43 protein-coding genes, 9 tRNA genes and 1 pseudogene (2 of these 53 cut by a window edge) are annotated in these 57,671 nt (G+C 72.3%); 24 read left to right on the plus strand and 29 right to left on the minus strand.

Features of this window, described 5'->3' with window-relative positions:
- Nucleotides 1-1,082, plus strand: partial view of an MFS transporter gene (locus tag OG737_RS13490; RefSeq protein ID WP_405681397.1) — the 3' portion only. It extends 208 nt beyond the left edge of the window; only the last 1,082 of its 1,290 coding nucleotides appear in the window; the start codon falls outside the window, past its left edge; it ends in the stop codon at nt 1,080-1,082.
- A 59-nt stretch (nt 1,083-1,141) separates the two neighbouring features.
- Here the strand turns inward: OG737_RS13490 and OG737_RS13495 are convergent, their stop codons facing one another.
- Entirely contained in the window at nt 1,142-2,935 is a 1,794-nt protein-coding gene (locus OG737_RS13495) for an ATP-binding SpoIIE family protein phosphatase (protein WP_328930333.1), read from the minus strand.
- A gap of 135 nt (nt 2,936-3,070) precedes the next feature.
- Nucleotides 3,071-4,489: an NAD(P)/FAD-dependent oxidoreductase gene (locus tag OG737_RS13500; RefSeq protein WP_328926433.1), complete on the minus strand. Its 1,419-nt coding sequence runs from the start codon at nt 4,487-4,489 to the stop codon at nt 3,071-3,073.
- Nucleotides 4,490-4,828: 339 nt separating this feature from the next.
- Between OG737_RS13500 and OG737_RS13505 the strand changes: the two genes are divergently transcribed.
- The gene (locus tag OG737_RS13505; RefSeq protein WP_328926434.1) at nt 4,829-5,602 is read left to right on the plus strand and encodes a helix-turn-helix domain-containing protein; all 774 of its coding nucleotides are present in this window, start codon (nt 4,829-4,831) and stop codon (nt 5,600-5,602) included.
- 136 nt (nt 5,603-5,738) lie between these two features.
- Nucleotides 5,739-7,781 (plus strand): sigma-70 family RNA polymerase sigma factor, encoded by a 2,043-nt coding sequence (locus OG737_RS13510; RefSeq protein ID WP_405921555.1) that lies wholly within the window; start codon nt 5,739-5,741, stop codon nt 7,779-7,781.
- On the opposite strand, the gene OG737_RS13515 is transcribed toward OG737_RS13510, so the two are convergent.
- Both OG737_RS13515 and OG737_RS13520 read right to left on the minus strand, forming a co-directional pair.
- Nucleotides 7,768-10,989 carry an ATP-binding protein gene (locus OG737_RS13515; protein WP_405921556.1) on the minus strand — a complete coding sequence of 1,074 codons (3,222 nt, stop codon included), beginning with the start codon at nt 10,987-10,989 and terminating at the stop codon, nt 7,768-7,770. The genes OG737_RS13510 and OG737_RS13515 overlap by 14 nt on opposite strands.
- Nucleotides 10,990-11,156: 167 nt before the next feature.
- Nucleotides 11,157-13,388 carry an asparagine synthase-related protein gene (locus tag OG737_RS13520; protein WP_328926437.1) on the minus strand — a complete coding sequence of 744 codons (2,232 nt, stop codon included), beginning with the start codon at nt 13,386-13,388 and terminating at the stop codon, nt 11,157-11,159.
- 629 nt (nt 13,389-14,017) lie between these two features.
- Here OG737_RS13520 and OG737_RS13525 point away from each other — a divergent pair.
- The 4 genes from OG737_RS13525 (at nt 14,018) to OG737_RS13540 (ending at nt 19,204) form a co-directional block, all read left to right on the plus strand.
- Complete coding sequence (locus OG737_RS13525) at nt 14,018-15,628, plus strand: sporulation protein (protein ID WP_328926438.1); 1,611 nt, start codon at nt 14,018-14,020, stop codon at nt 15,626-15,628.
- Nucleotides 15,629-15,658: 30 nt separating this feature from the next.
- Nucleotides 15,659-16,891 (plus strand): L-2-hydroxyglutarate oxidase, encoded by a 1,233-nt coding sequence (lhgO, locus tag OG737_RS13530; RefSeq protein WP_328926439.1) that lies wholly within the window; start codon nt 15,659-15,661, stop codon nt 16,889-16,891.
- Between the two features lie 80 nt (nt 16,892-16,971).
- Nucleotides 16,972-17,784, plus strand: coding sequence for a tRNA (guanosine(46)-N7)-methyltransferase TrmB (trmB, locus tag OG737_RS13535; RefSeq protein ID WP_405679557.1), 813 nt, complete (start codon nt 16,972-16,974; stop codon nt 17,782-17,784).
- 43 nt (nt 17,785-17,827) lie between these two features.
- Nucleotides 17,828-19,204, plus strand: a complete 1,377-nt coding sequence (locus tag OG737_RS13540; protein WP_405921557.1) for a PrsW family intramembrane metalloprotease — start codon at nt 17,828-17,830, stop codon at nt 19,202-19,204.
- Here OG737_RS13540 and OG737_RS13545 read toward each other — a convergent pair.
- Nucleotides 19,113-20,156, minus strand: a complete 1,044-nt coding sequence (locus OG737_RS13545; protein ID WP_405679553.1) for a M23 family metallopeptidase — start codon at nt 20,154-20,156, stop codon at nt 19,113-19,115. The two genes, OG737_RS13540 and OG737_RS13545, sit on opposite strands and share 92 nt — an antisense overlap.
- 367 nt (nt 20,157-20,523) lie before the next feature.
- A tRNA-Met gene (locus OG737_RS13550) sits at nt 20,524-20,597 on the minus strand.
- Nucleotides 20,598-20,922: 325 nt separating this feature from the next.
- On the opposite strand from OG737_RS13550, the gene OG737_RS13555 reads away from it, so the two are divergent.
- Nucleotides 20,923-22,185, plus strand: a complete 1,263-nt coding sequence (locus tag OG737_RS13555) for a hypothetical protein (protein ID WP_328926440.1) — start codon at nt 20,923-20,925, stop codon at nt 22,183-22,185.
- 56 nt (nt 22,186-22,241) lie between these two features.
- Here OG737_RS13555 and OG737_RS13560 read toward each other — a convergent pair whose 3' ends face one another.
- The 7 genes from OG737_RS13560 to OG737_RS13590 form a co-directional block, all read right to left on the minus strand.
- A complete protein-coding gene (locus OG737_RS13560) occupies nt 22,242-23,738 on the minus strand; it encodes a serine/threonine-protein kinase (RefSeq protein WP_328926441.1) in 1,497 nt (498 codons plus the stop codon).
- Nucleotides 23,739-23,922: 184 nt separating this feature from the next.
- Nucleotides 23,923-23,995, minus strand: a tRNA-Lys gene (locus tag OG737_RS13565).
- A gap of 228 nt (nt 23,996-24,223) precedes the next feature.
- Nucleotides 24,224-26,557, minus strand: a complete 2,334-nt coding sequence (locus tag OG737_RS13570; RefSeq protein ID WP_405679549.1) for a DEAD/DEAH box helicase — start codon at nt 26,555-26,557, stop codon at nt 24,224-24,226.
- Nucleotides 26,558-26,824: 267 nt separating this feature from the next.
- Nucleotides 26,825-27,400 carry a hypothetical protein gene (locus OG737_RS13575; protein ID WP_328926443.1) on the minus strand — a complete coding sequence of 192 codons (576 nt, stop codon included), beginning with the start codon at nt 27,398-27,400 and terminating at the stop codon, nt 26,825-26,827.
- 86 nt (nt 27,401-27,486) lie between these two features.
- Nucleotides 27,487-27,861 (minus strand): CrcB family protein, encoded by a 375-nt coding sequence (locus OG737_RS13580; RefSeq protein WP_328926444.1) that lies wholly within the window; start codon nt 27,859-27,861, stop codon nt 27,487-27,489.
- Nucleotides 27,858-28,337, minus strand: a complete 480-nt coding sequence (locus OG737_RS13585) for a FluC/FEX family fluoride channel (RefSeq protein WP_405679546.1) — start codon at nt 28,335-28,337, stop codon at nt 27,858-27,860. The genes OG737_RS13580 and OG737_RS13585 overlap by 4 nt, the downstream gene beginning before the upstream one ends.
- Nucleotides 28,334-28,684 (minus strand): metallopeptidase family protein, encoded by a 351-nt coding sequence (locus tag OG737_RS13590; RefSeq protein WP_328926445.1) that lies wholly within the window; start codon nt 28,682-28,684, stop codon nt 28,334-28,336. The genes OG737_RS13585 and OG737_RS13590 overlap by 4 nt, the downstream gene beginning before the upstream one ends.
- 126 nt (nt 28,685-28,810) lie before the next feature.
- Between OG737_RS13590 and OG737_RS13595 the strand changes: the two genes are divergently transcribed.
- The 3 genes from OG737_RS13595 (at nt 28,811) to OG737_RS13605 (ending at nt 29,095) form a co-directional block, all read left to right on the plus strand.
- Nucleotides 28,811-28,883, plus strand: a tRNA-Glu gene (locus tag OG737_RS13595).
- A gap of 39 nt (nt 28,884-28,922) precedes the next feature.
- Nucleotides 28,923-28,996 (plus strand) — tRNA-Asp (locus tag OG737_RS13600).
- Between the two features lie 22 nt (nt 28,997-29,018).
- Nucleotides 29,019-29,095, plus strand: a tRNA-Phe gene (locus OG737_RS13605).
- A 38-nt stretch (nt 29,096-29,133) separates the two neighbouring features.
- Here OG737_RS13605 and OG737_RS13610 read toward each other — a convergent pair.
- From OG737_RS13610 to OG737_RS13620, 3 genes are read right to left on the minus strand one after another with little or no spacing between them, the layout of a single operon-like run.
- Nucleotides 29,134-29,970, minus strand: a complete 837-nt coding sequence (locus tag OG737_RS13610; protein ID WP_328926446.1) for a cytochrome c biogenesis CcdA family protein — start codon at nt 29,968-29,970, stop codon at nt 29,134-29,136.
- Nucleotides 29,967-30,689, minus strand: a complete 723-nt coding sequence (locus OG737_RS13615) for a thioredoxin domain-containing protein (RefSeq protein ID WP_328926447.1) — start codon at nt 30,687-30,689, stop codon at nt 29,967-29,969. The genes OG737_RS13610 and OG737_RS13615 overlap by 4 nt, the downstream gene beginning before the upstream one ends.
- 51 nt (nt 30,690-30,740) lie before the next feature.
- A complete protein-coding gene (locus OG737_RS13620) occupies nt 30,741-31,220 on the minus strand; it encodes a hypothetical protein (protein ID WP_328926448.1) in 480 nt (159 codons plus the stop codon).
- 121 nt (nt 31,221-31,341) lie between these two features.
- On the opposite strand from OG737_RS13620, the gene hrpA reads away from it, so the two are divergent.
- Nucleotides 31,342-35,265 (plus strand): ATP-dependent RNA helicase HrpA, encoded by a 3,924-nt coding sequence (hrpA, locus tag OG737_RS13625; RefSeq protein ID WP_405921558.1) that lies wholly within the window; start codon nt 31,342-31,344, stop codon nt 35,263-35,265.
- 69 nt (nt 35,266-35,334) lie between these two features.
- Nucleotides 35,335-35,408, plus strand: a tRNA-Asp gene (locus OG737_RS13630).
- A 630-nt stretch (nt 35,409-36,038) separates the two neighbouring features.
- Here OG737_RS13630 and bldC read toward each other — a convergent pair.
- Nucleotides 36,039-36,245 carry a developmental transcriptional regulator BldC gene (gene bldC, locus OG737_RS13635; protein ID WP_003949541.1) on the minus strand — a complete coding sequence of 69 codons (207 nt, stop codon included), beginning with the start codon at nt 36,243-36,245 and terminating at the stop codon, nt 36,039-36,041.
- 567 nt (nt 36,246-36,812) lie between these two features.
- Nucleotides 36,813-37,667 carry a hypothetical protein gene (locus tag OG737_RS13640; protein WP_328926450.1) on the minus strand — a complete coding sequence of 285 codons (855 nt, stop codon included), beginning with the start codon at nt 37,665-37,667 and terminating at the stop codon, nt 36,813-36,815.
- A 183-nt stretch (nt 37,668-37,850) separates the two neighbouring features.
- Here OG737_RS13640 and OG737_RS13645 point away from each other — a divergent pair, with 183 nt between their 5' ends.
- Nucleotides 37,851-38,945, plus strand: a complete 1,095-nt coding sequence (locus OG737_RS13645; protein WP_328926451.1) for a Glu/Leu/Phe/Val dehydrogenase dimerization domain-containing protein — start codon at nt 37,851-37,853, stop codon at nt 38,943-38,945.
- 289 nt (nt 38,946-39,234) lie between these two features.
- Nucleotides 39,235-39,495, plus strand: coding sequence for a DUF3073 domain-containing protein (locus OG737_RS13650; RefSeq protein WP_328926452.1), 261 nt, complete (start codon nt 39,235-39,237; stop codon nt 39,493-39,495).
- A 79-nt stretch (nt 39,496-39,574) separates the two neighbouring features.
- Here OG737_RS13650 and purM read toward each other — a convergent pair whose 3' ends face one another.
- Nucleotides 39,575-40,645: a phosphoribosylformylglycinamidine cyclo-ligase gene (purM, locus tag OG737_RS13655; RefSeq protein WP_328926453.1), complete on the minus strand. Its 1,071-nt coding sequence runs from the start codon at nt 40,643-40,645 to the stop codon at nt 39,575-39,577.
- A 103-nt stretch (nt 40,646-40,748) separates the two neighbouring features.
- Complete coding sequence (gene purF, locus OG737_RS13660) at nt 40,749-42,266, minus strand: amidophosphoribosyltransferase (RefSeq protein ID WP_328926454.1); 1,518 nt, start codon at nt 42,264-42,266, stop codon at nt 40,749-40,751.
- Between the two features lie 148 nt (nt 42,267-42,414).
- Here purF and OG737_RS13665 point away from each other — a divergent pair, with 148 nt between their 5' ends.
- Together OG737_RS13665 and OG737_RS13670 are read left to right on the plus strand one after the other, a co-directional pair.
- Nucleotides 42,415-42,510: a putative leader peptide gene (locus OG737_RS13665; RefSeq protein WP_324617183.1), complete on the plus strand. Its 96-nt coding sequence runs from the start codon at nt 42,415-42,417 to the stop codon at nt 42,508-42,510.
- A 116-nt stretch (nt 42,511-42,626) separates the two neighbouring features.
- Nucleotides 42,627-44,060 carry a sulfatase-like hydrolase/transferase gene (locus OG737_RS13670; protein WP_405921559.1) on the plus strand — a complete coding sequence of 478 codons (1,434 nt, stop codon included), beginning with the start codon at nt 42,627-42,629 and terminating at the stop codon, nt 44,058-44,060.
- 26 nt (nt 44,061-44,086) lie between these two features.
- Here OG737_RS13670 and OG737_RS13675 read toward each other — a convergent pair whose 3' ends face one another.
- The 6 genes from OG737_RS13675 to purS form a co-directional block, all read right to left on the minus strand.
- A complete protein-coding gene (locus OG737_RS13675) occupies nt 44,087-44,899 on the minus strand; it encodes an META domain-containing protein (protein ID WP_405921560.1) in 813 nt (270 codons plus the stop codon).
- Nucleotides 44,900-44,937: 38 nt separating this feature from the next.
- A complete protein-coding gene (locus OG737_RS13680) occupies nt 44,938-45,729 on the minus strand; it encodes a sterol carrier family protein (protein ID WP_405921561.1) in 792 nt (263 codons plus the stop codon).
- Between the two features lie 9 nt (nt 45,730-45,738).
- Nucleotides 45,739-46,980 (minus strand): hypothetical protein, encoded by a 1,242-nt coding sequence (locus OG737_RS13685; RefSeq protein ID WP_405921562.1) that lies wholly within the window; start codon nt 46,978-46,980, stop codon nt 45,739-45,741.
- 108 nt (nt 46,981-47,088) lie between these two features.
- Nucleotides 47,089-49,338: a phosphoribosylformylglycinamidine synthase subunit PurL gene (gene purL / locus OG737_RS13690; RefSeq protein ID WP_328926459.1), complete on the minus strand. Its 2,250-nt coding sequence runs from the start codon at nt 49,336-49,338 to the stop codon at nt 47,089-47,091.
- Nucleotides 49,335-50,015, minus strand: coding sequence for a phosphoribosylformylglycinamidine synthase subunit PurQ (purQ, locus tag OG737_RS13695; protein ID WP_405921563.1), 681 nt, complete (start codon nt 50,013-50,015; stop codon nt 49,335-49,337). Before purQ ends, purL begins: the two co-directional genes overlap by 4 nt.
- A 2-nt stretch (nt 50,016-50,017) precedes the next feature.
- Entirely contained in the window at nt 50,018-50,263 is a 246-nt protein-coding gene (gene purS, locus OG737_RS13700; RefSeq protein ID WP_042801325.1) for a phosphoribosylformylglycinamidine synthase subunit PurS, read from the minus strand.
- A gap of 349 nt (nt 50,264-50,612) precedes the next feature.
- Here purS and OG737_RS13705 point away from each other — a divergent pair, with 349 nt between their 5' ends.
- From OG737_RS13705 to OG737_RS13735, 7 genes and pseudogenes are all read left to right on the plus strand, one after another.
- Entirely contained in the window at nt 50,613-50,930 is a 318-nt protein-coding gene (locus OG737_RS13705) for an Lsr2 family protein (RefSeq protein WP_328926461.1), read from the plus strand.
- Nucleotides 50,931-51,018: 88 nt separating this feature from the next.
- Nucleotides 51,019-51,090, plus strand: a tRNA-Gly gene (locus tag OG737_RS13710).
- Between the two features lie 77 nt (nt 51,091-51,167).
- Nucleotides 51,168-51,243: transfer RNA gene (locus OG737_RS13715), tRNA-Gly, on the plus strand.
- A 169-nt stretch (nt 51,244-51,412) separates the two neighbouring features.
- Nucleotides 51,413-51,715: pseudogene (locus OG737_RS13720) on the plus strand (ABC transporter ATP-binding protein); the annotation flags it as partial.
- Between the two features lie 79 nt (nt 51,716-51,794).
- On the plus strand, nt 51,795-53,033 hold the full coding sequence (locus OG737_RS13725; RefSeq protein ID WP_328926462.1) for a histidine kinase: 1,239 nt from the start codon (nt 51,795-51,797) through the stop codon (nt 53,031-53,033).
- A complete protein-coding gene (locus OG737_RS13730; protein WP_328926463.1) occupies nt 53,030-53,641 on the plus strand; it encodes a response regulator transcription factor in 612 nt (203 codons plus the stop codon). Before OG737_RS13725 ends, OG737_RS13730 begins: the two co-directional genes overlap by 4 nt.
- A 22-nt stretch (nt 53,642-53,663) precedes the next feature.
- Nucleotides 53,664-53,736, plus strand: a tRNA-Gly gene (locus OG737_RS13735).
- 47 nt (nt 53,737-53,783) lie between these two features.
- Here OG737_RS13735 and OG737_RS13740 read toward each other — a convergent pair.
- The 3 genes from OG737_RS13740 to OG737_RS13750 form a co-directional block, all read right to left on the minus strand.
- Entirely contained in the window at nt 53,784-54,686 is a 903-nt protein-coding gene (locus OG737_RS13740) for a phosphoribosylaminoimidazolesuccinocarboxamide synthase (protein WP_328926464.1), read from the minus strand.
- A 91-nt stretch (nt 54,687-54,777) separates the two neighbouring features.
- Nucleotides 54,778-56,265, minus strand: coding sequence for a N,N-dimethylformamidase beta subunit family domain-containing protein (locus OG737_RS13745; protein WP_328926465.1), 1,488 nt, complete (start codon nt 56,263-56,265; stop codon nt 54,778-54,780).
- Nucleotides 56,266-56,418: 153 nt separating this feature from the next.
- Nucleotides 56,419-57,671 carry the 3' portion of a hypothetical protein gene (locus OG737_RS13750; protein ID WP_405921564.1) on the minus strand. 409 nt of this gene lie beyond the right edge of the window, so only the last 1,253 of its 1,662 coding nucleotides appear in the window; its start codon lies off the right edge, out of view — the gene reads right to left on this strand; it ends in the stop codon at nt 56,419-56,421.

Consider the following 57,671-nt stretch of genomic DNA (forward strand, 5'->3'; position numbering starts at 1 on the left):
CCGTGGTCATCGGTGCGGCCGTCGCCGCTTCGGTGGGCGCGCTCTCCCTCGGGCTCTCCACCGGCATCGTGCCGATCCTGCTGTCGGCCCTGACGCTCGGCGCCGGGCAGGCCGTGATGCAGCCGGCCCTCGCCACGATGATCGTGTGGTGCTCCACGCCGTCCACCCGGACGCGTGCCTTCGCCATGCAGTTCTTCATGCAGAACCTGGGCCTGGGCATCGGCGGTCTCATCGGCGGCCAGATCGTCGACGAGAGCCGGCCCGGCAGCTTCACCCTGCTGTTCGGCATCGAGGCCGTGATGTTCCTGGTGCTGGCGGGGATCATCCTCACCGTGCGCCTGCCGCGCGTGCCGAGCATCAAGGACGCCGTACCGAAGGACCCGTCCCAGGCCGGCGGCGGCGCGTGGAAGCGGCTGCTGCGGCACAAGGCCATGGTGCAGTTGTGCGTCCTGGGCTTCGTCCTCTTCTTCGCCTGCTACGGACAGTTCGAGTCGGGTCTGGCCGCCTTCGGTACCGAGGCCGCCGGGATCTCCCCCTCGACGCTGGGCTTCGCACTCGCCGCCAACACCGGTGCGATCGTCGTGGCGCAGTTCGTCGTGCTGAGGCTGGTCGAGAAGCGCCGCCGGTCCCGGGTGATCGCGCTGGTCGGGCTGATCTGGACCGTGGCGTGGGTCATCGCCGGGTTCTCGGGGCTGGGGCACGGCAGCGCGATGATGGCCGCCGCCGCGTTCATCACCACGTACGCGCTCTTCGGCATCGGCGAGGCCATGCTGTCGCCGACCCTGGCACCGCTGGTGGCAGACCTGGCTCCGGAGGGCTCCGTGGGCCAGTACAACTCGGCCTTCGCGCTGGTCAAGCAGATGGCGCTGGCGCTGGGGCCGCTCGGAGTACCGCTGGGTGCGGGCGTTCCGATGCTCTACATCGGGACCTTCCTGCTCGTGTCGCTCGGTATCTCCTGGCTCGCGCTGCGGCTCGGCAAGCAGCTGAGCCCGGTGCAGGACAACCCGTCGTCGGTGAGCAGGGTCGTGGCCCAGGGGCCTGCGGCCGCGTCGGCCAAGGTCTCCGAGCCCGTGGGCGTGTAAGTAGTACGGATAGGCGGAAGGCCCCGGTCCTGTGGACCGGGGCCTTCCGTCCATCCCGGCTACTTCTCCGGCAGCGCGAACTCGCACCACACGGCCTTGCCGCCGCCCGGCGTGCGGCGGGAGCCCCAGGACGAGGCGATGGTGGCGACGATCGAGATGCCGCGGCCGGTCTCGTCGGCCGGTTCGGCGCGGCGGCGGCGCGGGAGGTGGTCGTCCCCGTCGGTGACCTCGATGATCAGTCGGCGGTCGGTGCGGCGCAGCCGCAGGCGCATGGGCGGGGTGCCGTGCTGGAGGGAGTTCGCGACGAGCTCGCTCGCGGCCAGTACGCCGAGGTCGCACAGCTCGACCGGGAAGCGCCAGGAGGCGAGGACTCCCTGGGCGAAGGCGCGGGCGCGCGGGGCGGCCTCGATGCCACCGAGGAGTTCCAGGGCGGCGTTGTGGAAGAGCTCGGCGTCGGCGCCGGTGCGGGCGGGCTGCTGGAGGACCATCACGGCGACGTCGTCGTCGTGGTCGGCGTCCACGCCGAGGGCGCGCATCAGGCGGTCGCAGATGACGGCCGGGGTGCCCTGGGCACCGGAGAGGGCGCGCTCCAGGGCGGCGACGCCTTCGTCGATGTCCTCGCCGCGGCGCTCGACCAGGCCGTCGGTGTAGAGGACGGCGGTGGAGCCGGGGCCCAGGGCGATGGTGCCGGAGGTGTGGAGCCAGCCGCCGGTGCCGAGCGGCGGGCCGGTGGGGTCGGCGGCTCTGCGGACGGTGCCGTCCTCGTCGCGGACCAGGATCGGGAGGTGGCCGGCGGAGGCGTACGCGAGCAGGCCCTCGTTGGGGTCGTGGACGGCGTAGACGCAGGTGGCGATCTGGCTGGCGTCGATCTCGGCGGCGAGGCCGTCGAGGAGCTGGAGCACCTCGTGCGGGGGCAGGTCGAGGCGCGCGTACGCGCGGACGGCCGTACGGAGCTGGCCCATGACGGCGGCGGCGCGGACCCCGCGGCCCATGACGTCGCCGATGACGAGGGCGGTGCGGCCGGCGCCGAGGGTGATGACGTCGTACCAGTCGCCGCCGACGGCCGCCTCGGTGCCGCCGGGCTGGTAAGTGGCGGCGACGCGCAGGTCGTCGGGCTGTTCGAGTTCCTGCGGGAGGAGGGAGCGCTGGAGGGTGACGGCGGCCTCGCGCTGACGGCGCTCGCTCGCGCGCAGGCGTTCGACGGCCTCGGCGTGGTCGGTGACGTCGGCGAGGTGGATCAGGATCCCGGTGTGGTCGGGGTCCGGGTCGGGGTCCCGCCCGGGGGCCGACCGGGGGAACTCCACCGGGGTGCAGGTGACGGTGTACGAGCTGGTGCCGCCGGGTGTCGTGCGGTTCTTGGCGGTACGGGGCCGGCCACTGCGCTGGACCTGGTCGAGGAGGGGGAGCAGGCCGAGCTCGCCGAGCTCGGGAAGGGCCTCGTGGGCGGGGTCGCCGGGCGTGCGGGCACCGAAGCCGGCGGTGTAGGCGTCGTTGACGTAGGCGACGCGGTGCTCGGGTCCGTGGACGAGGGCGACCAGGGCCGGCAGCCGGCCGAGGACCTCGCGCACGGAGAGCTCGTCGGGGGTGGGCAACGCGGCGACGACGCCCGTACGCGGCACGGGGGCGACGGCCGGGGTGGTGCCGGATCCGCTGCCGGTGCCGCAGACCGTGGGGTCGGCGGGGCTGCCGTCCGCGGCGGGCGCGGGCCGCTCGGTTCCGGGGTCGGCGCGGCCGCCGCGGGCTGCCGGGACGGAGCCTTCACCCCGCTTGGCCTGGGCGGCGGCGTGTTCGGTCCGGGCGGCGGCGCGGCGCTGCGTTCCGGGAAACCGGGCGCTCCAGCGCGTGAAGTTCACTGCGTTCAAGCCTCGTGGTGTCGCAAGTGGTCGCTGTGTCGCTGGTGGTCGGTCACTGACGGGACGTTGTCACTCTGTGCAGGTGTGAGCCCACCTATGGTCACACGTCCAGTGTGGCCGACCGCACTGACAACGTCAGCCCTGGCTGTCCTGCGGGGGGTTGGGGGCGGGGTTCGGCGGGGGTTCCTTGGGGCCGCCTCCTGCGGCGAGTTCGAATTCTGCCCTGGGGTGTTCGAGTGAGCCTAGGGAGACGATCTCCCGCTTGAAAAGACCGGAGAGGGTCCATTCGGCGAGAACGCGCATCTTGCGGTTGAACGTGGGGACGCGGCTGAGGTGGTATGTGCGGTGCATGAGCCAGGCCGGGTAGCCCTTGAGCTTGCGGCCGTAGATGTGTGCGACGCCCTTGTGGAGGCCGAGGGAGGCGACGGAGCCGACGTACTTGTGGGCGTACTCGGTGAGGACTTCGTCGCGCAGGGCGGCGATGAGGTTGTCGGCGAGGACCTTGGCCTGGCGGACCGCGTGCTGGGCGTTGGGGGCGCATTCGCGGCCCGGCTGCGCCGCGGTGATGTCGGGGACGGCCGCCGCGTCGCCGGCGGCCCAGGCATGCTCGACGCCCTCGACGGTGAGGAAGGATGTGCAGGCCAGGCGGCCGCGCTCGTTCTTCGGCAGGTCGGAGGCGGTCAGGATCGGGTGCGGTTTGACTCCCGCGGTCCACACGACGGTGCGGGTGGGGAAGCGCGCGCCGTCGCTGAGGACGGCGACGCGGTTCTCGCAGGATTCGAGCCGGGTCTCCAGGCGGACGTCGATGCCCCGGCGGCGCAGTTCGCGGACCGTGTAGACGCCCATCTCGGGGCCGACCTCGGGGAGGATCCGGTCGCTGGCCTCGACCAGGACCCACTTCATGTCCTCGGCCTTGACGTTGTGGTAGTACCGCGCGGCGTAGCGGGCCATGTCCTCCAGTTCGGCGAGGGCTTCGACGCCCGCGTAGCCGCCGCCGACGAAGACGAAGGTGAGGGCGGCGTCGCGGATGGCGGGGTCGCGGGTGGAGGAGGCGATGTCCATCTGTTCGATGACGTGGTTGCGCAGGCCGATGGCCTCTTCCACGGTCTTGAATCCGATGGCGTAGTCGGCGAGTCCCGGGATGGGGAGGGTGCGGGAGATGGAGCCGGGGGCGAGCACGAGTTCGTCGTACTCGATCTCGACGGGGCCGGCGCCTTCCTCCTCGGTGGCGAGGGTGGTGACGGTCGCCGTCCGTTTGGCGTGGTCGATGCGCTGGGCCTCGCCGATGACGATGCGGCACTTGCCGAGGACCCGGCGGAGCGGGACCACGACGTGGCGGGGGGAGATCGAGCCCGCGGCTGCTTCGGGGAGGAAGGGCTGGTAGGTCATGTAGGGCTCGGGGGTGACCACCGTGACCTCGGCTTCGTCGGCTCTCAGCTTTCTCTGGAGCCTGAGCGATGTGTACATGCCGACGTAGCCGCCGCCGACGACCAGGATGCGGGTGCGGGGCGGGGTACCGGGGTCCGTGCCTCGGGAGTTAGCAGCCTTCACCATCCCATGACGCAACGTGGCCGGGAGTTTGTCCACAGCCCCGACAGATTGTGTGACCGGAGGTAGTGCTGGGACGGGGTCGAAGGGGACCTTGGAGAGAGGTGGAGATTCGCAGGTCAGAGCGCGCGTAAGGGGTGATTCCGAGGAGGTGTAACGGAAAAGTGGGGGTGAATGCTCCGATCGGGCGGTGCTCCGTCCGGGGCTGCCCCTTCTGAATTGACTCTGGCTCAACTATGTTCGTATCTCGTCGAGGAGTAAGACCGGGCCACCTGACCGTGGCCCCCTCGACGTGAAGGCGGGGAGTGTCTCCGGGGGGAGACAAATGATTACCGGGGGAAACATATGAACATTTCCGATTTCCATGGTTCTGCGACCGCACTCTCGGTCGAGACCAACGGTCGCGGTCTCGCGGGCGGCACCACGCACGGCGTGGGGCGGTCCACGCCGCTGCGCGTCGACGCCCAGCGCAATCTGGAGCACGTCCTGCGCGCGGCCCGCGAGGTCTTCGGCGAACTGGGCTACGGGGCCCCGATGGAAGACGTGGCGCGACGCGCGCGCGTCGGCGTCGGCACGGTGTACCGGCGCTTCCCGAGCAAGGACGTCCTGGTCCGCCGAATAGCCGAGGAAGAGACCGCCCGGCTGACCGAGCAGGCCAAGGCCGCGCTGGGCCAGGAGGAGGAGCCGTGGCAGGCGCTGTCGCGCTTCCTGCGCACCTCCGTGGCCTCGGGTGCCGGGCGGCTACTGCCTCCGCAGGTGCTCCGGGTGGGCTCGGCGGTCGAGGACGGCGTCGAGGAGTCCGGGGCGGCGCGGGTTCCGCACCAGCGCCAGGCCGTCTCGGCGAGCGGGGCTCCCGAGCTGCGCGTCGTGGGCGCCCGTCCGGCGATCGAGGACGAGCCGTCGGACGACTCGGGTGCCGGTGCGCTGCTGGAGGTCGTCGGCCGGCTGGTGGACCGTGCCCGGGAGGCCGGTGAGCTGCGGACCGACGTCACGGTGGCCGATGTGCTGCTCGTGATCGCCACCGCGGCGCCCGCGCTGCCCGACCCGGCGCAGCAGGCGGCGGCTTCGACCCGGCTGCTCGACATCCTGCTCGAAGGGCTGCGGTCCCGCACGGTGTGATTCCGGGTGGCAGTGCGGGATTTCACCGGACTGTCCCCGGATGGGTGGCTGGTGTGCAAAAGGGTTCGACGCGTGGCACCCGTGTGACACGCTTGATCGGTGTACCGGTTGAGTGTGTCGTGCGGGGGCTTCCGCGATGAGCGTTGACGGGCGGGAAGGGCCACTCGGTGGTACCGGTGGCGAGGCCGAAACGGACAGCCTGCCCGCACGCCAGGTACCCGCCCAGCGCGAACCGCGGGGCCGGCACCGCGCCTCGGCCGGCACCGGAGCCGAACTGCCCCCGTCCGACGGGGACCTGATCGCCCGGATGCGGGGTGGCGACGACGGCGCGTACGAGGAACTGTTCCGTCGGCACGCCGATTCCGTACGCCGCTACGCGCGGTCCTGCTGCCGGGACGCGCACACTGCCGACGACCTGACCGCCGAGGTGTTCACGCGGACGCTGCAGGCGGTACGGGGCGGAGCCGGGCCGGACCAGTCGGTACGGGCCTACCTGCTGACCACCGTGCGCAGGGTCGCCGCGGCCTGGACGAAGACCGCGAGGCGGGAGCATCTCGTCGAGGACTTCGCCGTCTTCGCCGAGCGGGCGGCTACAGGTACGGAGGGCGGGGCCGGGCTGTCCCGCCTGTCGGGCCTGTCCGGGGACGACACCCTCGAACTGGGCGCGGACGTCCGGGCGATGCACGAGGCCGAGCAGTCCCTCGCCATGCAGGCCTTCCGGAGTCTGCCCGAGCGGTGGCAGGCCGTGCTGTGGCACACCACCGTGGAGGAGGCCTCGCCGAGCGCGATCGCGCCGCTGTTCGGGCTGAGCGCCAACGCGACGGCGGTGCTGGCCAGTCGCGCCCGTGAGGGGCTCAAGCAGGCTTATCTGCAGGCCCATGTGAGTTCGGCGCTGAGTGCGGGCGGCGACTGCGCACGGTACGCGGACCGGCTGGGCGCCTACGCGCGCGGCGGGCTGCGGATGCGGGCGGAGCGGGGGCTGCGGGGGCACCTGGAGGAGTGCGCGAAGTGCCGGCTGGCCGCCGGGGAGCTCCGGGACGTCAACGCGGGCATTCCCGCGCTGCTTCCGGTCGCCGTCATCGGGTGGTTCGCCGCCGGGTACGCGGCCAAGGCCGCGGGGGTGGTGGCCGGTGGTGCCGTCGCCGCGGGTGGAGCCGGGGTCGCCGCGGCCGCCGTCGGCGGGTCGACCGCGGGGGCCGGGGCTGCCGGGGCCGGGACTGCGGGCGCCGGGGCTGCCGGTGGGGCCGCTGGGGCGGGCGCTGCCGGTGGTGCGGGGGCCGCGGGCGGGGCTGCCGGTGGGGCCGGTACGGGGTCCGGGGTCGGCGGCGCCGTGGCCGCCGAGGGGCTGGGGCTGTCGGCCAAGGCCGCCATCGCCGCCGGGATCGCGGTCGCCGCGGCCGCCGGTGTGGTGTTCGCACTGTCCGGGGACGACACCGCACCGCAAGCCCAGGCGAAGCCCGTGCCGGGCGTGGCGGCTCCGGTGGTGCCCGACGCGCCCGCCTCGCCCGCTCCGCCCGAGCCGGAGCCGAGCCCGCCCGGGGCGGAGCCGCCGCCCGCGCGGGGCTCCGTACCTCCGCCGAGTCCGGCGCCCGCCACGCCCGCCACGCCTGCCGCGCCCGCGCCCGCTCGGCCCTCGCCGTCGCCGTCTCCCTCGCCCAGCGAGGAGAAGCCCTCGCCGACCCCGGCTCCGAGCCGGACCTCGGCGAAGCCCACCCCCGCACCGGTGCCTCCGCCGACGCCGCCGCAGGGGTTCCAGCTGGCCCGGCTCGGCCAGTCGGCGTACGGGGACCACAGCGGCCCGGAGCTCCAGACCTGGCGCAGCAGCTGGGTGTGGCAGCGCTGGGGCCTGGAGGTGGGCGACCGGCGGTTCGGGCAGGGGATCACCGTGAACTCCCGTTCGTCCGTGGAGATCACCCTCAACCGGCAGTGCACGGCCTTCTCGGCGCGGGCCGGGGTGGACGGGCTGTCGCTGCTCACCGACGGCACGGTGCGGTTCTCCGTGTACGCCGACGGGCAGCGGCTGTGGCGGTCGGGCGCGCTCGGCTACGAGGACCCTGCCGCCGCCGTCGACGTCCCGCTGGCCGGGCGCAAGACGCTGCGGCTGGTGGTGGAGCAGGCCGGCCAGGGCAGTCTGCCGTCCCTGGCGAGCTGGGCCGACGCCGTGATCAGCTGCCGGTGAGGAGGGTGACGACCTCGGCCGGGGAGAGTGCGGCGCCCACCGCTTCCTCCTCCTTGTAGCGGTCGGGGCCCAGCACGGCGCGGGTGTCGTCCGGGAGTGCGTCGACGGCGGCCTGTTCCGGGACCGAGCGCGGGTGGCCCGCGCGCCAGGCGGTGGCCGCCGCGAGCAGCCGTACGGCCTCCGCGGCACGGTCGGCGGCGGCCAGCAGCACGGCCGCGGTCTCGGTGAGCGAGGCCAGGACGCGCTCGGCGCAGTGCGCGGCGACGGCGACGGCCAGGGCCGGCCCGAGCTTGGCGAGGCCGGCCTCCGGGCCGTGTTCGCCGGCGGTGAGGACGGCTTCGATGTTGTCGAGCCCGGCGGTGAGCTGCGGGGGCACCGTGATCTTGCCGGCCGCGGTCCGGGCGCGTTCGCAGGCGGAGCGGGCCCCGCCGCTGTCCCCGCGTACGAGGGCGAGCAGCGCGGTGAGGAGGCCGCCGTAGGCCTGGATGTCGTAGATGCCGCCGTGCGCGTACTGTTCGGCTTCGCCGTGGGCCTGCGCCACCAGGCGCTCGGACTCGTCGAAGTTCCCGGCGCAGAAGGCGCCCTCCGCGAGGCGGGCGAGGGCGAAGGGCGCCTCGGTGTGGGCGCCGACCTCGCGGGCCAGGCGCAGGCACTCCTCGTACTCGGCGCGGGCCTGGTCGTAGCGGCCGCGGGAGAGCGCCACCTCGCCGGCGGCGCTGGCGACCTGGCCGCGGGTCCAGCGGTCACCGACCCGGCGGGCGATCTCGTGCAGTTCGGCGAGGTCGGTGTCGACGGCGGGCAGGCCTCCGGTGATGTCGATGGCCACATGGGTGCGGAGCATGAGGGTGACGCCCAGCTCCCAGTCGCCGCCGTGGCGGCGGCAGTTGGCGACGGTCATCTCCAGCCCGGCGCGGAAGTCGATGGTGCCGCCGGTGAGGAAGGACGTCATCGGCCAGAGCATGCCGGGGAACCGGGCAGCCTCGGGGCCGCCGGCCGCGAACACCCGCCGCATCTCGGCGGCGAGCGCGACGTTCTGCGGGGTGCCGAACTCCTCGGGCGAGCGGCCGTCGCCGAGCAGGATGAGGTGCAGGAGCCGCAGGCGCATGAAACGCCAGTACTCGGGCGTGCCCTCGGGCTGCTCGGCGGAGGTGACGGCCAGGACGCGCTCGGCCCATTCGGCGCCCTCGGTGCGGTAGTTGCGCAGCCACCAGAACCAGCCGAGGGCGAGCGCGAGGCGCTGGGCGCACCCGGTGGCCCCGGCAGCGGCGGTGGTGTGGAGGAGCGCGGCGCGGAGGTTGTCGAGCTCGGTCTCGACGCGGCGGATCCAGGGGAGCTGGGCGGCGGACCGCAGGAGGGGTTCCGCCTCCTCGGCGAGGGACAGGAAGTGCGCGGCGTGGCGGTGGGCGGCGGCGGCGCGGTCGGCGGGGTGCGCGTCCGCGCGCTCGGCGGCGTACTCGTGGATGGTCTCCAGCATCCGGTAGCGCATGCCGTCGCCGGGCTCGGGGCCCGGTTCGGCCAGGACGAGGGACTTGTCGACGAGGGAGCCCAGGACGTGGGGGACGTCGGGGCCGCGGCCGTCGGCGTCGGCGTCTCGGTCTCCGTCGGCGTCTCCGTCGGCGCAGACGGCTTCGGCGGCCGGCAGGTCGCAGCCGCCGGCGAAGACGGACAGGCGGCGCAGCACCGCCCGCTCCGGCTCGTCGAGCAGGTCCCAGGACCAGTCGACGACGGCGCGCAGGGTCTGCTGTCGCGGCAGGAGGGTCCGGGCGCCGCTGGTCAGGAGCCGGAAGCGGTCGTCGAGGCGGTCGGCGATCTGGCGCGGGGTGAGCAGCCGCAGCCGGGCCGCGGCCAGCTCGATCGCGAGCGGGAGACCGTCGAGGCGGGCGCAGATCTCGGCGACGGCCTCCGGGTCCGCGGCGGGGGTGAAACCGGGACGGACGGCGGCGGCGCGGTCGGCGAAGAGCCGGTGCGCGGGGTCGGGCGGGAGCGGGTCGACGGGCCGGACGGTTTCACCCGGCACGCCGAGGGGTTCGCGACTGGTGGCCAGGATCCGGACACCGGGGCAGTGGGTGAGGATCTCCTCGGCCAGCCCGGCGGCGGCGCCGATGACGTGTTCGCAGTTGTCGAGGACGAGGAGCAGGCGGCGCTGCGCGCAGTGCTCGACGAGTTGGGCGGTGGGGTCGTCGGCGGTGGTCTTCTCACGGCCGACCAGGGTGTTCTCGCGCAGGCCCAGGGCGCTGAGGACGGCGCCGGGTACGGCCGCGGGGTGGTCGAGGCGGGCGAGCTCGACGAGCCAGCCGGGTTCGGGATGGGCCCAGGCCGCGTGCTCGGCGAGCCGGGTCTTTCCGGATCCGCCCGGTCCGGTGAGGGTGATGAGGCGCAGGCGGGCCAGGTCGGTGTGCAGGGAGGCGAGTTCGGGCTCGCGGCCTACGAAGGAGGTGAGGCGGGGGCGGAGGTTGCCGGCGGGCACCTGCGGCGCGGGCCGGAGCAGCTCCGCGTGCAGGGCGGTGAGTTCGGGCCCGGGGTCGGTGCCGAGACCGTCGGCGAGGGCGCGGCGGGTGCGCTCGTACGCGGCGAGGGCGTCGGCGGGGCGGCCGGCCGCGCGCAGGGCGCGGAGCTGCTGGGCGCGCAGGGGCTCGTCGTACGGGCGCTCCTGGATCAGCGCCTCGATCTCCGGGAGGAGGGACGCCGGGTCGGCGGAGCCGCTGCGGAGCTCGGCATCGATCCGGTCGCGGACGGCGGCGGTGCGGTGCGCTTCGGGGGCGGCCGCGTGGGCGGCGCGGGCGGGCTCGGGCAGGTCGGCGAGGGCCGGTCCGCGCCACAGGGCCAGGGCGGTGCGCAGGGTGTCGGCGGCGGCAGCGGGGTCGGTGGCGAGCTGTCGGCCGCCTTGGGCGGCGAGCCGGGTGAACCGGTGCAGGTCGATGTCCTCGCGGGCGGCGGCGAGGCGGTAGCCGCCGACGGGGTCGGCGTGGACGGAGTCCCGGCCGCCGAGGGCGCGGCGGAGCCGCGCGACGAGCGCCTGGAGGGCGGCGGGGGCGTCGTGGGGCGGATCGTCGCCCCAGACCTCGTCTACGAGGTCGGTTACGGAGGCCCGGCCGCCGCCGCGGAGGGCGAGGGCGGCGAGGAGAGCGCGCAGGCGGGCGCCGCCGACGGGGAGGGGGGCGCCGGTCTCGTCGCGCGCCTCGGTGGCGCCAAGTATGAGATACCGCACCGGCCAATTCTGCCTGGTCCGGCGGCGGGTGGCAGCGATTTCCCGGCCGGTGCGCGTGGCCCGGGTCCGCCGGTACGGGGCCGCGCCTGATCGGAGGCACGCGGCCGGGGCCCGTGGAACCGGCCGCGGGCGGAGGCGGCCGGAGTCCGGGGCGGCGAGGCGCGGTGTCAGGAGCCGCTGCGCAGCGGGCGGGGAGCCCCTCCGGGGCCGAGCCGCGCGAGCGGCGCGTCGAGGGGCGGAGCCGGGACCGCGCGGCGGCGGGCCGTGGACGTGCCGGTCCAGCAGGTGCCGCGGCGGGCCAGGAGGCGGTGCAGCCACAGCTCCATCGAGACGAGTTCCGCCAGCCCGTCCAGCGGGACCGGGCGGCCGTCCGCCGCGTCGAGCAGGGCCTGTTGGACGACGCGGGCGTCGATCAGCCCGGCGTCCGCCAGCAGCGGCGAGGCGAACAGCGACAGCAGCTCGGTCAGGGCCGCCCGCAGCCCCAGCCGGGTGGCCGTCTCATTGGGGGCGTGGGCCGTGACACCCCAGCCCGGCGGGAGTTCCCGTACACCGGCCGAGGACAGGACGCTGCGCAGGATCGCGGCCCGGGCCCCGGGCTGGACGCGCAGGGATTCGGGGAGGGCGCGGGCGGCCCGTACGACCTGGTTGTCCAGGAAGGGGGCGTGCAGGCGCTGGCTGCGGACCTCCACGGCCTGCTCGAAGACCCGGTGGTCCGCGGCGTGGCGGGCGAGCAGCGCGCGGGCGCGGGCCTCCCCCGGCCGCAGCGACAGCGGAGGGCGGCCGGCGGCGGCCGTGAGACGGATCGATACTTCCGCCAGTGCCTCGCCCGTCAGCCAGCCCGCCGCCGGTCCCGGCCGGGACCAGGTCAGGGCGGCGAGGGAAGCGTCCACCGGACCGGAGACGCGATCGGTGACCCCGCCCTCGCGGAGTCTGGCCGCGGCGGCCTCCATGCCCGTGCGGTACGGCGTACGGGCGAGTCTGCGGGCTGCGGAGTACACGGTCAGCGGCACCAGCAGGGACTCCCCGGAAGCTCCGGAGGCGGAGGCCGAACGGGCCAGGGCGGCCACCGGGCGCAGGAGGTGGCGGCGGCGGCGGTCCATCAGGAGGTCGGCCATGCGGGCCGGGTGCGCGTCGAGGACCTGGCGGGCGCCGTGGCCGGTGAAGTGGTCGGCCGAGCCGGCGGCCAGCCGGCGCCGCTCGCGGGCGGCGAAGACGAGGGACGGTCCGGGTTCGTCGGTGAGCGGGCCGTCGAGTTCGGCGTACGGGAGGGCTTCCTCGGCGGCGGCCACCACGACGTGGTGCAGGCGGGGGTCGGCCGCGATGGCCCGGGCCCGCTCCAGTTCCGGTTCGCGGCCCTGCGGGGTGGCCAGGTCGTTGAAGGTGACCGCCAGCAGCCGGGCCCCGCCCTGGCCGGCGAGGCTGCCCGGGGCTCCGGGCAGGCCGGCCGCGAGCAGGGCCAGGGTCGCGGAGGCGCTGCCGCCGGAGAGGTCGGCGCCCACCCCCGGGGCCGGGGCGCCGCGGGCCGCGCGCCGGTCGGCGGGGCCCATGCCGGGCACGGGGCCGGGATCGTACGGCGGCAACGTGTCGGGGGCATGGCGGGGCGCCGTGAGCCGGGCGCGCACGGCATCCACCAAAGCTTCCCGTACGCCCTCCACCGCGCGCTCGGGTTCGGACTCGGGGGCGGCCACCGCGAGCGAGGCGACCGCCTCGTAGCCGGTGATCTCGCGGGAGCCCTCGCGCAGGATGAGCGCGTGCCCGGGCGGGATGCGGCGGACACCGGCGTACGGTGTGCCGTCGCCCAGTGCCTCCGGGCTGTCGGGGCAGGCCAACAGGGCGGCGAGATGACCGATGTCGAGCTGCGCCTCGATGAGGTCGGCGAGCGGGAGGGCGGCGGTGGCGTACGCCGTGCCGCTGGCCCAGGGGGTGTAGAAGACGGGCCGCGCGCCCGCGAGGTCGCCGACGACGGTGATCCGGCGGCCGGCCTGGACGACGGCGGTGTAGCTGCCGGGCCACTGGGTGAGGTGGCGCAGGGCCCCGCCGCGGGCGGCGTAGAGCGCGCGGCGCAGTTCGGCGTCGGTCGCGCCGCAGCAGCCGAGGACGGCGAGCCGGGTGAAGGGATCGGCCGGGTCCGCGGTGAGGGTGCGGATCTCGTCGGGGCGCCAGTCGCCGACGGCCCAGAGCGGGTCGGGGTCGCCCCAGAGCAGTTGGGCGCCGACGGGGTGGACGGTGCGCTCGGCGTCCACGCCGGGATCGCCCGGGTGGGCGGCGTCCGCGATGCCACCGTGCAGGGGCGCGCCGCCCTCGTCGTAGCCGCCTTGTCCGTAACCGCCCTGGCCGAAGACGCGGCCGGCCGTGCCGAAGCTCGCGGCGATACTGCTCCAACCCACCAACCAGCGCACCGCCGCCTCCCCAGCCTGTGGGCACATGACCGGGGCACGGGCAGCACGGTCGGCGCTGAGGGCGCGGCCGGCGGGACCCCGGATGGCTCGGGTCCATGCTGCCACGGGAGAGGCGTGCGAGAGGGTCAAAGGGGGCGCGCATGCAAACGAACACGCCCCCGCCACGCGGTATTTGGCGTTCCGTTCCACTCGCCCCATAGGTCACTTTCGGCCATTCTTCGGCCGTACTGAGAGCCGCCGGAGGCCATCGGCCGCCGGTGCGCGGGCGCGGTACGGGAGGCGGAATCCACCCCCCGGACCGTCCCGCCACCCGCGGGGATTGAGGTGGCGGCATCCCCCGGCCCGCCCGATCCGCGCAGCGGGCCGACCCACGCACCGCACATCGAATCGCCGGGCCCCCCGACCGGCCAGAGCGCACGGGCGGGCGCACGGCCACACGGACGGAGCACGCGATGACACGTGCGCCCCGAGCACAGGTCCGGACCGGACTGTGCAAACGGACAACAATCCCGCCATACGGAAGTCGGGGCCTTAACGCTTGGGAGGCGGGGAACTACGCTGGGTTTACGAAATGCCGGGCGCCTATGCCCCGGCGGCGTATGCGTTCCGCGTGTGACGAGGGGTGGCGCATGTCCAGGGAGCTCCGCGAGCCCAATGAGAAGCTCGGCGCCGTCCTCGCCCTCGCGGGCATCAGCAACGCCGGGCTGGCCCGGCGGGTCAACGACCTCGGCGCGCAGCGCGGCCTGACGCTTCGGTACGACAAGACGTCGGTGGCCCGGTGGGTGTCGAAGGGGATGGTGCCGCAGGGCGCCGCCCCGCATCTGATCGCGGCCGCCATCGGCGCGAAGCTGGGGCGGCCCGTGCCCCTGCACGAGATCGGCCTGGCGGACGCGGACCCCGCGCCCGAGGTCGGCCTGGCCTTCCCGCGTGACGTGGGCGCGTCGGTGCGGTCGGCTACCGACCTCTACCGGCTCGACCTGGCGGGCCGGCGCGGCGGTGGCGGGATCTGGCAGTCGCTCGCCGGTTCGTTCTCGGTGGCGGCGTACGCGACGCCCGTCTCGCGCTGGCTGATATCTCCCGCCGACGGTTCGGTGGCACGCGAGCCGACGGTCCCCGGCACATCGGTCCAGACCCCCTCGGCTCAGACGCCCACGGGCCTGGCGCCCACGGCTCACGACGCGCCGCCGCACGACGCACCGGTGGTCGGCCCCGCGACCGGCCCGACGACAGGGCCCGTGACGGGGGCGGCGGGCAGTCTGCCCGCTCCGCCGTCCACCGTTGTGCCCGCCCAGACCGGCCCCGAAACGCTGCGCGACCACGTCCAGCGCGTGGGCCACAGCGACGTGACGAAGCTGCGCGAGGCCGCCGAGGACGCCCGCCGCTGGGACTCCAAGTACGGCGGAGGGGACTGGCGTTCGTCGATGGTGCCCGAGTGCCTGCGGGTGGACGCGACGCCCCTGCTGCTCGGCTCCTACAGCGACGAGGTGGGCCGCGCCCTGTTCGGCGCGACTGCCGAACTGACCCGGCTCGCCGGATGGATGGCCTTCGACACCGGCCAGCAGGAGGCGGCCCAGCGCTACTACATCCAGGCGCTGCGCCTCTCCCGCGCGGCCGCGGACGTACCCCTCGGCGGTTACGTGCTGGCCTCGATGTCCCTGCAGGCGACCTACCGGGACTTCCCGGACGAGGGCGTGGACCTCGCGCAGGCGGCCGTCGAACGCAACCGGGGCCTGGCCACGGCCCGCACCATGAGCTTCTTCCGCCTCGTCGAGGCCCGGGCGCACGCGAAGGCGGGCGACTCGGCCGCCGCGGGCGCCGCGCTGCGGGCGGCCGAGGGCTGGCTCGAACGCGCCCGGGACGGCGATCCGGACCCGACCTGGCTCGGTTTCTACTCGTACGACCGTTTCGCGGCGGATGCGGCAGAATGCTACCGGGACCTCAAACTGCCGCGGCAGGTCCGGCGCTTCACCGAGCAGGCCCTGTCCCGGCCCACCGAGGAGTACGTACGGTCGCACGGGCTGCGCCTGGTGGTGAGCGCGGTCGCCGAGCTGGAGTCGGGCAACCTCGACGCGGCCTGCGCGGCAGGCACCCGGGCGGTCGAGGTGGCGGGCCGGATCTCCTCGGCGCGGACGACCGAATACGTGCGGGACCTGCTGCACCGCCTGGAACCGTACGGGGACGAGCCGCGCGTCGCGGAGCTGCGCGAGCGGGCCCGGCCGCTGCTGGTGGCGCCGGCGTAGGGCCTGTCCGGCCGCGTTGTCGGTGGCGGGGTGCAGTATGCAGGGGTGGGAGGTGTCGGCGTGGGCGGTGGCGTGGACTGCGATGTGCTGGTGATCGGCGGCGGAATCGTCGGCCTGTCGACGGCGCACGCCCTGTCGCGCCTGGCCCCCGGGACCCGGGTGGTGGTCCTGGAGAAGGAGACCGGTCCGGCCCGGCACCAGACGGGCCGCAACAGCGGGGTGATCCACAGCGGCATCTACTACCGCCCCGGATCGCTCAAGGCGCGCTTCGCGGTGCGCGGCGCCGCCGAGATGGTCAAGTTCTGCGCGGAACACGGGATCGCGCACGAGGTGACGGGCAAGCTGATCGTCGCCACCGGGCGCGAGGAGCTGCCGCGGCTGCACGCCCTGGTCCAGCGGGGCCGGGAGAACGGCATTGCGGTGCGCGAGCTGGGCCCGGCCCAGATCGCGGAGTACGAACCGCAGGTGCGGGGCCTGGCCGCGATCCACGTGGCCAGCACCGGCATCGCGGACTTCGGCGAAGTGACCGCCCAGCTCGCGGAGTCCTCGGGCGCCGAGATCGTCTACGGCGGCGCGGTGGACCTGATCTCCCGCCGCCCCTCCGCCGTGGCGGTGCGCACCACCTCCGGCCTGGTGGTCCGGGCCCGGGTCCTGGTGAACTGCGCGGGCCTGCAGTGCGACCGGATCGCCCGCCTGGCCGGTGACGACCCCGGGATGCGGATCATCCCGTTCCGCGGCGAGTACTACGACCTGGCCCGCCCCGAGCTGGTCCGCGGGCTGGTCTACCCGGTCCCCGACCCGGCCTTCCCCTTCCTCGGGGTCCACCTGACCCGGGGCATCGGGGGCGGCGTCCACGTCGGCCCCAACGCCGTGCCCGCCCTGGCCCGCGAGGGGTACGCCTGGTCCACGGTCCGGCCGCGCGACATCGGCTCCGAGCTGTCCTGGCCGGGATCCTGGCGGATGGCCGCGCGGCACTGGCGGTACGGGGCCGGTGAGATCCACCGCTCGCTGTCGAAGCAGGCCTTTACCCGGGCGGTACGCCGCCTGCTGCCGGCCGTCACCCCCGCCGATCTGAGACCCGCCGCGGCCGGGGTCCGCGCACAGGCCGTCCTGCGGGACGGGACCTTGGTGGATGACTTCCTGATCCGGGACGCCCCGCGGACGGTGCACGTCCTCAACGCCCCGTCGCCGGCCGCGACCGCCTCGCTCCCGATCGGCCGCGAGATCGCCACCCGCGCCCTGGCCACCCTGCGCACCTCCTGACCGGGTCCCCGCCGTGCGCCACGGGGCGGCCCGGCGCAGCCGAGACCCGACCCCGGCCCCCGTCGTAGAATCAGCGCATTGTGTCTGAGTCCCGAAACCCCCAGCCGCCCAGCCTCCCGGACGCCGCTCCGGAGGCGACCTCGTACGTGCCTCCCAAGTGGCGGACCGAGCCCCGGTTCCCCGACGGGCCGTCGCCGGACCCGGCCGGCTCGCACCACGAGCGGCGCATCCGGAGCTTCCAGCCCCGGCGCAGCAGGGTCACCACCGGCCAGGGCGAAGCCCTGAAGCGCCTGTGGGGCACCTGGGGCCTCGACATCGACGGCCACGAGGTCATCGACCTGGAGGCCCTCTTCGGCGGCCTCCCCGTCGTCCTGGAGATCGGCTTCGGCATGGGCGAGGCCACCGCGCAGATGGCCGCCGCCGACCCCGCCACCGGCATCCTCGCCGCCGACGTGCACACCCCCGGCCAGGGCAACCTCCTCGCCCTCGCGGAGCGCGGCGGCATGACCAACGTCCGCGTGGCCAACGGCGATGCGATCATCCTGCTGCGCGAGATGCTGCCGCCCGACTCGCTCGCCGGGATCCGCGTCTACTTCCCGGACCCGTGGCCCAAGGCCCGCCACCACAAGCGCCGGCTGATCCAGCCCGAGTTCCTCACCCTGGCCGCGACCCGCCTGGCCCCCGGGGCCGTGCTGCACTGCGCGACCGACTGGGAGCCGTACGCCGAGCAGATGCTCGAAGTCCTCACCGCCCACCCGGACTTCGAGAACACGCAGAGCCACGGCGGCTACTCCCCGCGCCCCGACTTCCGTCCGCTCACCCGCTTCGAGGGCCAAGGCCTCGACAAGGGCCATGTCGTACACGACTTGCTCTTCCGTCGCACCGAGAACTGACAACGTCACTCCACGTGTCGGAACGACTCGGTAGGGTCATCATGTGTTCCGAGCGCTCCGCCCTCAGCTCGCCCGGCTCGCACGCCCGTCGGGCACGGTCCGCGTGTGCGTGCTCGTCGTCCTGCTCGCCGGCACGGGGATCACGATCCTCGAACTCGTACGGGAACAGACGGGCACAGCAGGCTTCTTCGTAGGCCTCGGCCTGGCCCTGCTACCGGTGGCGCCCCTCATGGCGGCCTTCCGGTGGGTCGGCCGGGCCGCGCCCGCGCCCTGGCTCCAGCTGCTGTTCTGCTTCGGCTGGGGCGCCTGCACGGCCGCGCTGATCGCCATACTGGCCAACAGCTTCGCCACCGAGTGGATAGCCGCGGCCACGGCCGACCCCGCCGATGCCGACGCCCTCGGCTCGGTGGCGATCGCCCCCGTGGTGGAGGAGTGTGCCAAGGCGGCGGCCCTGCTCCTCGTCTTCGTCTTCCGCAGACGGCATTTCACCGGCCCCGCCGACGGCTTCGTGGTGGCCGGCTTCACCGCCACCGGCTTCGCCTTCACCGAGAACATCCTCTACCTGGGCAACGCCTTCGGTGAGGACGTGGCCGAAGGCACCGGCGTCCTGGACTCGGTGACGGCGGCGACGTTCTTCGTACGGGTGGTGCTGTCGCCGTTCGCGCATCCGCTGTTCACCGTGCTCACCGGGCTCGGTTTCGGCGCGGCCGCGGTCAGCGCCCGCCGGGTGCGCAGGATCGGTTTGCCGCTGCTCGGCCTGGCGCTCGCCATGACCATGCACGCGCTGTGGAACAGCGCCTCCCAGTTCGGGGAGTCCGGGTTCTACGTGGTCTACGGCTGCGTGATGGTCCCGGCGTTCGGGGTGCTGCTGTGGCTGGCGGTCCGGATAAGGCGACGCCGGTTGCGGGCCGTCGCCGGGGAGCTCGCGCTGTACGCGGCCGCCGGCTGGCTCGGTCCGGCCGAGGTCCCGGCCCTGGCCTCGATGCCGGCCCGGTCGCTGGCCCGCAGCCTGGCCCGGCGCAGCGGTGGCCGGGCCGCCGGGCGGGCGGTCGCCCTGTACGAGGCGGACGCGGCGGCCCTGGCGCTGCTGCGCAACCGGGCGCGCCGGGGCGGCCCGGTGCGCGAGCCGGATTTCGCCGGCCGGGAGCGGGAGCTGCTCCGCAGCCTCTGGCAGCGCCGGGCGACGGCGGGCCCCGCGCTGGCCCGGGCGGCGGTCATGGAGGAGCTGCTTCCGCCCTGGTTCGACCCGCTGGACCGCGGGCCGTACCGCGGCGCCGCACCCGCCGAGGCGCTGGCCGGCGTACCGGCGCCCAGGCCGTCTCCGTCGCCTAGACGTCAAGGCCCTTGGAGGTCAGCCACGGCAGCGGGTCGATCGTCGAGCCGCCCTTGCGGACTTCCAGGTGGAGATGGGGTCCGGTGACGTTGCCGGTGGCGCCGACGCGGCCGATGGTCTCGCCGGGAGCGACCGTGCCGGAGGTCACCGACATCGAGGAGAGGTGGCAGTACCAGACCTCCGTACCGTCATCCAGCTGCAGCACGATCCGGTAGCCGTACGCGCCGGACCAGCCGGCCGAGGCGATCTTCCCGGCGGCCACGGCCTTGGCCGGGGTGCCGGTGGGAGCGGCGAAGTCGAGGCCCGTGTGGTAGCCGGAGGACCACATGGAGCCGGAGTCGCCGTAGTGCGAGGTGAGGGTGTAGGCGGAGGTGGGCAGGGAGTAGCTCCCGGCCAGTTTGGCGACGCGCTCCTGCTCGGCCTTGGCCTCGGCGGCCTTCCGGGCCTCCTCGGCCTCCTGCGCCGCCTTCGCCTCGGCCTGCGCCGCAGCTTCCTCGGCCACCTTGCGCGCGGCGTCCACCTTGGCCTTGGCCTCCTGGGCGGCGGTCTCGCGGGCGGCCCGCTCGGCCTCCGCCTGCGCCTGCGCCGCCGCGGCGGCGTGCTGGGAGTCGGCCTGCTGGAGGATGCGGTTGCGCAGCACCTCACCGGCGTCCGCGCTCCGGTCGGACTGCTGGGGGATGATCCCGTTCCTCGCGGCCGCCCCGGCCGCCTCCCCGGAAGCGTCCTCCGCCTGGCGGACGTCGTCCGCGGTGAACCCGCCGTCGGCGCCGTCGGGCATCAGGTCGGGCAGCGACGGCAGGGATATCGCGACTTGGGGGCGGTCCTGCGCGGTGGCGATGCCGCCCGCGCCGACCGCCGCGATGACACCGACGCCCAGCACGGTGGAGCTGCGCGCGAGTCCGCCGCGCTGCTTGGCCACCCGGTGCTTGCCGCGGACCGGACGGACCGAATCCTCGGTGGGATTCCACTCGCCCCAGGCACCCGCGGTGGGCGGCTCCTGGATCTCGGTGCCTTCAGGGGCAGGCAAGTTGGAGGCCACCGGGGCACACTCCTCGTTGACACGCACGCGCAGGGCGCCATCTCTTGCGACGGCTGGGACGACCGCGCTGCGTTATCGAAAGGTAATAGACGCGGGGGAGTGATTCCAAGCTGTTGCGCTTGATCGTTCGTACCAATCGGCCACTCACCGATGAGTCTTGGCCACGCCTTTCCGCAGCAAAAGCGGATCAAGTCGGGCAAAAATCAAGCGACTCCCCACCTCTCCGGCCACACGCCGGGCATGACGAGTCGTCAGTTTCCTTGCGGAGAGCATTCTTTCAATTACACACAGTCCTGCGCGCCGTCGGCCGGCAGGCCGGAACACGACGAAGGCCCGGTTCCCAAGGGAACCGGGCCTTCGTACTGAGTAGCGGGGACAGGATTTGAACCTGCGACCTCTGGGTTATGAGCCCAGCGAGCTACCGAGCTGCTCCACCCCGCGTCGGTAAACACAACTCTACGCCATCCGGGGGGAGGGCTCCGCCAATTAATCGCCAACCCACCTCAAAGACCCACATCACCACAGGTCAGAGCCCTGAAACCGGACTTCCGCGGGACCCGGAACGGGCCGGGATCGGGGGCCCGTCAACGAAGATCATCTCTGTTGCACGCCGGTGACACTTCAGGGATGGTTCCGGGATCGGATCCGGGCGAGGATTCACCTGTCGCCAAGGCCAGGGGGGAACACGGACCGGCCGGGCGACAGCAACCACACCAACGGCTCGGCGCTCTGCCGATGCCCCTGTGATTCCTGGGGGGAGTCCACCATGTCCGTTCGCACCGCAGCCGCCATCGCAGTCGTCGCCGGCGTTGTCACCACTCTGCTGCCGCTCTCGGCCACCGCAGCGTCCGCCGCACCCACCGCCGACGACCACGCCGTGCTGCGTACGGAGATGGGCGCTCCCGTCCCCAGCGGTCCGCTGAGCCGCGGCGGCGCCACCGAGACCTTCGACCTCACGGTGAAGAACCCGACCGGCAAGCCCGTCACGTACAACCCGTGGATGCTCCTGAACCCGACCGGCCCGAGCCCGCTGGAGCACGACGCCGTCGTCTTCAAGGTCGACGCGGTGGACGCCCCGGCGACCAAGTTCTCGATCGGCCAGCAGGACGGCGAGTGGCAGGGCCTGTTCTACCCGGCGGCCTCCGGGCCGGACGCCTCGCACGGCTTCGACATCCCCGCGAACGGCAAGATGACCTGGAAGGTCACCCTCGGTCTCGGCGCGAACTACCCGACCAACGACGGGGACTTCAAGTTCACCGCCGACAGCTACAACAACTCCGTGGACCCCTCCGCCAAGGGCTCCCGCGTGTTCAAGGTCGACCCGCAGATCAAGGCGGGCGCCCTGAAGACCTCGTTCAAGCAGATCAGCTCCGGCAAGGACGGCCAGGAGCAGCGCGCGTACCTGGACCTGAACTACCAGGCCACCGGCGACGGTTCCTTCGACTCCGCGCTGGCGAGCACCCTGAGCCTGACGCACCCGGGCGAGGAGAAGGCCGACTTCCGGCTGCAGGCCATGGTCGACGGCCGCTGGCAGGACCTGACGGCCAAGGACGGCCAGTACGCGCTGCCCGAGATCCCCAAGGGCTTCAGCGCCGCGTCCGGCATCCGCACCCTGCCGCTGCGGGTCAGCCTCGGCAAGGACACCAAGCTCAAGCAGAAGACCACCGTCACGATGTCGGTCGAGGTCTCGCTGACCAAGGGCAACACCTGGCCGTTCAACTTCGGCTCCGTGAAGTTCCCGCTCTCCCCGATCGTGGAGACGCAGCCCACCCCGAGCCCGACCCCGTCCACCACGCCCTCCAAGACCTCGTCCACCACCACGGTCAAGCCGGCCGCGGCCACCTCCTCGGCCGCCGTCACCTCGGGCAACACCAACGTGACCACCACGGGTTCGGCCACCGGCTCGCTCGCCAGCACCGGCGCGGGCTCGGGCACGGGCCTGTACGCCGGCCTCGCGGCCGCCCTGGTCACCCTCGGTGCGGCCGTCGCCTGGCTCGGTGCCCGTCGCCGCCGCGGCCTCTCGGCCTGACCGGTACCCCGTAAGCCGAAGCGCCCCACCCGATGACGTCGGGTGGGGCGCTTCGGCTACCGGCGCTGCCGCTCCACCTCGTCGGCGTCCTGTTGGCGCCCGGCTTCCCTCAGTTCGGTGATCAGCAGATCCAGCCTGCCGGGGAAGCGGTGGCGCGCCGCGGCCCGGATCACCTCGCCCTTCAGCGGAGCCCTCCCCAGCCAGTCCAGGTCGTCGAGGATCCTGATCAGGTCGCTGGTCATGCGCTGGGCACAGAACCGGACCACCGCCGCCGAGTCGCCCGCGGCGGATACGCGGGCCATGGCTCCCGCACCTCTCAAGGTGTCGACCAGCACCGCGACGTCGGACGCGTTCCGGCGCTGCGCGCCTCCGACGAGGAGCGTGTGGGCCTCCTCTTCCATGTCCTCGGAGCGCAGGTACGACACCAGCGCCGGGAAATCGGCGACCGGCAGCACCGCTCCGCCGTTCAGCAGGAAGTCCTGCACCGGGCCGCCCGCGTCGCGCGTGGCCTGGAGCTGGTCGAGGAAGGCCGTGGCTCCCGGGGTGAGCCAGACCTCGGTCGGGCTCGGCGCCGGCGCGTTCTGCGCGTCGTCCGACACCACCGTGGTGCCGGGCTCGTCCGCCCCCGCGCGTGGCGGCTGCGGCTCGGTCACGTCCGTGGGCAGGGCGACGGCCACGGCCTCGGGAAGCCATTGCCTCTCGGTCAGGATGGCGGTCGCGGTCACGGTCGGGGTCACTTCGCTGTCGCCCGTCCCGAGCGCCTGGGCGAGTTCCGACACCACCTCGGACACCGTGGGCCTCAGCCCGGGTTCCTTGACCAGACACCGGCCGATCACTTCCAGGCCGGGCGGCAGCCCCGTGAGATCGGGCTCCTCGTAGACCGCGCGGAAGTTCACCACGTGCGCCGATCCGGTCCCGAACGGACCGGCCCCGGTCGCCGCGTACGCGAGTACGCCGCCCAGCGCGAAGACGTCCGCGGCCGGCCCGACCGGCTCGCCCCTGACCTGCTCCGGCGACATGAAACCGGGAGTGCCGATCGCCGCGGCCGTCTGGGTCACCGCGCTCAGATCGGACCCGACGGATATGCCGAAGTCGATCACCCTCGGACCGTCGGCGGCCAGCAGGACGTTCGAGGGCTTCAGGTCCCTGTGCACCAGCCCGGCCCGGTGGATGGCCTCCAACGCCTCGCCCAGTCCCGTCCCCAGGGCGAGCACGGACCGCTGCGGCCACGCGCCGTGGGCGTGTACGGCCTGCTGGAGCGACATCCCCTCCACGTAGGCCGTGGCCAGCCAGGCCGGCGTCCCCTCCAGGTCGGCGTCGACGACCGCGGCGGTGAAGAATCCCGTCACCCGCCGGGCGGCCTCGACCTCCCGTGCGAAGCGCCGCCGGAACTCCGGGTCTTCGGCGAGTTCCGCCCGTACGACCTTGACCGCCAACGCCCGTCCGCTCACCGACCGCGCCAGGTAGACGCGGCCCATCCCGCCCGATCCGAGCCGAGCGACGATGCGGTACCTGCCCAACTTCCTGGGATCCCCCGGTTCCAGCTCTTCCACGGCACCTCCTCCGCCGAAGCCCCCTCCCCGGGGCCCGCCTGATCCTGATTAAAGGTCAGATGCCCACTCCTGCCCAGAGTGTGAACGGCACGAGGATCCAAAAACGACTGAGCGCCCCACCGGCCGGAACCGGATGGGGCGCTCAGCGCCAGGTCAGAGGGGTCAACCCCCCGCCTGTGAGCGGTAGGCCATGTCGGACTCGAACCGACAACCAACGGATTAAAAGTCCGCTGCTCTGCCAATTGAGCTAATGGCCCTCCAGGTGCTCACCCCAGAGCATAGCCGGACAGCGCCCGTCAGCCGATCGGGTATCGGCTGACCGGCCTGTCGACGTCAGCGGCTGGGCCGTCCCGCCCGGGACGACGGCCTCCAGGAGCATCACGCCCTTCGGGCCCGCCTCGTGCGAACTCCGTACGCGGCACCACGCGACAGGGCCCCCACGACCGTGTCGTGGGGGCCCTGTCAGGGGTTCAGCTCAGCTGGGATCAGCCGTTGCGCTTCCAGCGCGGCTTGTCGTCGCGGCGGCCGCCGAAGGAGCCAGTGGAACCGGAGCCCGACGGGCGGTGGTCGTCGCGGCGGCCGTACGGACGGTCGCCGGCGCCGCCGGAGCGGAAGCCACCGGACGGACGGTCGTCACGACGGTCGCGGTTGAACGGACGGTCGCCGCCGCCGGAGCGGAAGCCGCCGGAGGGGCGGTCGTCGCGGTTGAAGCCACCGGACGGACGGTCGTCGCGGCGGAAGCCGCCACGGTCGCCACCACGGTCACCGCGGTCGTCACGGTTGAAGCCACCGGACGGACGGTCGCCACCGGAACGGAAGCCACCACCGGACGGACGGTCGCCACCGGAACGGAAGCCACCCGACGGACGGTCGTCACGGCGGAAGCCGCCACGGTCGCCACCACGGTCGTCACGGTTGAAGCCACCGGACGGACGGTCGCCACCGGAACGGAAGCCACCACCGGACGGACGGTCGCCACCGGAACGGAAGCCACCCGACGGACGGTCGTCACGGCGGAAGCCGCCACGGTCGCCACCACGGTCACCGCGGTCGTCACGGCGGAAGCCGCCACGGTCACCGCCACGGTCGCCACCGCGGTCGTCACGGCGGAAGCCGCCACGGTCACCGCCACGGTCGCCACCGCGGTTGTCACGGCGCTCGAAGTTGCCGCGGTCGTCGCGCTGGGCGCGCTGCTCCTCGCGGCGCTCCTGCGCGGCCAGCTCGGCGGCAGCGGCGGCGGCAGCAGCCGCGACCTCGGCCTCGGCGGCCTCGGCCACCTCGGCGACAGCGGCCTCCGGGTCCTCGCCACGCTCACGCGCGGAGCGGGCGACCAGGCGGTCGGCCTCCTCGCGCAGCTCGCCGGCGCGGCGGGTCAGACGCTCCAGCTGCTTGGTGAGCTCGGCGACCTCGCGCTCGGCCTGCTTGGCGGCGTTGTTCGCGGAGTCGGCCTGGACCTCGGTCAGCGAACGCGCACCGGTGATCTCGGCGACCTCCGGCTCGAAGGCGCCGGCGCCCTGGACGATGTGGCGCGAGGCGTCGACGCCCGCGTCCTCCATCAGGCGGAAGATCTGGCGGCGCTGGTGCGGCAGGGCCAGGGAGACCACGACACCGGACTTGCCGGCTCGCGCCGTACGGCCCGAGCGGTGCAGGTAGTCCTTGTGGTCGCCGGCCGGGTCCACGTTCAGGACCAGGTCGATGCCGTCGACGTGGATGCCGCGGGCGGCGACGTCGGTGGCGACGAGCGCGTTGACGTAGCCGTCCTTGAAGTCGGCGAGGACGCGGGTACGGGCGCCCTGCGTCATGCCGCCGTGCAGCGCGTCGGCCTTCACGCCGGCCTCGACGAGCTGCTCGGCGATGCGGTCGGCGCCCAGCTGGGTGCGGACGAAGATGATGGTGCGGCCCTTGCGGGCGGCGATGGCGGCCGTGACCGGCGCCTTGTCCTTCGGCTTCACGACGAGGACGTGGTGCGTCATGGTCGTGACGTTGCCCTGCGCGCTGTCGACCTCGTGCGTGACGGGGTTGGACAGGTAGCGCTTGACCAGGGTGCCGATCTCGTTCTCCATGGTGGCGGAGAAGAGCATGCGCTGGCCGCCGGCCGGGACCTGGTCGAGCAGCTCGGTGACCTCGGGCAGGAAGCCCAGGTCGGCCATCTGGTCGGCCTCGTCGAGGACCGCGACCTCGACGTTCTCCAGGGAGCAGGCGCCACGGTTGATGATGTCGCGCAGACGGCCCGGGGTGGCGACGAGGACGTCGACACCGCGCTCCAGGGCGTAGATCTGGTTGCTCATGGAGGTACCGCCGCAGACGACCTTCATCTTCAGGCCGAGCACGTCGCCGTAGGGCTGGAGGGCGTCCGCGACCTGCATCGCGAGCTCACGGGTCGGCGTGAGGATGATCGCGCGGGGCTTCTTCTTCTCGGTGTGGCCACCGGCCAGGCGGGCCAGGGTCGGCAGACCGAAGGAGAGGGTCTTGCCGGAGCCGGTGCGGCCACGGCCGAGGATGTCCTTGCCGGCCAGGGCGTCCGGGATGGTCGCGGCCTGGATCGGGAAGGGGGCGGTGACGCCGTTCTGCGCGAGCTTGCGCACGATGCCGTCGGGCAGACCGAGGTCGCCGAAGGTGATCGTGGGCTCGGCGTCGTCGTCGCCGTCGAAGTCGTCGGTGGAGTCGACGGAGTCGTTGAACTCGTCGGACTCGTTGATCGTCACGTCTGCCTCAAGAGCCTCGATCGCCTCGTCGACCACAAGGGTCTCAACGGCGTCGACGATCTCGTGGGAGTCGTTCTCGGGCATGACGGCACGGTCAGAACTGGAAATGGACATGCGAAATGCGAAACCTTCCGGAGTCTCGGCACGCGCCCAAACTCCGTGAATCGCAAATCGACCGCCTCAATGCGGTCAGCCACGGCTAGGGAGAGTACGCGCCACACGGCGCTCTTCGGATTCGGCGCCGGGCAATGGGATCAAACGATCTATAACCATACGCACCCTCCCCCGGGTCTGGCAAGTCGCTCCGACCATAACGGCTCTGACCTGCGAAAACAGCCATAGTCCGAGAGACGGGTGGAGCGGGTGGGGCGGCTCCCGGCGCTAGGACTGCGTCCCCGGCTGGGTGCTCGGATCGGGCTGCGGGCTCGTCGGCAGCGGCGTGGGTTCCGTCACAGGAGGCGTCGTGGCCGGCGGGTCCGGGACCGGGCTGGCCGACGGCTGGCCGCCACCCGAACCGCCCGCGCCGCCGGAACCGGCCGATCCGCCGGAGCCGCCGGAGCCCCCCGCACCGGCCGAACCGGCCGAACCACCCCCGGACGGCTGCTGCGGGCCCTGACCGCCCGCGCCGCCGCCCGGTCCCGCCGACGGCGAGGGCACTCCCGGCTTGGCGCCCGTCGCCCCCGGGCTCGGCGAGCCCCCGGTCGCGCCGGACGCCTTGCCGTCCTCCTTGGGCCTGCCGTCCTGGCTCCCCGCGCCCTCCCTCGTGCCGTGCCCGTTGCCGTGGACCCCGGAGCCCTTCCCGGCCGTGGAGGCACCCCGCGCGTCGGTGCCCTTGCGGTCCGCCGCGGAGGAGGCCCCGGGCTTCGCGGCGTCGTCGCCGACGCTCATGCAGCCGGCCGTCGCCGCGACCGCGAGCGCGGTGACGGCCAGTCGGAGGGAAGCGGACAACTGGCGCACGGGGCACCTCCGGAGCCTGAGGATGAGCGGGTCCGCATGAGCGGGTCAATGTGCCCAACTCCCTTTGCCCCGTTAGGGACACGCCCTCAGCCGAACAGCTGCTGCGCCACCTGCGACCCGAGGTGTAGGGAGCCCAGCCCGACCAGCACCGAAGCCGCCACGTTCGCCGCCGCGAGGAACACCCAGCCGCGCTCGGCCAGCCGCAGCGTCTCGTACGAGAAGGTCGAGTACGTGCTCAGCGCCCCGCACAGGCCCGTCCCCAGCAGCAGTTGCAGCTGCGAGGAGGCGGCCCCGGCCAGCAGCGCGCCGGTCAGCACCCCCAGCACCAGGCAGGCGGCCGCGTTGGCCACGAAGGTGCCCCACGGGAACACCGAGTCGTGCCCCGCCTGCACCGCACGGTCCGTCAGGTACCTCAGCGGCGCGCCCACCACCGCGCCCGCGATCACGAGCAGCCAGTTCACCGGCGCCACCGCCGCCGCAGCGCCCACCGGGTCACGGAGGCCGCCGCCCACACCGCGCCGAGCGCCGTGGCCACCGTCAGCCCGGCGTAGGCCAGCGCGGTGTCCGCCTCTCCCTCGTCCAGGAGCCGCGAGAAGTCCGCCGCGTAGGTCGAGAAGGTGGTGAAGCCGCCGAGGATCCCGACCCCGGCGAAGGGCCGCACGAGCGGATGCGGCGACGGCCGGCCGCCCTCGCTGATCAGCACCATCAGTACGCCGATCAGGGCGCAGCCGATCGTGTTGATCCAGAGGGTCGCCCACGGGAAGCCCGCGGGTCCGGCCGGCCACAGCAGGAGCATCCCGTACCGCGCCGAGGCCCCGAGCGCCCCGCCCGCCGCCACCGCCGCGAGCACCCGGCCCCGGGGCTCGGCGGCTTGCGCGGGAACGTGCAGGTCGACGTCCGGGTCGATCGCCTCACCGCCGGGGACCGGCCGGGTCACCCGTAGCCCAGGGCGTGCAGCCGGTCGTCGTCGATCCCGAAGTGGTGGGCGATCTCGTGCACCACGGTGACCTCCGTCTCCGCGACCACGCTCTCCCGGTCCTCGCACATCCGCAAGGTGGGGTTCCGGTAGATCGTGATCCGGTCCGGCAGCACTCCGGCGTACCACTCGCCGCGGTCCGTCAGCGGGGTCCCCTCGTACAGGCCGAGCAGCTCGGGGTCGTCACTGGGCGGCTCGTCCTCGACGAACACCGCCACGTTGTCCATCAGCCGCGTCAGCTCCGGAGGGATCCGGTCCAGGGCCTCTGCGACGAGCTCTTCGAACTCCTCGCGCGTCATCTCCAGCACCGGGCCATTGTCCCCCCGGCAGGTGCACCCCCCGCCTGCCGGGGGAAACCGTTTTGGCGATCGCTCCCCGGATCCCATATGCTTCTCACGTCCCCGACGCGCTGGAAAGTGCCCGGCGGGCCTTTAGCCCTCATCGTCTAGTGGCCCAGGACGCCGCCCTTTCAAGGCGGTAGCACGGGTTCGAATCCCGTTGGGGGTACGCATTACCGTGTGCAAGACTTGTTCTCGCACACTGCAAGGTCCTGTGGAGCAGTTGGTTAGCTCGCCACCCTGTCAAGGTGGAGGTCGCGGGTTCAAGTCCCGTCAGGATCGCTGAAGCCGGAAACGGTTTCGTGGCTGGGTAGCTCAGTTGGTACGAGCGATCGCCTGAAAAGCGATAGGTCGCCGGTTCGACCCCGGCCCCAGCCACCATCAAGAAGGCCCCGTCCATCGGACGGGGCCTTCTGTGGTTACTCCCCTTCGGTGACCGCCCGGGCCTTGCGGCGCCACTGCACCAGTCCGAAGGCCACCGCCCCCGCCGCGACCAGGCCGAGCAGCACCCCGTCCGGGACCGCGGCCGCCAGGGACCGGACCCGCTGCTCCACCGCGAACGAATCGTCCACGTCCAGCAGCCCCGGCAGCGCGCTCGCCCCGTCAAAGGCCAGGAACATCACGCCCAGCGCGATGAAGAACAGCCCCGACAGCAGCGAGGTGGTGTGCAGCTCGAAGCGGCCCGCCCGCAAGGCCCGGCCGCGCAGCCAGCGCCGCCTGCCCAGGTCGAAGCGCTCCCACAGCAGGGCCAGCACGAACAGCGGTACGGCCATCCCCAGCGCGTAGACCGCGAGCAGCAGGCCGCCGTAGACCGGGCTGCCGCTGACCGCCGCGACCGTCAGGACGCTGCCCAGGATCGGGCCGGCGCAGAAGCCGGCCAGGCCGTAGACCGCGCCGAGGGCGTACACCGACAGGGCGGTCGTCGGCCGGATCCTGCCCGACAGCTCCGAGGCGCGCTTCGAGGCGAATCCCAGGCCGAGGATCTGGGCGAGCCCGAGCGCGATGATCAGCCAGCCGCCGGCGAGGACCAGCGCGTCACGGTTGCCGTGGAAGAACCGCCCCGCGTACGAGCCAGCCGCCCCCAGCGGTACGAGGGTGCTCGCGAGGCCCGCGTAGAAGATCCCGGTCCGCGCCAGCAGCCGGGACGCCGAGTCGATCGAGTACGCGAAGAAGGCGGGGAGCAGCAGGGCGCTGCACGGGCTGAGCAGCGCGAGGAGGCCGCCGAGCAGGGCGGCCAGGTATCCGATGCCGGTCACTTCCCCGCCGCCGTCCTGGCCTGGGTGATGGCCGCCGTGAAGGCGCCGATCGGCTGGGCGCCCGCGAGCGGCTGCCCGTTGACCAGGAAGGACGGGGTGGAGGTGACGCCGATGGCGTAGCCCTCCTCCTGGTCCTTCTTCAGGGCCGCGGCGGCCTGCTCCCCGGCCATGTCCTTCTTGAAGCGCTCCAGGTCGGGGACGCCGGCCTGCCGGGCCAGCTCCAGGAGGCGGTCCTCGCCGAAGCCCTTCTCCTTGGAGCCGTCGGCGTACGCGGCTTCGTGGAACTGCCGGAACCGGTCCTGCTGCCCGGCCGCCCAGGCGGCCTTGGCGGCGGCTTCGGATTCGGCGCCGAAGATCGGGAAGTTGCGCCACTCGATGCGCAGCGTGCCGTCGTGCACGTACCGCTCGATCAGCTGGGGCTCGGTGTCCCGGGCGAACTTGCCGCAGTAGCCGCACTTGAAGTCGGAGTACTCGATCAGCACGACGGGCGCGTCCGCGCTGCCGACGGCGAGCTTGTCACCGGCCTCGCGGCGGGCCAGCGCCTTCAGTGCGGCGGCGGGGTCCCGGCGGGGCGCGGCGGAGGCCGCGGGGCCGCCGGAGGGCTCGTCGGCGGGGGCGGTGGCCTGCCAGGAGACGAGGCCGAGGGTGATCGCGGCGACCGCGACCCCGGCGGAGGCGAGGAGGGACTTGCGGGAGGGCTTGCGGGAGGGCCAAGACATAGGGGTGCTCCAGAGCTGCGGATGACGAGGGGACCGGTACAACCGGTCCTCCTAGATCCGCATCACGGAGAGCTCCACCGGGCCGGGCGCCGGCCCGTCGGGTCCGCGTACGAGGATCCGTACGGGCGTCGTCCCGTGCGTCCGAGCCGCTTCGGGGCACAGCCGGGCCGGCGGGACCTGGGCGTGGTCGGACCCGGTGCGCGGCGGTACGGCGGGGAGGCCGCCGTGGTCCGGGGCCCCTGGGGCGCACGACGGCCCCCGGCCGTCGGCGACCGCGGCCACGTGCCACCGAGCGGCGTCCGGCGCCGCCGCCGCCGGGCCCGGCACGGCCCGGGCCGGTATCAGCCCGCGCACCGCGGCCGCCGACGGCACCGCCCGGGCCGTCACCCCGGCCGGGCCGGCCGTGGCGGAGGCAGCCGTGGCGGAGCCGGCCGCTGACGGGATCACCGCGCAGATCACCGCGGCGAGGCCGGCCATCACCGCCAGAGCGGCACAGCCCCATCGGCACCAGAGGCGGCGGGGGCGGGACATGGTGGGCGGCCTCTCACTCGCGTACTGCTCGGATACTGACGGAGTCGTCCCGAAATGGTACGGGTCCGCCTCACAAATGCGTTCGCCACCCGGCGGCCCCGGGTGAGATCCTCGACCAGGTATGTCTACTTCCTTCGCCGCCCTGCAGACGCTTCTCGGTGAGATCTCCCTCCGCGACGCGCACCGCCTCGGCCGCCGCCTAGAGGGCGCCCGCCGTATCCGCAAGCCCGAGGCCAAGCAGGCCGTGCTCGACGAGATCGCCGCGGAGGCCGAGAAGGCCGCCGCGCGACTGGCCGGCCGTGCCTCGCGGATGCCGGAGGTCACGTATCCCGAGAACCTGCCCGTCAGCCAGAAGAAGGACGAGATCGCCGAAGCGATACGCGACCACCAGGTCGTGATCGTCGCGGGCGAGACCGGCTCCGGCAAGACCACGCAGATCCCCAAGATCTGCATGGAGCTGGGCCGCGGCGTCCGGGGCATGATCGGGCACACCCAGCCCCGCCGGATCGCCGCCCGTACGGTCGCGGAGCGCATCGCCGAGGAGCTGAAGTCCGAGATCGGCCGGACGGTCGGCTGGAAGGTCCGGTTCACCGACCAGGTGGACCAGGACGCGACCTTCGTGAAGCTGATGACCGACGGCATCCTGCTCGCCGAGATCCAGACGGACCGCGAGCTGCGCGCGTACGACACGATCATCATCGACGAGGCCCACGAGCGGTCGCTGAACATCGACTTCCTGCTCGGCTATCTCGCCACCCTGCTGCCGAAGCGCCCCGACCTCAAGGTGATCATCACCTCGGCGACCATCGACCCGGAGCGGTTCTCCCGGCACTTCGGGGACGCGCCGATCGTCGAGGTCAGCGGGCGGACGTACCCGGTCGAGGTCCGTTACCGGCCCCTGCTCGAAGAGGAGGGGGACGACAGCGACCGCGACCAGATCACCGCGATCTGCGAGGCCGTGGACGAGCTCCACTCCGAGGGGCCGGGCGACATCCTGGTCTTCCTGTCCGGAGAGCGCGAGATCCGCGACACGGCGGACGCCCTCAACAAGCGCAATCTCCGTTTCACGGAGGTGCTCCCGCTCTACGCGCGCCTCTCGCACGCCGAGCAGCACCGCGTCTTCCAGCAGCACACCGGCAGGAGGATCGTCCTCGCGACCAACGTCGCCGAGACCTCCCTCACCGTCCCGGGCATCAAGTACGTGATCGACCCGGGCACCGCCCGGATCTCCCGCTACAGCCACCGGACCAAGGTGCAGCGCCTGCCCATCGAACGGATCTCGCAGGCCAGCGCCAACCAGCGCAAGGGCCGTTGCGGCCGCACCAGCGACGGCATCTGCATCCGGCTCTACTCCGAGGACGACTTCAACGGCCGCCCGGAGTTCACGGACGCCGAGATCCTGCGCACCAACCTGGCCTCCGTCATCCTCCAGATGACCGCGGCCGGCCTCGGCGAGATCGAGAAGTTCCCCTTCATCGACCCGCCGGACCACCGCAACATCCGCGACGGCGTGCAGCTCCTCCAGGAGCTCGGCGCGCTGGATCCGTCCGAGAAGGATCCGTCGAGGCGCCTCACCCAGATGGGCCGCCAGCTCTCCCAGCTGCCCGTGGACCCGCGCCTGGCCCGCATGGTCGTCGAGGCCGACAAGAACAACTGCGTGCGCGAGGTCATGGTCATCGCGGCGGCCCTGTCCATCCAGGACCCGCGCGAGCGCCCCTCGGACAAGCAGACGCAGGCCGACCAGAACCACGCCCGGTTCAAGGACGAGACAAGCGACTTCCTCTCGTTCCTGAACATGTGGCGCTACGTGCGCGAGCAGCAGAAGGAGCGCGGCTCGTCCTCCTTCCGCCGGATGTGCAAGCAGGAGTACCTGAACTTCCTGCGGATCCGCGAGTGGCAGGACATCTACTCGCAGCTGCGTACGGTCGCCAAGACCATGGGCATCCACGTCAACGAGGCCGACGCCCCCGAACAGCACGTCCACATCTCCCTGCTGGCCGGTCTGCTCTCGCACATCGGCCTGAAGGACACGGACAAGAACGAGTACCTCGGCGCCCGCGGCGCCAAGTTCGCGGTCTTCCCGGGCTCGGCGCTGTTCAAGAAGCAGCCGAAGTTCCTGATGTCGGCGGAGCTGGTGGAGACCTCGCGGCTGTGGGCGAGGGTCAACGCCAAGGTCGAGGCCGAGTGGGTGGAGCCGCTCGCGCAGCACCTGATCAAGCGCACGTACAGCGAGCCGCACTGGGAGAAGGACCAGGCGGCCGTGATGGCGTACGAGAAGGTCACGCTGTACGGCGTACCGATCGTGGCCCAGCGGAAGATCAACTACGGCCGGATCGACGCCGAGGTCTCGCGCGAGCTGTTCATCCGCAACGCGCTGGTCGAGGGGGACTGGCGCACGCACCACAAGTTCTACGCCGACAACCGCAAGCTCCTCACCGAGGTGGAGGAGCTGGAGAACCGGGCCCGGCGCCGCGACATCGTGGTGGACGACGAGACCCTCTTCGACTTCTACGACCAGAAGATCCCCGCGCACGTGGTGTCGGGGGCGCACTTCGACTCCTGGTGGAAGCACAAGAAGCGCGAGGAGCCCGAACTCCTCGACTTCGAGCGCGCGATGCTGCTGACCGAGAAGGCGGCCGGGGTCACCAAGGCCGACTATCCGGACTCCTGGCGGCAGGGGCAGCTGAAGTTCCGGGTGACCTACCAGTTCGAGCCGGGCGCGGACGCGGACGGCGTGACCGTCCACATCCCGCTCCAGGTGCTGAACCAGGTCACCGACGAGGGCTTCGACTGGCAGATCCCGGGTCTGCGCGAGGAGGTCGTCACCGAGCTGATCCGCTCGCTGCCGAAGCCGATCCGCCGGCACTACGTGCCCGCGCCGAACTTCGCGACCCGCTTCCTGGACACGGCGGTGCCCCTGCAGGAGCCGCTGCCCGTGACGCTGGCGCGCGAGCTCCAGCGGATGGTCGGGGTCCCGGTCTCGGCCGAGGACTTCGACCTCAGCCGGATCCCGGATCACCTGAAGATCACCTTCCGGATCGTCGACGAGCGTCGCAAGAACCTCGCCGAGGACAAGGACCTGGAGGCGCTGCGGCTGCGCCTGAAGCCCAAGGCCCGCCAGGCCCTGTCCAAGGCCGCCGCGGCCACGGCCGAGCGGGCGGGCGGGGAGTCGGTGGAGCGCACCGGGCTCACCGACTGGACGATCGGCACGCTGACCAAGGTCTTCGAGACCCGTCGGGCGGGCCAGCCGGTGAAGGCCTACCCGGCGCTGGTGGACGAGGGCACGACCGTGTCGGTACGGCTCTTCGACACCGAGGCCGAGCAGCAGCAGGCGATGTGGCTGGGCACGCGCAAGCTCATCCTGCTGAACATCCCGGTGAATCCCGCGAAGTTCGCCTCGGACCACCTGACCAACCAGCAGAAGCTCGCCCTCTCCAGGAACCCGCACGGCTCCATCCAGGCGCTGTTCGACGACTGCGCCACCGCGGCGACCGACAAGCTGATCGCCGACCACGGTGGCCCGGCGTGGGACGAGGCGGGCTTCCGCAAGCTCTACGAGGCCGTCCGCGCCGACCTGGTGGACACGACCGTGCGTACGGTCGGCCAGGTGCAGCAGGTACTGGCCGCCTGGCAGGCCTGTGAGCGCCGTCTGAAGGCCACGGGCAGCCTGGCGCTGGTCGCGAACATCCAGGACGTCAAGACGCAGCTGGCGGCCCTCATGCCGGCCGGCTTCGTGACGCTCACCGGGCTGCGCCGGCTGCCGGACCTCATGCGCTACCTGGTGGCGGTGGACCGGCGGCTCCAGCAGATGCCCACGGGCGTCCAGCGCGACACCACGCGCATGGAGAAGGTCCACGAGATGCAGGACGAGTACGCCTGGCTGCTGGAGCAGTTGCCGAAGGGACGGCCGGTGCCGGCGGCGGTCACCGACATCCGCTGGATGATCGAGGAACTGCGGGTCAGCTACTTCGCGCACGCGCTCGGGACGGCGTATCCGATCTCCGACAAGCGGATCGTGAAGGCCGTGGACGCGGCGGCCCCGTGATCCGGTTCGACTGCACCCCCTGAGCTGCGGTACAGTCTGATTCGCAGCCGCCCAGCGGCCGCAAATCAAGGACCTGTGGAGCAGTTGGTTAGCTCGCCACCCTGTCAAGGTGGAGGTCGCGGGTTCAAGTCCCGTCAGGTTCGCAGAAACGTCAGGGCCCGTATCCCCCAGGGGATACGGGCCCTGACGCGTTGGCGGGAAAACCTTCCGGGCGGCCTTGGCGCCCTCGGCCGCCCCGGCGTCCTGTGGGGCCCGCACGGCCCCGGGTGCCGTCGGGCGGCCCCTCCTCGCCCTTCCGGACCCTCTCGCCTCATCCGGCGGCCCGTGGCGGCCCGCCGGGCCGCGCGCCGCGCCACCTGTCAGCGCTCCACCTGTCGCATCGCCCGCCACCCCCGCCGCCCCGCGGTCGAGATTCCCCCGTTCGCGGGATGCACCGCGCGAGGCGCGTCCCCATTACGGGGAACACGGCCGGTAATACAAGAGTGATCATCTGTGACGGGAGTCACCGCACGGGTTTTTGGGACATGTACTTTTATCGCACCCATACACGGGCTCGATTTAATATGTGCAATGGCACCTACCCGTAGGCTCCGCCGCGATCTGCTCGATGCCGCCCTGACCTGGGCATAAAAAAGATCGCGCTGGACCCGGCGGAGTCCAGCGCGATCGACGACTGAGGTCCTGTTGGGGCAGGTCCGGCCGTATGAAGCTATGTGGGTTTCATCGGATTGGGGGACCCGATAGACCCGTTAAAGCGGGGTGTTTGCGCGACCTCAGGCCTCGCTGCGCTGCTGCGGAATTCCCGCGAGCAGGGCGCGAACCTCAGCCTCGCGGTAACGGCGGTGTCCACCCAGGGTGCGGATGGACGTGAGCTTGCCAGCCTTGGCCCAGCGAGTGACCGTCTTCGGGTCCACGCGGAACATCGTGGCAACCTCAGCCGGGGTCAGCAGCGGCTCGGCATCAGGGGTGCGAGCGGTCATGAGCGGCCTCCTCGGGAGAACCGAACCATCTCGGTTCTTTCCTCTAAATTCTGCACCTTGGCCCGCGTTGCCCGAAATGGACATACGCGGGCCGAGTCGGTTATAGGACGAACGGCTTGTCCTCGGCACTACAACTACACCATCCGTCCAGCCCTAAGGGCCAAACCGACGGAATTGCCCTCCGAGGTGTTCATCAGCGGCGGAAGCCGATGGACCGTCCCATAACGGACAGTCACCCCACTGTGACGATCAGTCACAGAGCGATCAGGAGTCGTCAGACCCCCCGTAGAGCGCAATGCCGAGCATTCCGCCCTTAGTTGGGCGGAAGGAACCCTCCCCGGACTCCTTGTCCTATTTTGGCACGAGGGTAGGGGAAGGGCGCAAGGGTGTAGTTAGTGCGGTCCGTCACGCTTGGGCCAATGGCCCGTATCGGGACGTAGGTCCTGGCACTAAGTCCTGAATGCCATGATCAAGGCTCTGATCAGCCATTTATGACCGTTCGGCCGATACGCGGGGGTCCGTACGGGTGCCGCGAGGCCTGCCGGAGCCAGTTTCGGCCCTCGGGGGCTAATTCGCGAACAGTCTTTCCCGGACCGCCCGCCACCGGTCCGCCAGCTCCCCGTACGCCTCGGCCGCCCCCTCCGCGTCCCCCGCCCGCAAGGCCGCGATCCCCGCCGCCAGCTCCCCCGCCGACCGGTCCGCCGCGAGCCGGTCCGCCGGCAGCGCGTGCAGCAGCCCGCCGTAGTCCAGTTCGACCATCGACCGGGGGTGGAACTCCTCCAGCCAGCTCCCGACCTCCACCAGGCCGTCGGCGAGCATCCCGTACCCCTCCGCCTCGCGCAGGGTCCGCAAGGCCCGCGCGAGCCGCCGCCGCGCCTGCACCATCGGCGTCCGGTAGCGCAGCCGCTCGCCCGCCACGTACTCCCGCTCCTCGTCGGCCACCAGCACGAACCAGCGCAGGGGCACCTGCCACACCCCCGTACGGATCCAGGGGCGCGCGTCCGGGTTCCGCTCGCGCCAGCGCTCGTACTCCTCGGCCGCCCGCCTGCGCATCACCGGCGGGAGCGCCGCGTCCAGCACCGGGCGCGGGAACCACTCGACCAGCTCCTGGAGCGCCAGCCAGCCGCGGAGCCGGGTGCGCCACGGGCAGACGAGCAGCACCCCGTCGACCTCCGCCGTGAACGCGTCCGCGCTCTCCTGCGCCGGCACCCCCACCAGGGGCACCCGCACCAAGTCCGTGAGCGATCTGCGCAATTCGTCCTGGGCGGTCGGGGCCGTCCCGCGCCGGGCGTAATCGGCCCAGTGCGTGCGCTCCTCCTCGGGAAAGGCCGCCAAGGGTTCGTAGACTCGCAGGTAGGAGGCATACGGGACGGTCGGCGCCGAGCGCGCGGAGGGCAGCAGGGGATCCGGGGTTTCGCTCACGCCCTCCTCCTCCCCCGCGCCGCCCGGGCGTACTCCGAGGGGCCGCCGTACCTCGGGAAGGTTCCGATCCTCGGACAGGTCGACTACACGCGCCCCGGAGGTCTTACTCTGCTCCCAGCACGCCCTCCCCCACCCGCAGGGCGGGCGTCATTCCGCCGCATCTCTTCCATGGGAGTCACCACCGTGACCGAAATGACCGACGGCGTCCTGCACACCCTGTTCCGTACGGAACAGGGCGGCCACGAGCAAGTCGTGCTGTGCCAGGACCGAGCCACAGGCCTGAAGGCCGTCATCGCGATCCACTCCACCGCTCTGGGCCCGGCCCTCGGCGGTACGCGGTTCCACGCGTACGCCTCCGACGAGGAGGCCGTCCTCGACGCGCTGAACCTCTCGCGCGGCATGTCGTACAAGAACGCCCTCGCCGGTCTCGACCTCGGCGGCGGCAAGGCCGTGATCATCGGCGACCCGGACGTCCTCAAGACCGAGGAACTGCTGCTGGCCTACGGCCGGTTCGTGGAATCCCTCGGCGGCCGCTACGTGACCGCCTGCGACGTCGGCACCTACGTGGCCGACATGGACGTCGTGGCCCGCGAGACCCGCTGGGCGACCGGCCGCTCCCCCGAGAACGGCGGCGCGGGCGACTCCTCGGTGCTCACCGCCTTCGGTGTCTTCCAGGGCATGCGCGCCAGCGCCCAGCACCTGTGGGGCGACCCGACCCTGCGCGGCCGCAAGGTCGCCGTCGCGGGCGTCGGCAAGGTCGGCCACTACCTGGTCGAGCACCTCCTGGAGGACGGTGCCGAGGTCGTGATCACGGATGTGCGGGAAGAGTCCGTGCGCCGGATCCTCGACAAGCACCCGGGCAAGGTCACCGCGGTCGCCGACACGGACGCGCTGATCCGCGTCGAGGGCCTCGACATCTACGCCCCCTGCGCGCTGGGCGGCGCCCTGAACGACGACTCGGTTCCGGTCCTGACCGCCAAGATCGTCTGCGGTGCGGCGAACAACCAGCTCGCCCACCCCGGCATCGAGAAGGACCTCTCGGACCGCGGGATCCTCTACGCCCCGGACTACGTGGTCAACGCGGGCGGCGTGATCCAGGTCGCCGACGAGCTGGTCGGTTTCGACTTCGACCGCTGCAAGGCCAAGGCCACGAAGATCTTCGACACCACCCTGGAGATCTTTGCTCGCGCGAAGACGGATGGCATTCCGCCGGCCGCCGCGGCCGACCGGATCGCCGAGCAGCGCATGGCGGACGCCCGCGCCGCGCGCGCCGTCTAGGCACCTGGCGGGACTCCCGGATGCGCCCGCCGGGGTGCGGCGAGACGGAACTCACTGCACTTCGGCGGGTCGCGGGCCAGGAAAGCGTTAAAATCGCGGTGACCAGCGAGGACGGGGCGCCTTGTTGGTTCTGCACCGGGGCGCGTCATGCGGGCGGCGTACCGTATGGCCGCGGAAGCAGGTACCGTTAAACCCCTACGGACGGTCTCTCCACGGAGAGCCCGCTCCGAACCATGAACGCGTGTCAGACTCTGGGGCCGTCGAGCCCCGTCACCGAGGGGGTCGAGCCATGGGGCGCGGCCGGGCCAAGGCCAAGCAGACAAAGGTCGCCCGCCAGCTGAAGTACAACAGCGGCGGGACTGACCTCTCGCGTCTGGCCAATGAGCTGGGCGCATCGCCGACGGATCCGCTGCCTGTCAGCGAGCCGGTCGAAGTCGATGACGATCTGGACGACGACGACCCGTACGCCAAGTACGCGGATCTGTACAACAGCGATGACGACGACGAGGACGAAGAGTCCGGTCCGTCGGCACAGCGTCGCGGCGCTTGACGCCCTGAGGCGTCTGCACGACAGGTAAAAGACTGAAACCCGGTCCAGGGCATCGCCCCGGGCCGGGTTTCAGTGCTGCTCAGCTCGCGTAGGAACCGGTGAGGGTCGCACCCTCGGTACGGTCGCCGCGGTCGAGGATCTCTCCCGCGACCCACGCGTCCACACCCCGGTCGGCGAGCGCGGTCAGGGCCACGTCCACCGACTCCTGCGGGACCACGGCCATCATGCCGACGCCCATGTTCAGGGTCTTCTCCAGCTCCAGCTGCTCCACCTGCCCGGCCTTGCCGACCAGATCGAAGATCGCGCCCGGCGTCCAGGTGGCCCGGTCGACCGTGGCGTGCAGGTGGTCCGGGATGACCCGGGCCAGGTTCGCCGCCAGGCCGCCGCCGGTGATGTGCGAGTACGCGTGCACCTCGGCCGTACGGGTGAGGGCCATGCAGTCCAGCGAGTAGATCTTGGTGGGCTCCAGGAGCTCCTCGCCGAGGGTCCGGCCGAGCTCCTCCACGTGCTGGTCGAGCGACATGCCGGCGCGGTCGAAGAGCACGTGCCGGACCAGCGAGTACCCGTTCGAGTGAAGGCCGGACGACGCCATCGCGATGACGGCGTCACCCGTACGGATGCGATCCGCGCCGAGCAGCCGGTCGTACTCGACGACGCCCGTTCCTGCGCCCGCCACGTCGAAGTCGTCCGGGCCCAGCAGGCCCGGGTGCTCGGCGGTCTCGCCGCCCACCAGGGCGCAGCCGGCGAGGACACAGCCCTCGGCGATGCCCTTGACGATCGCCGCGACACGCTCGGGGTGGACCTTGCCGACGCAGATGTAGTCGGTCATGAAGAGCGGCTCGGCACCGCAGACGACGATGTCGTCCATGACCATCGCGACCAGGTCGTGGCCGATGGTGTCGTACACGCCCAGCTGGCGGGCGATGTCCACCTTGGTGCCGACTCCGTCGGTGGCGGAGGCGAGCAGCGGGCGCTCGTAGCGCTTGAGGGCGGAGGCGTCGAAGAGGCCGGCGAAGCCGCCGAGGCCGCCGAGGACCTCGGGGCGCTGCGTCTTCTTCACCCACTCCTTCATCAGCTCGACGGCGCGGTCTCCCGCTTCGATGTCCACGCCTGCGGCTGCGTAGCTGGCACCGGTGGTCTTCTCTGTCATGACAGGAGAGAGCTTTCGTGTCGTTACTGCGATTGGTGCCGGGCCCTGGGAGAAGCCTCAAAGACAGGGCCCGGCGCAGGTTGAGCCAGGGTGAAGCCGCGGACTACGGGCGGCGGAGCGCGTCGGCCGCGTCCGTGCCGCCGGCCAGCTCGGTCTCCAGCAGCTGCTTGCCCAGGAGCTGCGGGTCGGGCAGCTCCATGGGGTACTCGCCGTCGAAGCAGGCACGGCAGAGGTTGGGCTTCTGGATGGTGGTCGCCTCGATCATCGCGTCGAGCGAGATGTACGAGAGCGAGTCCGCGCCGAGCGACGTGGCGATCTCGTCGACCGTCATGCCGTTGGCGATGAGCTCGGCCCGGGTCGCGAAGTCGATGCCGAAGAAGCACGGCCACTTCACCGGCGGCGAGGAGATCCGGATGTGGACCTCGGCCGCGCCGGCCTCGCGGAGCATCTTGACCAGGGCGCGCTGGGTGTTGCCGCGGACGATCGAGTCGTCCACGACCACCAGGCGCTTGCCCCGGATGACTTCCTTGAGGGGATTGAGCTTCAGGCGGATGCCGAGCTGGCGGATCGTCTGCGAGGGCTGGATGAAGGTCCGGCCGACGTAGGCGTTCTTGACCAGGCCGGAGCCGTACGGAATCCCGCTGGCCTCGGCGTATCCGACGGCGGCGGGCGTGCCGGACTCCGGCGTCGCTATCACCAGATCGGCGTCGACCGGGGCTTCCTTGGCCAGGCGCCGACCCATCTCGACACGCGAGAGGTAGACGTTCCGGCCGGCGATGTCGGTGTCCGGGCGCGCCAGGTAGACGTACTCGAAGACACAGCCCTTGGGCTTCGCTTCCGCGAATCGGGAGGTCCGCAGGCCGTTCTCGTCGATCGCGATGAGCTCGCCCGGCTCGACCTCGCGGACGAAGCTGGCGCCGCAGATGTCGAGGGCGGCGGTCTCACTCGCGACCACCCAGCCGCGCTCCAGGCGGCCGAGGACCAGCGGGCGGATGCCCTGCGGGTCACGGGCGGTGTAGAGGGTCCCCTCGTCCATGAAGACGAGCGAGAAGGCGCCCTTGACCTTCGGGAGGACCTTGGTGGCCGACTCCTCGATGGTCAGGGGCTTGCCGTCGTCGTCGGTCTGGCCGGCCAGGAGGGCGGTGACCAGGTCCGTGTCGTTGGTGGCCGCCACCTGGGTGGCACGGCCGTCCTGACGGGGGAGGTCGGCGACCATCTCGGCAAGCTCGGCGGTGTTCACCAGGTTGCCGTTGTGACCCAGGGCAATGGAGCCGTGGGCGGTCGCACGGAAGGTCGGCTGAGCGTTCTCCCAGACGGAGGCTCCGGTGGTCGAGTAGCGGGCGTGACCGACCGCGATATGACCCTGGAGCGAGCCGAGAGAGGTTTCGTCGAAGACTTGGGAAACGAGGCCCATGTCCTTGAAGACGAGGATCTGGGAACCGTTGCTCACAGCGATTCCCGCGGACTCTTGTCCACGGTGCTGTAGCGCATACAGTCCGAAGTAGGTGAGCTTGGCGACCTCTTCACCCGGAGCCCAGACACCGAAGACGCCGCAAGCGTCCTGGGGGCCCTTTTCGCCGGGGAGCAGGTCGTGGTTGAGTCGTCCATCACCACGAGGCACGCTTCCGAGTGTAGGCGAGATCGACCACTGGTCCGAATTGGGGACGGCCGGGAAATGTCACAGCACAGAGGGTGACCGGACGCCTCCGTCTCGGTATTCGGATCACCTTGTTGACATGCACGAACGCATTCGTACAAGCTCTCGGCCCATGCAGCCTCTCGGTGACCGCACGGTCACCCTCGTCGAGCGCCGCCACGTAGACCTGGTCCGTGTCGCGAGCGCCATCTGTCGCTGTTCCGCGTAGCCACAACTCTTTCTCCCCTTTTCACATTTCAGCTCCGCCCAGCCCTGCCCTGCCGCGCCGCGCGCCGTCCCGCGCCCCGCCGGGAGCGGGCGGGCGGGCCATGGCCTGGAGTACCTGTGTCTTCGTACGAGAACAAGCTGTCCCGGCGTGCCTTCGGCGGCGCCGTCGGAGTGACCGCCGCCGCCGCGGCGGTGGGGCTGGGAGCGGGCCCGGCCGCGGCCGCCGAGACCGCCGGCGAGCGGCGCGCGGAGGCCGGGGAGCGCGCCTTCCGGGCGGCTCGCGGCCGACGCTCGCGCCGCCCGAACATCCTGTTCGTCCTGGGCGACGACCTCGGCTGGGCGGACCTGTCCTCATACGGCTCCCCGCACATCGAGACCCCGAACCTGGACCGGCTGGCCCGCCAGGGCGTCCGGTTCACCGACGCCTACTCGGGGTCCGCGACCTGCTCGCCGACCCGGTTCAGCCTCTACACCGGCCGCTACCCGGCCCGCACCGAGGGCGGGCTGGCCGAGCCGATCGCCGACAGGTCGGCCGGTCTGGACCCGACCCACCCGACGCTGGCCTCGCTGCTGAAGGAGGCCGGCTACTCCACCGCGCTGATCGGCAAGTGGCACGCGGGCTACCTGCCCGACCACAGCCCGACGAAGTCCGGCTGGGACGAGTTCTTCGGCAACTTCGGCGGGGCCCTGGAGTACTACTCCAAGCTGGGCCTGGGCGGCGAGTACGACCTCTACGAGGGCGACGCCGAGTACAAGGACCTGCGCTACTACACGCGGATCATCACCGAGCGGGCATCGGAGTACGTCTCCCGCGACCACCACGGCAAGCCGTGGCTGCTGAACCTGAACTTCACCACCCCGCACTGGCCCTGGATCGCCGACGGGGACACGGAGCAGGGCGCCGAGATCGTCCGCCGGATCAAGGCGGGCGACGGGCGCGCCCTGTGGCACCAGGACGGCGGCTCGGTCGAGAAGTACAAGCAGATGGTCGAGGACCTCGACCGGTCGGTCGGCGAGGTGCTGAAGGCGCTGAGGCGCTCCGGCCAGGAGGACGACACCCTGGTCGTCTTCTCCAGCGACAACGGCGGCGAGCGCTTCTCGTACAACTGGCCGCTGTCGGGCAACAAGGCCTCCCTCCAGGAGGGCGGCATCCGGGTGCCGAACATCGTGCGCTGGCCCGCGCGGCTGGACGGCGGCCAGGTCAGCCACGTCCCGGTCTTCAGCCCTGACTGGACGGCGACGCTGCTGGAGGTGGCCGGGACCCGGCCTCACCGGGCGTACCCGCTGGACGGGGTGAGCCTGGCCGGGTACCTGCTGCGCGGCGAGGAGCCGGCCGAGCGCGATCTGTTCTGGCGGGTGCGCGGGGAGCGGGCGCTGCGCCGCGGCGACTGGAAGTACTACCGCGGCAAGGCGGGCCGGGACCAGCTGTTCGACCTGGCCGGGGACATCCGGGAGCAGGCCGACAAGGCCGCGGTGGAACCGGCCCGGCTGGCCGAGCTGCGGGCTGCCTGGGAGTCCGTGAACGCGGGACTGCTCCCCTACCCGGCTTGACCTTTGTCATGACCGCCGCGTGTGGGTCACTCGGCGGCCGAGGCCGCCCTCGCGGTCAGGCCCTTGCCGTCGGGGGCGGTGAGGGTCAGTGCCTGGCCCTGGATCTTCCAGGTGAGCGGGCCGCTGCCGAACAGCCCGGTCAGCGCCCGCTCGACCTCGCCCGCCGGGCCCTCGCAGGCCATGCGGGTGGAGGTGACCGGCCCGAAGGTGAGCGTGGACCCCTCGACGGTGACCTTGGCGCTGAACCGGTTGCAGCCGAGGCTGCCGCTCGCGGTGCCGTCGGCGGCGAGGGTGAAGTGCGCCTTGCCGGCCACCTCGGCGGGGACGGAGGAGACAGTCTCTCCGCTGACCAGCGCGTCGACCGTCCACAGCGTCGCGGTCAGGGGGGCGTTCGCCTGCGGGGGCTCCGGGGTCATGGCGATGGTGCTCCCGTCGGCGGTCTTCAGGGTGAGCCGGTCGGGCGCCCGGTGGATGGTCAGCCGGCCCGTGAAGAGCTTGGCGAACTCCGTCTCGAACTCCATGTTCTCTGTGCAGAGCTTGAGCGTCGAGCCACCGGGCGTGACGGTCACGGCGGAGGTCCCGGCGAAAGCGAGCTCCGCCGAGAAGCCGTTGCAGCCGTAGTTGCCGCCGGCCTTGTTCTGGCCGATCTCGACGCGCGCGGTCGCGGGCGCGTGCAGGGTGCGGCCACCGGTGGTCAGCGACTCGACCGCCCAGTGGCCCTGGGGATCGGGGAGCGCGGCGATGCTCCCGCTCTCCTCGGAGCGCCCGCAGCCGGTGAGGGCGAGGCCGAGACCGAGGGCGAGGGCCGTCCCGGTCGTGAGGTGCCTGAGGGTACGCATGGACCTGGGACGGGCCGGGCCGGCGTACGGTTCCACCCTCAGGTCATCAGCGGCAGCAGCGCCGACAGGTCGGCCCGCTCCCCACTGGCCCTGACCTGCGCGTCCTCCAGGGCCGCGGCCCAGTCGGTACGCCCGGTGGCCAGCCGCATCCAGGTCAGCGGGTCCGTCTCCACCACGTTGGGCGGGGTGCCGCGGGTGTGGCGGGGCCCCTCGATGCACTGGACCACCGCGAACGGCGGGATCCGCACCTCCACCGAGCCGCCCGGGGCCTTGAGCGCGAGGGCGTCGGCGAGCAGCCGGGTGCAGGCGGCCAGGGCCTGCCGCTCGATCGGGATGTCCACACCGGCGGCCCGGCCCAGGTCGTCGGCGTGCACCACCAGCTCGACGGTCCGCGTGACCAGGAAGTCGGCCAGGGTCATGTCCCCGATCCACAGGTCCAGCACCCGGCTGCCGGGGTTCGCGGCCAGCGCCCCGGCCATGCGGGCGCCGGCGTGCTCGTACAGCTCGGGCAGCGGGCCGCCCTCGAGGGTCTCCTTGGCCGCCTCGGCGATCTTCCCGGCGAGGGAGGCGGTGGCGGAGGGCCATTCGACGGCCGTCAGCTCCGGCACGGCCGCCGGCGGTCGGGCCAGGCCGGCGGCCAGCGAGTCGGCGATCCACGCGATGTGCGCGGCCAGATCGGCGACGCTCCAGTCGCCGAGCCCGCTGGGGCGCGCCAGCTGCTCGGGCGTCAACTCGCGCACGGCGTCGGCGACATGTCCGAACTGCGCGATGACAGCCGCACGGATCTTCGCGGGGTCGTACGTACGCTGCTTCTTCTTCCCGGGCGGCATGCGGCGACCCTATCCGGGCAGCGTCAGCCCCGTGCAGCCGCGGCGCGCGGCGGCATCGGTGGCGTAGGCCTTGAACAGCTCGGTCAGGCTCGGCTCCAGCAGGTGCTGGTACTCGGCGTCCACGTTCAGGGTGAAGGCGGCCGGGCGGCCCTGGCAGTCCGCGGATCCGTACAGGACGCCGCCCTGCCGGCCGGCCTTGCGCTCGGTGACCGAGAACCTGTCGGCGAGCGAGCCGACGTACGTGCCCTGCGCCTCGTCGCCGAAGTAGGTCTGCGTGCGGATCCACCAGGGGGACCGGTCCAGGACACGGCTCAGCTCGGGGGCGCCCGCGCGCTCCTGCTCGGTCAGCCCCTCGAAGATCCGCTTCGTCTCCGCCGGGCTCACGGCCAGCGTGCACGACTCGCCCCCGGTGTGCGCGGCCACGGGCGCTCCCACGGAGCGGTCCGGCAGCCTCCCCCGGTCCGCGCCGCGCAGGAACTCGGCGTACCAGGCGCAGGTGCCCTGCCCCGCTCCGGCCGGTCCGAGGTCGGCCGTGGCCTCGGGCATCCGCTCCGGCAGGCCGGGGAGCGCCGGCTCACAGCCGCGGCGGGCCGCCGCGCGGAGCGCCCCCTGCCGGGCGATCCGTGCGAGCAGCTGGCGGTCGGCGCCGCTCACTTTCTCGAAGCCGGCGGCTGCGGAGACCAGCACGGAGGAGTTCTCGCAGCGGGCCGTGACGGTGACGGTCTGCCGCCCGTAGTCGCCCAGGGTCCCGTCACCCAGCGGGTGCCGACTGGGGAGGTCGGTCCGGGCGGTGACGTCCTCGCCCTCCTCGCGGCCGCGGTGGGCGAAGGGCCGGTCGCCGTCCCCGATGAGGTGGAAGGGGTACCGGTGGGGGAGTTCGCGGACCGTGAGGGAGAAGTACTCCTCGTCGCGCTCCTCGCCGTCCCGTTCCCGCGGGGTGTCGAGCACGCAGATGTGCGCGATGCCCACGGCCTGCGCACTGCGCCCGGGCCGGCCCCCGTCGAGTCCCACGGCGTCGACCCCGCCGTCCAGCCGCATGACCGTACGCGGATCCGCCAGGCCGGCGCAGGCCTTGTCGATGAGCCCCCGGTCCCGCCAGGCGTCGTACTCACCCTTGAGGACCCAGCCGCCGAGGGCGATGCCCGCCAGCGCGGCGGTCAGCACCAGAGCGTTGATCCGGTTGCGCCGACGCCCCCGGTCCGGCAGGAGCCGGGTGGCCGCCGCTCCCGGCTCGGGCGGTTCGAAGACCATGCCGCTTCCCCCTCGCGCATACGACGGCTCGACCGTACCAACCGGGCGCGAGCGACGCCGAGGCCCCGCCCACACCCGTGGACGGGGCCTCGTACGCAAAAGGCGGGATCAGGCGAGCAGCGCCGGGATCGTCGCCTCGTGAGCGGTGCGCAGCTCTGCGAGCGGAATCGTGAACTCGCCCTGGATCTCGATCTCCTCGCCGTCCACCACACCGATGCGGGTGGCGGGCAGGCCCCGCGCGCCGCACATGTCGGTGAAGCGGAGCTCCTCGCTGCGCGGGACGGACACGATGGCGCGGCCCGCGGACTCGGAGAACAGGAAGGTGAAGGCGTCCAGGTTCTCGGGGACCACGATCCGCGCGCCGTTGCCGCCCTTGAGGCAGGACTCGGTGAGCGCCTGGATGACGCCGCCGTCGGACAGGTCGTGCGCCGCGTCGACCATGCCGTCGCGGGACGCCGAGATCAGGATCTCGCCCAGCAGCTTCTCGCGGCCCAGGTCCACCTTGGGCGGCATGCCGCCGAGGTGGTCGTGGACGACCTGGGACCAGGCCGAGCCGCCGAACTCCTCGGCCGTGTCGCCCAGCAGGTACAGCAGCTGGCCGGCCTCGGCGAACGCCATCGGCGTACGGCGGTTGACGTCGTCGATCACACCGAGGACCGCCACGACCGGGGTCGGGTGGATGGCGGTGTCGCCCGTCTGGTTGTAGAGCGAGACGTTGCCGCCGGTCACCGGGGTGCCCAGCTCCAGGCAGCCGTCCGCGAGGCCCCGGGTGGCCTCGGCGAACTGCCACATGACGTCCGGGTCCTCGGGGGAGCCGAAGTTCAGGCAGTCGGAGATGGCCAGCGGCTTGGCGCCGGTCGCGGCGACGTTGCGGTAGGCCTCGGCCAGCGCCAGCTGCGCGCCCGTGTACGGGTCGAGCTTGGCGAAGCGGCCGTTGCCGTCCGTGGCCATGGCGACGCCGAGGTTGGACTCCTCGTCGATGCGGACCATGCCCGCGTCCTCGGGCTGCGACAGGACGGTGTTGCCCTGCACGAAGCGGTCGTACTGGTCGGTGACCCAGGACTTCGACGCCTGGTTCGGGGAGGAGACCAGGGCGAGGACCTGCGCGCGCAGCTCGGCGGAGGTCGCCGGGCGCGGAAGGCTGCCGGCGTCGTCCGCCTGGAGCGCGTCCTGCCAGGACGGGCGGGCGTACGGGCGGTTGTAGACCGGGCCCTCGTGGGCGACGGTGCCCGGGGGCACGTCCACGATCTGCTCGCCGTGCCAGAAGATCTCCAGGCGCTCGCCGTCGGTCACCTCACCGATGACGGTGGCGATGACGTCCCACTTCTCGCAGATCTCCATGAAGCGGTCGACGTACTGCGGCTCGACGATCGCGCACATGCGCTCCTGCGACTCGCTCATGAGGATTTCCTCGGGCGAGAGCGTCGCGTCGCGCAGCGGGACGGTGTCGAGCTCGACGCGCATGCCGCCGGAACCGGCGGAGGCCAGCTCGGACGTGGCGCAGGAGAGCCCGGCGCCGCCGAGGTCCTGGATGCCCGCGACCAGCTTCTCCTTGAAGATCTCCAGGGTGCACTCGATGAGGAGCTTCTCCTGGAAGGGGTCGCCGACCTGGACGGCGGGGCGCTTGGTGGGCTTGGTGTCGTCGAAGGTCTCGGACGCGAGGACCGAGACGCCGCCGATGCCGTCGCCGCCCGTGCGGGCGCCGTAGAGGATGACCTTGTTGCCGGGGCCGGAGGCCTTGGCGAGGTGGATGTCCTCGTGCTTCATCACGCCGATGCAGCCGGCGTTGACGAGCGGGTTGCCCTGGTAGCAGGCGTCGAAGACGACCTCGCCGCCGATGTTCGGCAGGCCGAGGCAGTTGCCGTAGCCGCCGATGCCCGCGACGACGCCCGGCAGGACGCGCTTGGTGTCGGGGTGGTCGGCCGCGCCGAAGCGCAGCGGGTCCACGACGGCGACCGGGCGGGCGCCCATGGCCAGGATGTCGCGGACGATGCCGCCGATTCCGGTGGCCGCGCCCTGGTAGGGCTCGATGTACGAGGGGTGGTTGTGCGACTCGACCTTGAAGGTGACCGCGTAACCCTGGCCGACGTCGACGACGCCGGCGTTCTCGCCGATGCCGACGAGCATGGCGTCGTTCTGCGGGACCTTCTCGCCGAACTGCTTCAGGTGGACCTTGCTGCTCTTGTACGAGCAGTGCTCGGACCACATGACCGAGTACATGGCGAGCTCGGCGCCCGTGGGGCGGCGGCCGAGGATCTCCCGGATGCGCGCGTACTCGTCCTCCTTGAGGCCGAGCTCCTTCCAGGGCTGCGCGGCGTCCGGGGTGTCCGTGGCGTGCTTGACGGTGTCCAGGCTCATGCGTTGACCAGCTTCTTCAGGACCGACGTGAAGAACGGGAGGCCGTCGGTGCGGCCCGTCCCGATCAGCGGCTCGACCGCGTGCTCGGGGTGGGGCATGAGGCCGACGACGTTGCCTGCGGCGTTGGTGATGCCGGCGATGTCGCGCAGCGAACCGTTCGGGTTCACGTCGAGGTAACGGAAGGCCACGCGGCCTTCGGCCTCCAGTTCGTCGAGCGTGTGCTCGTCGGCGACGTAGCGGCCGTCCATGTTCTTGAGCGGGACGGAGATCTCCTGGCCGGCGGTGTAGTCCCCGGTCCACGCGGTCTCCGCGTTCTCCACCCGCAGCTTCTGGTCGCGGCAGATGAAGTGCAGGTGGTTGTTGCGGAGCATCGCCCCCGGCAGCAGGTGGGCCTCGGTGAGGACCTGGAAGCCGTTGCAGATGCCGAGGACGGGCATGCCCGCCTTGGCCTGCTCGATGATGGTCTCCATCACCGGCGAGAAGCGGGAGATGGCCCCGGCGCGCAGGTAGTCCCCGTAGGAGAAGCCGCCCGCGAGGACGACCGCGTCGACCTGGTGCAGGGCCTTGTCGCGGTGCCAGAGCGAAACCGGCTCGGCCCCCGCGAGGCGGATGGCGCGCAGCGAGTCACGGTCGTCGAGCGTTCCGGGGAACGTGACGACTCCGATGCGAGTGGTCACCGTCAGGCCTCGACCTTCACGGTGAAGTCTTCGATGACGGTGTTGGCGAGGAACGTTTCGGCCATCTTGTGGATGCGGTCGAGGGCGGCCTGGTCGACCGGTCCCTCCACTTCCAGTTCGAAGCGCTTCCCCTGGCGGACGTCGGCGATTCCATCGAAGCCCAGGCGCGGCAGTGCACGCTGCACCGCCTGGCCCTGGGGGTCGAGGATCTCCGGCTTGAGCATGACGTCGACTACGACGCGTGCCATCGGGCACTCCCGTGTGTGGTTGGTGCGAAGGCGGTTCCATCAGCGTACCCGGCCCAAATTTCTACGCGGGTAGATATCTCCAGGGTGTGATCACCGACCGGTTTGGCTTCACCAACGCTTCGCAAAATCACCAGGAAAAACACGCGTCCGGGATTGCGGCGGGACACGCGGAGAGAATTAACTGGGCTTCGCAATGCAATGAGAATCGGGGTACAAAGGAATCACCCCGAGAGACAGCATTTCGCCGCTTCACAACGGGGGCGGAAAGATACATTGCTCCGAAACATCCACACAGGCGACAACGCCGCACGTCAGCAGGTGGCGGCGTCGCACGAAGGGACCGATATCCGTGGCGCAGCGCGTAGTAGTCACGCTCTCCGACGACATCGATGGCGGAGAAGCGGCGGAAACGGTCGTGTTCGCTCTGGACGGTAAGTCGTACGAGATCGACCTCAATGCGGCCAACGCGAAGAAACTGCGGAAGGGCCTGGAGCCGTTCGTGGCCGCCGGCCGCCGCCAGTCGCGTTCGGGGAAGGCCTTCAAGCACACGTCCATCGCACCGGACCCGGCGGTCGTGCGGGCCTGGGCCCGGTCCAACCAGTACGAGGTCCCGCCCCGCGGCCGCATCCCCAAGAAGATCTACGAGGCCTACAACGCTGCTCACTGAGGGCCGATTTGCCATCCACCCCCCTGCGTCAGCTAGTGTGTGGATCACGCCGAGGGGCCAGGCCGCAGGTCAGAGCCCCGAAGGTCGTGCGGGTGTAGTTCAGTAGTAGAACGTCCCCCTTCCAGGGGGAAGGCGCAGTGTGCGATTCCTGTCACCCGCTCTGCATCGGTTTACCGACCACCACCGTGGATCAGGTAGAGTGATGCACGCATTGCCAAGGCAGTGCACGTAGTACATGCGGACGTAGCTCAGTTGGTAGAGCACCACCTTGCCAAGGTGGATGTCGCGCGTTCGAGTCGCGTCGTCCGCTCCATAAGGAGAAGGCCCCGGTCATTACGACCGGGGCCTTCTTCGTGTTCCCCGGTTCTCCCCGGCTTTTGCGGGTTCGGCCCTTCCCTGACAAATGTCATCGGGGATCGTGACGGCGCGCACTGCCGGGCCCGTCCGGGCGCCGCGAGGCTGGGGTCATGACCGACACCGCGGCCGACCGGCCCGCCCGGATCCGCTTCACGCTGCCCGCCGGGGTGCCGGCCGGCAGCCTGCCGCTGACGCTGCGCGCGGCGGCGTACGGGCAGCGCGTGGAGATCCGTACCGGACACCTCCAGGCGGCCCTGACCGAGCTGCTGCGCTGGGCGCACGACTCCGGTGTGGAACTGGAGGGGATCGACGCCCGGTCCGGCTCCCTGGAGGAGGCCTTCCTCGACTGGCTCGCGCGCTCGGACGAGCCGGGCCCGCCCTGCCGGTGCGCCGCCGGACCGCGCTCACCGCACTGGCCCGAATCATGATCACCGTGTTTGCTGATCCGCGGTGGTTCCGCCGGGAACCGCGCGGCGGGCAGGAAAAAGATCCGGGGGGACGGGCGACATGCCGAAGCTGAAGGGGTGGTGGAAGAACCGCACCACCGCCGGGAAGGTCGAGCTGTACACGCGCTGGTCGTTCCACTTCTTCGTGGTCATGGAGCTCCTGGGGATCGGGCTGGCCCCGCTGGCCGGCGTCGCCGAGGTCACCTCGCCGCTGCTGCCGGTGTCGCTCTCCCTGATGGCGTGCACCCACGCGGTGCTGTGCGGAGTGCACTCCTCCAGGGCCCTGCACTGGGTGGTGGGCCGACGCGAACGCCCCACCCGGCTCGCGGCGGCCCTGGCCCTCGCGTCGGGCACGGCCACGCTCGGCGTCCTCGCGCTGCGCGCGACCGGCAGACTCGACCCGGCCGTGGCGCCGTCGCTCGTCTCGGGGCTCACCTGCTTCGCCACCGGCTCGCTGGTCCTGTCCCTGCGGTCGGTGAAGCTCATCTGGTGCGTCGCCCCGGCCGTGGCCGCCGGTACGGCCGTGGCCGTGCTCGCGCTGGGCCTGGCGCCGGGGGAGGCTCTGGGCTACGCGGTCGCCGTACTGCTCGGCAATCTGCTCTTCAGCACCACCTGCGGATTCAGCGCATGGCTGCTGAAGACGGTCTACGAACTGGACCGGTCCCGCGAGATCCAGGCGCGCCTCGCGGTCGCCGAGGAGCGGCTGCGCTTCGGCCGGGACCTGCACGACGTGATGGGCCGGAACCTGGCGGTGATCGCGCTCAAGAGCGAGCTGGCGGTCCAGCTGGCGCGGCGCGAACGGCCAGAGGCGGTGGACCAGATGATCGAGGTGCAGCGGATCGCCCAGGAGTCCCAGCGGGAGGTGCGCGACGTCGTGCGCGGCTACCGGGAGGCGGACCTCGCCGTGGAGCTGGAGGGCGCGCGCGGGGTGCTGCGGGCGGCCGGAATGGACTGCAGGGTCGACTTCGAGGCGGCCGGACACGAGCTGCCGCCCGAGGTCCAGTCGGCGCTCGGCTGGGTGGTGCGCGAGGCGACCACGAACGTCCTGCGGCACGGGGACGCGCACAGTTGCGTGATCCGGCTGACGGCGCCGCAGGCGGGTCCGGTGACCCTGGTGGTGGAGAACGACGGAGCCCCCGAGACGCCCGCCGGGCCGCCCGGCTCGGGGCTGGCCGGGCTGCGGGAGCGGCTCGCGGTGGTGGACGGAACCCTGCAGGCGGGACCGGCGGCCGGCGGCCGCTTCCGGCTGTGCGCCGAGATACCCGGCGGACACGTGCAACGACTGGAGGTGCGGGCGTGAGCCCCGTACGCGTACTGCTCGCCGACGACGAGCACCTGATCCGCGGGGCGCTGGCCGCCCTGCTGGCCCTGGAGGACGACCTGCTGGTCGTCGCCCAGGCGGCCTCCGGGCCCGAGGCCCTCGCCATGGCACGGGCGCACCGGCCGGACGTGGCGGTGCTGGACCTGCAGATGCCCGGCGCCGATGGTGTGAGTGTGGCCACATCGCTGCGGGCCGAACTCCCCGGCTGCAAGACCATGATCGTGACGAGTCACGGCCGTCCCGGCCACCTGAAGCGGGCCCTGGCGGCGGGGGTGCGGGCCTTCGCTCCGAAGACCGTCTCGGCGCAGCGGCTGGCCGAGCTGATCCGGACCGTGCACGCCGGAGGGCGTTACGTGGACCCGGAGTTGGCGGCCGACGCGATCAGCGCGGGGGACTCGCCGCTGACCGCGCGGGAGGCGGAGGTGCTGGAACTCGCGGCGGACGGGGCGCCCGTCGCGGAGATCGCCGAGCGGGCCTCGCTGTCGCAGGGGACCGTACGGAACTACCTGTCCTCGGCGGCGTCGAAGCTGGGCGCTGAGAACCGGCACACGGCAGTGCGTCTCGCACGGGAGCGAGGTTGGGTATAGTAGGTCTCGCCTTACGGCGCCTGCGGACATAGCTCAGTTGGTAGAGCACCACCTTGCCAAGGTGGATGTCGCGCGTTCGAGTCGCGTTGTCCGCTCTGTAAGGAAGAAGCCCCCGGTCCTCGACCGGGGGCTTCTTCGTGTCTCAGGCCCAGGTGAGGCCGGTGAGCCGCTCGTACGCCTCGATGTACTTGGCGCTGGTCTGCTCGGCGACCTCCCGCGGGAGGGCCGGCGGCGGAAGTTCGCCCTTGCGGTCCCAGCCGGACGCCGGGGAGGTCAGCCAGTTGCGGACGAACTGCTTGTCGAAGGAGGGCTGCGCGCGGCCCGGCTTCCACTGGTCGGCCGGCCAGAAGCGGGAGGAGTCCGGGGTCAGCACCTCGTCGCCGGCGACGAGGGTGCCGTCCTTGTCGAAGCCGAACTCGAACTTGGTGTCGGCCAGGATGATCCCGCGCTCGCGGGCGATGTCCCGGGCCCGGCTGTACACGGCGAGGGTGGTCTGGCGCAGCAGGGCCGCCGTCTCGACGCCGGTGGTGCGCGCGACCTCCTCGTACGAGATGTTCTCGTCGTGCTCGCCGACCTCGGCTTTGGCGGCCGGGGTGAAGATCGGGGCGGGCAGCTCGGAGCCGTCCACGAGGCCCTCGGGGAGGGCGAGACCGCAGACCGTGCGGGTCTGGTCGTACTCGACGAGGCCGGAACCGGTCAGGTAGCCGCGGGCCACGCACTCGACCGGGACCATGTCGAGGTTCTGGCAGATCAGGGTGCGGCCGGCCCAGTCGGCGGGGGCGCCTTCGGGCAGGTCGGTGCCGATGACGTGGTTCGGCACGATGTCCCTCAGCTGGTCGAACCACCAGAGGGAGAGCTGGGTCAGGACGCGGCCCTTGTCCGGGATCTCGGTGGGAAGCACCCAGTCGTAGGCGGACATGCGGTCGCTGGCGACCATGACGAGGTTGCCGTCGCCGTCGCGGTAGAGATCGCGCACCTTGCCGGTGTGGAGGTGGACGAGGCCGGGCACCTGAACCGGCTCGGGCTTTTCGACGAATCCGGACACGGGGTCTCCCTGTAGGTCTGTACGAGCGCAAACCCATTCTCCCGTACCGCGTCGTCTGCCCCGTCCAGGGGGTGTCCATCCCCGGCGGCGGTTAGTCCCTCTTGCAGATCCGGTCGAGGAGGTTGGCGGTGGCCCGCTGGACGCGCTCGTCGACGTGGCCGGGGCGGTCGAGCGCCGGGGACCAGGCGAAGGTGCCGGACGCGAAGACCAGCGCGCCGCTGGGCGCCCGGTAGAGCGAGGTCTCCTGGTGGCGGCGGTGGTTCTCGCTGTCGAGGTACGGGGAGTGCGCGAGCAGGATCCGGTCCTGGTGCTCGGGGAGCTGGGTGCGCGGGAAGTACCGGTCGGCCTCGCCCGCGACCAGGCCGGGCAGCTCGTCGTTCTCGCCGGCGCCGGTGGAGTCCCAGAGCCAGTGCGTGGCATTGCGGACGATCAGGGGCGCGGGCTCGGGGACCCGCCCGGCGTACTGGATGCCGAGCAGCTGCTGTTCCGGGCGGTCGACCTCGCGCCACAGGCTGGGGCGGCCGGGACCGCGGCGTTTTCGGCACGTGAGGAGCCGGTCGTCGACCCCTGAGGCCGAGGGGCCGAGCTCGACCTGCCAGTACATGGTGTTGGCGGAAAGGAAGACGAGCGAGGTGCCGTGGTCGCGGGCGCGCTCGACGGTGCGGCGCATGGGGGCGGACCAGTACTCGTCGTGGCCGGGGAAGACCAGGCCGCGGTAGCGGGTCGGGTCGACGCGGCCGGCGTGCAGGTCGCGGGTGTCGGCGTAGGCGAGGTCGTAGCCGTAGCGCTCGGCCCAGCGGATGAAGTCGTAGGCGTGGCCGACGTGCAGGGGCAGGCCCGCGCCCGCGTAGGGGCGGTCGAAGGAGACGGTGATGGCCGCGTCCTGCTCTCCGAGCAGCCGGCCCTCCTCGTCCCACGCGTGGTAGAGGCTGGCGCCGGTGCGGCCGTCCTCCGGGTAGAGGTTGTACGCCTGCCAGGTGATGTCGGGGAGCAGCAGCAGGAGGTCGGCGGGCTGGTCGTCGCGGACCGTGAAGGGGATGTGGGAGCGGTAGCCGTCGGCGGTGGTGAGGACGGCCACGTACGCGCCGACGCTCCAGTACGACGGGACCTGCAGGCGCCAGGACAGCCACCAGTGGTGGCAGGAGACGGTGCGGTCGGCGGCGAGGGGGGTCGGCTGCACGATGCCGGAGAGACGGGGACTCGTGGTGATCTTTGAGGCGCCGTCGCCGCCGTAGTGGCCGATGCGGTAGACGTCGACCGAGAACTGCTGGGGCGGGTCGACGGTGACGTGGAAGTCGATGGCCTCACCGGGGGCCACGGCGCCGGTGGAGGAGAAGCCCTTGATCTGGCGGTGCACGTCGTCGGCCGTACGGGGGCCGCCGGTGCCACGTGCGCGGGGGATCTGGCCGGTACCGGCGGCCGCGGCGGCCGGGTCCACGTACCAGGGCACGACCTGGCCGGTGTCGTCGAAGTAGAGCTCGCTGCCGCGGAACCAGGGCAGGGGGCCCTGCCCGAAGGGGTCATTCACCGCGTGCGCGAGCGCACCTGACTCCCAACGCCGGATCTGGTCCGCTCCCATGACGTTCCCCTCCCTCGCTCCCCCGAACGGGCGTGCATCGGGCCAGCACATCACATAACGCATGCAGTCCGTCACCGTTCGTCGCGAATTGACGGGATCGGAACACTGAGATCCGGTTACCTGTGCGATCCGTAACGCTCCGGGGCGGGGCCCTCAGACCAGGCGGACGGGCTTCTCCGGGCGGACGCCGAGGTCGGCGAGCCAGTCGCGCAGGGGATCCGGGTCCCCGTCCTCGACCAGGCACAGCACGCGCGGCGCGAGGTCGGACCGGCGGTCACCGCCGATCAGCAGGATCGGGCCGTCGAGCCAGTCCAGGCCGGGCGCGGCCCCGGCGGAGTCGACGGCGGCGCAGCACACCATCGCCGTGACGTGGTCGGCCAGCAGGTCCCGGCCGCTGCGCGGCGGCTGGAGCGGGAACAGCGGTACGGCGTCCGCTCCGCGGGCCTTCCCGGCCCCGGCGGACGGACCGGCGGCCCGCTCCTCGCGGGCCAGGTCGCCGCTGAGCCGTCCGGCCAGCGCCTCCCCGGCGGCGCCCTCGCCGGCCCGGTCGGTGAGATAGCCCAGCACCCGCTCCAGCGTGGGTCCGGCCGCGGCGCCCGAACCGGCGGCGCCGACCGGCAGTCCCGCCGGGGCGGCGAGGGAGTCCAGCGCCGCGTGCAGCCGGGCCGCCTCCGTACGCCACTTGCGGTCCACGACCTCTTCCGGATACGCCGTCCAGTCCACCGGGGACCAGTCCGGTCCGGCCTCGGCCGGACCGCCGTGGAAGAGCCGCGCGGCCAGCAGCGAGGCCGCCTCGTCGACCACGCCGGGCTGTTCCAGCAGGTCACAGGCGGGGCGCTCACCGAGCCGCGAGGTGAACCCCTCGGCCAGCCGGTCCCGCCGCGACAGCTCGGTCAGCGCGGAGACCACCCCGGCGTCGAGATGCGCCGGCCAGCGGCCCATCCGCCAGGCGGGCAGCGCGACCCGGGTCAGCAGCCGGTCCCAGCCCGCGTAGGCCAGACCGACCTGCTCCTGGGCGACGATGCGCAGCCCGTAATCCACACCCTGTGCGCGCTCCGAGGCAGCCACGGCCACCCCGCGCTCCATCTCGGCGGCATCCACCCGGCACAGCCGCAGCAGCAGCCGTGCGGGCCCGGCGATCCAGCCGAGGCCGGGCCTGCCGCCCACGTCCACGGCGGCGTCCAGGCCGCGCACGAAGCCGCGCGCGTCGGCTATGTCCGGATGCGCGGAAGGTCCCGTACCCGCGACGACCGGCGCGAGGACCGCCCGCAGTTCCGCGACCCGCATCCACCACAGGAAGGGCGAGCCGATCACCAGCACGGGAGCCGCGCCGGGCTCGGACTCCGGACCGGCAGGTCCGGCTATGCCCGCGGACGTGCGCGCGGCGCCGCGGCGGTGGGCCGCGT

This window comes from Streptomyces sp. NBC_00122 (genome assembly GCF_045160845.1).
Classification (GTDB): Bacteria; Actinomycetota; Actinomycetes; order Streptomycetales; family Streptomycetaceae; genus Streptomyces.

What these genes read in the sequence shown, in the direction of transcription:
- OG737_RS13555 (WP_328926440.1), top strand. Translation starts at nt 20,923, where the DNA reads ATGTCCGTTCGCACCGCAGCCGCCATCGCAGTCGTCGCCGGCGTTGTC.
- OG737_RS13725 (WP_328926462.1), top strand. Translation starts at nt 51,795, where the DNA reads ATGCCGAAGCTGAAGGGGTGGTGGAAGAACCGCACCACCGCCGGGAAG.
- OG737_RS13650 (WP_328926452.1), top strand. Translation starts at nt 39,235, where the DNA reads ATGGGGCGCGGCCGGGCCAAGGCCAAGCAGACAAAGGTCGCCCGCCAG.
- OG737_RS13685 (WP_405921562.1), bottom strand. Translation starts at nt 46,980, where the DNA reads ATGGTCTTCGAACCGCCCGAGCCGGGAGCGGCGGCCACCCGGCTCCTG.
- purS (WP_042801325.1), bottom strand. Translation starts at nt 50,263, where the DNA reads ATGGCACGCGTCGTAGTCGACGTCATGCTCAAGCCGGAGATCCTCGAC.
- OG737_RS13675 (WP_405921560.1), bottom strand. Translation starts at nt 44,899, where the DNA reads ATGCGTACCCTCAGGCACCTCACGACCGGGACGGCCCTCGCCCTCGGT.
- OG737_RS13570 (WP_405679549.1), bottom strand. Translation starts at nt 26,557, where the DNA reads ATGTCCATTTCCAGTTCTGACCGTGCCGTCATGCCCGAGAACGACTCC.
- OG737_RS13615 (WP_328926447.1), bottom strand. Translation starts at nt 30,689, where the DNA reads ATGTCTTGGCCCTCCCGCAAGCCCTCCCGCAAGTCCCTCCTCGCCTCC.
- bldC (WP_003949541.1), bottom strand. Translation starts at nt 36,245, where the DNA reads ATGACCGCTCGCACCCCTGATGCCGAGCCGCTGCTGACCCCGGCTGAG.
- OG737_RS13680 (WP_405921561.1), bottom strand. Translation starts at nt 45,729, where the DNA reads ATGCCGCCCGGGAAGAAGAAGCAGCGTACGTACGACCCCGCGAAGATC.
- OG737_RS13505 (WP_328926434.1), top strand. Translation starts at nt 4,829, where the DNA reads ATGAACATTTCCGATTTCCATGGTTCTGCGACCGCACTCTCGGTCGAG.
- OG737_RS13620 (WP_328926448.1), bottom strand. Translation starts at nt 31,220, where the DNA reads ATGTCCCGCCCCCGCCGCCTCTGGTGCCGATGGGGCTGTGCCGCTCTG.
- purM (WP_328926453.1), bottom strand. Translation starts at nt 40,645, where the DNA reads ATGACAGAGAAGACCACCGGTGCCAGCTACGCAGCCGCAGGCGTGGAC.
- OG737_RS13500 (WP_328926433.1), bottom strand. Translation starts at nt 4,489, where the DNA reads ATGGTGAAGGCTGCTAACTCCCGAGGCACGGACCCCGGTACCCCGCCC.
- OG737_RS13745 (WP_328926465.1), bottom strand. Translation starts at nt 56,265, where the DNA reads ATGGGAGCGGACCAGATCCGGCGTTGGGAGTCAGGTGCGCTCGCGCAC.
- OG737_RS13665 (WP_324617183.1), top strand. Translation starts at nt 42,415, where the DNA reads ATGCAGCCTCTCGGTGACCGCACGGTCACCCTCGTCGAGCGCCGCCAC.
- OG737_RS13510 (WP_405921555.1), top strand. Translation starts at nt 5,739, where the DNA reads ATGAGCGTTGACGGGCGGGAAGGGCCACTCGGTGGTACCGGTGGCGAG.
- purL (WP_328926459.1), bottom strand. Translation starts at nt 49,338, where the DNA reads ATGAGCCTGGACACCGTCAAGCACGCCACGGACACCCCGGACGCCGCG.
- hrpA (WP_405921558.1), top strand. Translation starts at nt 31,342, where the DNA reads ATGTCTACTTCCTTCGCCGCCCTGCAGACGCTTCTCGGTGAGATCTCC.
- OG737_RS13525 (WP_328926438.1), top strand. Translation starts at nt 14,018, where the DNA reads ATGTCCAGGGAGCTCCGCGAGCCCAATGAGAAGCTCGGCGCCGTCCTC.